Raw genomic sequence first — 56,655 nt, forward strand, 5'->3', positions numbered from 1 at the left:
CCCGGCTCAGCCCCCGGGTGGCCGGCCGGATCCTGGTGGAGAGCGCCGGCACCTGGGGCCACGAGGGCGCGCCGATGGAGGAGCACGCCGCCACCGTGCTGGACGAGTACGGCGCCGACAGCGGCGGCTTCACCGGCCGCGAGCTGCTGGACGAGCACGTGGTCGAGGCCGACCTGGTGCTCACCGCGACCCTGGACCACCGCGCCCAGGTGATCTCGATGGGGCACGAGGCGGGGCTGCGCACCTTCACGCTGAAGGAGTTCACCCGCCTGGTGCGGACGATAGACCCGGGCACGCTGCCCGACCCGCGCCGCGGGGCCGACGTCACCGAGCGTGCCCGCGCCCTGGTGCGGGCGGCGGCCGCGCTGCGCGGCTGGCTGCTCGCCGCCAGCCCGGAGTCGGACGAGGTGGACGACCCGTACGGCGCGCCGATCGGCATGTTCCGCAACTGCGGCGAGGAGATATTCCACGCGGTCGACCCGGTGGTGACCGCGCTCACCGGCGTGTCGGCCCCGCACTGACCACGAGCGCCCAAGAAGCAGCCGCCCGCACGGGTGCACTCACTCTGCGTCGACGCGCCACTCGGCGGGGGCGGTTCTACGCTGGTGGGACCGTCCCTCCTGCGCCCGGGAGCACCGCCATGACCGTCACCGATGCCGCGACCGGCTCGACCGCGACGAAGGGGCGCCCCTGGGCGTCCGAGGCGCTGCACCGGGCGGATCCGCAGCTGGCCGACCTGCTGGCGGCCGAGGCCGAGCGGCGGGCCGAGACGATCCAGCTGCTGGCGGGGGAGAACCTGACCACCCCGGCGGTGCTGGCGGCGCTGACCGGGCCGCTGATCGACAAGTACGCCGAGGGCTACCCGGGCCGCCGTCACCACGCCGGCTGCGCGCTCGCGGATGCCGCCGAGCTGCTGGCGATCGACCGGGCCCGCGAGCTGTTCGCCGCCCCGCACGCCAACGTCCAGCCCCGGTCCGGGACTTCGGCGATGCTGGCGGCCTACGCGGCGCTGCTGCGGCCCGGCGACGGGGTGCTGGCGATGTCGCTGGAGCACGGCGGGCACCTGAGCTGCGGCTCGCGGGCCAACTTCTCCGGCCGCTGGTTCGACTTCACCGGCTACGGCGTGCGCGAGAGCGACGGTCTGATCGACCTCGACCAGGTGCGCGACCTCGCCCACCGGCACCGGCCGAAGGCCATCGTGGCCGGTTCGATCTCCTACCCCCGGCACCCGGACTGGGCGGCCTTCCGGGAGATCGCCGACGAGGTGGACGCCTACCTGATCGCCTCCGCCGCGCAGACCACCGGCCTGGTCGCGGCCGGGGTGGCGCCCTCGCCGGTGCCGTACGCGGACGTCACCGTGGCGGCCACCCACAAGCTGCTGCGCGGCCCGCGCGGGGGCCTGCTGCTGTGCACCGCGGAGCTGGCCGAGCGGATCGACCGGGCGGTGTTCCCGTTCAGCCAGGGCGGGGCGGCGATGAACGAGGTGGCGGGCAAGGCGGTGGCGCTGGCGGAGGCCTCGACGCCCGAATACCGGGCGTACGCGCACCGGACGGTGGCGGGGGCGCGGGTGCTCGCTGCGGGGCTCGCAGCGGCCGGAATGCGCCCGCTGACCGGCGGTACCGACACCCACCTGGTGACGGCGGACGTGAGCCCGCTGGGCGTCACCGGTGCGGAGGCCGAGCGGCGCTGCGCGGCGGCCGGGCTGCTGCTCGGCAAGTGCGCGCTGCCGTACGACCCGGCGCCGCCCGCGGAGGCGTCCGGGATCCGGCTGGGGACGGGTACGGTGACCAGCCAGGGGATGGGCGAGGCCGAGCTGGGCGAGATCGCCGGGCTGATCGCACGGCTGCTCGCCGGGGAGACACCCGCGCGAGTGGGGGAGCGGGTCCGCGAGCTGGCCGGGGCCTTCGCCGAGCGGGCGTGAGCGGGCCGGTCCACGGGCATCCGGATCTCCTACCCGGGAGGGCGAACCGCGATGCACGTCCCGGGCGTCGGACTCAATAAGGTGTGTGCCGTGGCGACGCACCTCGAACCCCGGACAGGCAGGGGAGTACCTTCGGTACTTTCCCGTTCGACAGTGATGCAGGAGGCCAGTGGTGCGTGAGTATCTGCTGGTGCTGTTCTGCACCGCGGCCGTCACCTACCTGCTGACCGGCCCGGTCCGGAAGTTCGCCATCGCGGCCGGCGCCATGCCCCCGGTCCGGGCCCGGGACGTGCACCGCGAGCCCACGCCGCGCCTCGGCGGCATCGCCATGTTCGGCGGGCTCTGCGCGGGCATCCTGGTGGCCTCGCAGCTGGACAACCTGAGCAAGGTGTTCTCCCAGGGCACCGACATCCGCGCGCTGCTGTCCGGCGCCGGGATCATGTGGCTGCTCGGGGTGCTCGACGACAAGTGGGGCGTGGACGCGCTGGTGAAGCTCGGCGGCCAGATGATCGCCGCCGGTGTGATGGTCTGGCAGGGCGTCACGGTGATCACCCTCCCGGTGCCCGGCGTCGGCGCGGTCGCCGTCAGCCCCACCCAGGGCATGGTCATCTCGGTCACCCTGGTCGTCGTCATGGTCAACGCGGTGAACTTCATCGACGGCCTGGACGGCCTGGCCGGCGGCATGGTCTGCATCGCCGCGATGGCCTTCTTCCTGTACAGCTACCGGCTCTGGTACGGCTACACGATCACCGACGCCGCCCCCGCCGTGCTGTTCAGCGTGCTGCTGATCGGCATGTGCCTGGGCTTCCTGGCGCACAACATGCACCCCGCCCGGATCTTCATGGGCGACTCCGGCTCGATGATGCTGGGCCTGATGCTGGCCGTCGCCGCGATCTCCATCACCGGCCGCGTCGACCCGGACCTGATCAACAGCGAGACCGGTTCGCAGACCGCCACCGTGCACGCCCTTGTGCCGATCTACATCCCGCTGCTGCTGCCGCTGACGGTCATCGCGCTGCCGCTGGCCGACCTGCTGCTCGCGGTGGTGCGCCGCACCTGGGCCGGCCAGTCGCCGTTCGCCGCGGACAAGCGGCACCTGCACCACCGGCTGCTCCAGGTGGGGCACTCGCACAGCCGGGCCGTGCTGATCATGTACTTCTGGGCCGCGCTGATCGCCTTCGGCACCGTCGCCTTCTCGGTCACCAAGACCGGCCGCACCGTGGTGCTGACGCTCGCCGGGCTCTGCCTGGTCGGTCTGGTGGTGCTGCTGACGCCGCGGTTCCGGCCGCGCGCGCCGAAGGCGGTGCAGTCCTTCGTCCCGCCGCGCTACCGCCGTCGGCCGGCGTCGTCGGCCGCCGCGCCGTCCGCTCCGATGGCTGAACTGTCGGCGAAGGACAAGCAACTTCTCGGTGAAGCGGGCCGGAGCTCCTCCGCGACCGACGACCGGGGTCACGCCACCGGGCGGCGCTGACCAGGCAGTTGACGCCGCATCAGGGTGTTCACCCGTTCGGCTGCACCCTTGGGCCGTCGGTGTGACAGGTACCACACATTCATGGTAAAGCTCTCATCAAATAGTTTGTGATACCGTTCACGAGTACCGAGAACACGCCGAAAGAACCTGACAGGTGGATGACTTCCGTCCCTGTCGGTATCCCTCGACGGGCCCGCCGTTCCCCAGCGGGCGGCCCGGCGGCGGCACTCGGTCCGGTGTCACCCACCACCATCTGTGCCCCGTCCCCCGCCACATCGACATGCCGCCGGAGCTGCCGACATGCCGTCCACCGACGCCCGGATCCTCCGAGGCGCCGCGATTCCCACTGCGGTCGCCGGGGTCATCGCCATGGCGATCTCGTTCGCCGTCGCCGGTGGGAAGGGGCTGCTCGGCGCCCTGTTCGGCGCGCTGCTGGTGATGGCCTTCTTCAGCTTCGGCCAGGTCGCGCTCGACCGGCTGACCAGGTCGAACCCGCACATCATGATGGCCGCCGGCCTGCTCGTGTACACCACGCAGATCCTGCTGGTCGGCATCGTGCTCGCGATCTTCAAGAACACCGAACTGTTCAACCGACAGGCCTTCGCCTTCACGCTGCTCGGCTGCGCACTGATCTGGACGGGGTTCCAGGTGCGTGGCGCACTGAAGGCCAAGACCTTCTACGTCGACACCGACGCCTCCGAAAACAAGGGTGACAAGCCCTCCGACTCGGGGCGTCAACAGTGACGAGGGCTCACTGTCCCCCCAACGAGGGGGGCGGTGTTTATGCCGCACTGACGGGCTGCTATCGTCCGTCGCAACAACGGAGTACGGGAAGAGGCCAGGTCTGTCCGGACAGCGGACGGATCGCCCCCCGGATCCGCGCAGTCTTCGATGATCCCGCAGTCGTGCAGCGCACTGCTGGGCGGGGTCGGCGAGAAACCCATCAAGTTCCAGTGCCGCACCGTGGCCGCAGGCCGCGCCGACACACCGAGGTTGCCGTAACCATGCGTCACGACGAAGGAGTCCGTGGTGAGTGCTGAAAAGCTCACGTACCTCGCCTCAGGCAGTTGCCACTTCGGGGACGCCGGCTGCGGCTTCCCGGCTCCGGGCCTGAACGAGTTCGACTTCAAGCCGATCTTCACGATCGGCAGCTTCTACTTCAACAAGCCGATGCTGCTGTCGATGATCGTCGCAGTGCTTGTTGTCGTCTTCTTCTGGGCCTCCTTCGCCAAGCCGCGCCTGGTGCCGGGCAAGCTGCAGCTGGTCGGTGAGATCGGCTACGACTTCGTCAAGCGCTCCATCGTGCTGGAGACGATCGGCAAAAAGGGCGAGAAGTACGTCCCGATGCTGGTCTCGATGTTCTTCTTCATCTGGTTGATGAACATCATGTCGATCATCCCGTTCGCGCAGTTCCCCGTGACGGCGGCGATCGCGTTCCCGGCCGGCCTCGCCGCGGTCGTGTGGGTCACCTACATGACGCTGACCTTCAAGAAGCACGGCTTCGTCGGCGGCTTCAAGAACCTCTGCTGGCCGTCGGGCATCCCCGGCTGGGTCATGTTCATCCTGGTGCCGATCGAGTTCTTCTCGAACATCTTCGTGCGCCCCTTCACGCTCGCGGTCCGAGCCTTCGCGAACATGTTCGCCGGCCACCTGCTGATCGTGATGTTCTCCGTCGCCTCCTGGTACCTGCTCAGCCCGACCCTGGGCGCGCTGTACGGCTCGGCCTCGTTCGTCGTCGCCGTCGCGCTGACCGCCTTCGAGCTGCTGGTCCAGTTCCTGCAGGCCTACATCTTCGTGATGCTGGCCAGCAGCTACATCGCCGGTGCCCTCGAAGAGTCGCACTGAGCCGCGGGGCCCCGGCCCCGCCCCGAACCACCCTCCCGGATCGCCCGGTGGCCAATCACCACCGGTTCACCACCCCTGCAAAGGACAACTGCAATGAGCATGCTCGCTGAGGGCACTGTCTACGGTTCCGTCGCCTCCATCGGCTACGGCCTCGCCGCCATCGGCCCCGGCATCGGCGTCGGTCTGATCTTCGGTAACGGTGTCCAGGCGATGGCCCGTCAGCCCGAGGCTGCCGGCCTGATCCGTTCCAACATGTTCATCGGCTTCGCGCTGACCGAGGCGCTCGCCCTCATCGGCATCGTCATGCCGTTCGTCTTCGGCAACAAGTAATCCTGCCGCAGACCCTTTCGAGGAAGGTCCAGATATGAGCATCGCGGCTCAGCTCGTGGCCGAGGAGAAGATGAACCCTCTTCTCCCCAACTGGCCCGAGATCATCATCGGCCTGCTCTGCTTCTTCATCGTCTTCGGTCTCCTCGGCAAGAAGCTCCTCCCCAGCATCGAGAAGGTGCTGTCGGAGCGTCGGGACGCCATCGAGGGCGGCATGGAGCGCGCCGAGACCGCTCAGGCGGAGGCCCAGGCCCTGCTCGAGCAGTACCGCGCCGAGCTCGCCGAGGCGCGTCACGAGGCTGCTCGCATCGTCGAGCAGGCTCGCGAGCAGGGTGCCGCCCAGCTCGCCGAGATGCGCGAGGAGGGCCAGCGTCAGCGCGAGGCCATCGTCGCCGCCGGTCACGCCCAGATCGAGGCCGACAAGAAGCAGGCGACCTCCGCCCTGCGCCAGGACGTGGGTTCGCTGGCCTCCCAGCTGGCCTCCCGCATCGTGGGTGAGTCCCTCGAGGACCACGCGCGGCAGAGCGGCGTGATCGACCGCTTCCTGGACGAGCTGGAGGCCAAGGCCGCCGTTGCTCAGGGTGCGGCCAAGTGATCGGCGCCAGCCGTGAGGCCCTCGCCGCCGGCCGGCAGAACCTGGAGAGCCTGACCGACTCCACCTCGGTGGACGCGGCCAAGCTCGCCGAGGAGCTCAGCGCCGTCACGGTCGTGCTCGACCGCGAGGTGTCGCTGCGCCGCGTCCTGACCGACCCGTCCCGGTCGGGCCAGGACAAGGCCCAGCTGGTCTCCTCGCTGCTGACCGGCCAGGTCTCCGGCGAGACCGTCGACCTGGTGTCCGGCCTGGTCCGCTCCCGCTGGTCGGGTTCGCGCGACCTGGTCGACGCGACCGAGCAGCTCGCCGCGTACGCCGAGGTCATCGCCGCCGACAAGGCCGGTGTCCTGGACGACGTCGAGGACGAGCTGTTCCGGTTCGGCCGGGTGGTGAGCGGCTCGCACGAGCTGCGCGCCGCGCTGACCGAGCCGAAGGCCGGCGCCGCCGCCAAGGCGGAGCTGATCAAGAAGCTGCTCGGCGGCCGCGCCAACGCGGGCACCGTCCGCCTGGTCACGGCCCTCGTCAACGCGCCGCGTGGCCGTAGCCTGGAGCAGGGCCTGGAGTCCTACTCGAAGCTCGCCGCCGCACGCCGCGGTCGCGTGGTGGCCCTGGTCACCAGCGCGGTGCCGCTGTCGGACGCCCAGAAGGAGCGCCTCACGGGCGCTCTCGGTCGGATGTACGGCCGCCAGGTCCACCTGAACATCGACGTCGACCCCGAGGTCGTCGGCGGCGTCCGGGTGCAGATCGGCGACGAGATCATCGACGGCACCGTGTCGAGCCGCCTCGAAGGCGCTCGCCAGACGCTCGAAGGCTGAGCGCCGAGCAGCACATCCGACCCTCGGTCGGGAACCGGCTCCCCCCGGAGCCGGCAAATCGTACGGCCGGTTCGGAAGACCCGGCCGAGAGTCGAATACTTGCGGCCCTCAATGGCGGGCCGAGGATCGCAAACTAGGAGAGCAGGGAAGCCTGATGGCGGAGCTTACGATCCGTCCGGAGGAGATCCGGGACGCGCTGGCCGACTTTGTCCAGTCGTACCAGCCGGACGCGGCCTCTGTGGAAGAGGTCGGCACGGTCACTGACGCGGCCGACGGTATCGCGCATGTCGAGGGCCTGCCCTCGGTCATGGCGAACGAGCTGCTGAAGTTCGAGGACGGCACGCTCGGCCTCGCGCTGAACCTCGACACCCGCGAGATCGGTGTCGTCATCCTCGGTGAGTTCGGCGGCATCGAGGAGGGCCAGACGGTGCGCCGCACCGGCGAGGTCCTCTCGGTTCCGGTCGGCGACGGCTACCTCGGCCGCGTCGTGGACCCGCTGGGCAACGCGATCGACGGCCTGGGCGAGATCGCCTCCACCGGCCGCCGCGCCCTGGAGCTGCAGGCCCCCGGCGTCATGGTCCGCAAGTCGGTCCACGAGCCGATGCAGACCGGCATCAAGGCCATCGACGCGATGACCCCGATCGGCCGTGGCCAGCGTCAGCTGATCATCGGTGACCGCCAGACCGGCAAGACCGCCGTGGCGATCGACACGATCATCAACCAGCGCGACAACTGGCGCTCGGGCGACCCGAAGAAGCAGGTCCGCTGCATCTACGTCGCCGTGGGCCAGAAGGGCTCCACCATCGCGTCCGTCCGCGGCGCCCTGGAGGAGGCCGGCGCGCTGGAGTACACCACCATCGTGGCTGCTCCCGCCTCCGACCCGGCCGGCTTCAAGTACCTCGCCCCGTACACCGGTTCGGCCATCGGCCAGGAGTGGATGTACGACGGCAAGCACGTCCTGATCATCTTCGACGACCTGTCGAAGCAGGCCGAGGCCTACCGCTCCGTCTCCCTGCTGCTGCGCCGCCCGCCGGGCCGCGAGGCCTACCCGGGTGACGTCTTCTACCTGCACTCCCGCCTGCTGGAGCGCTGCGCCAAGCTCTCCGACGAGCTGGGTGCCGGCTCGATGACCGGTCTGCCGATCATCGAGACCAAGGCCAACGACGTCTCGGCGTACATCCCGACCAACGTCATCTCCATCACCGACGGCCAGTGCTTCCTGGAGTCCGACCTGTTCAACGCCGGCATCCGCCCGGCCGTGAACGTCGGTATCTCGGTCTCCCGCGTCGGTGGCTCCGCCCAGATCAAGGCCATGAAGTCGGTCGCCGGCCGTCTGCGCCTGGACCTGGCCCAGTACCGCGAGCTGGAGGCGTTCGCCGCCTTCGGTTCCGACCTGGACCCGGCCTCCAAGGCCCAGCTGGAGCGCGGTGCGCGCATGGTCGAGCTGCTGAAGCAGGGCCAGTACCAGCCGTTCCCGGTCGAGGAGCAGGTCGTCTCCATCTGGGCCGGCACCACCGGCAAGCTGGACGACGTCCCGGTCGCGGACATCCGCCGCTTCGAGCGCGAGTTCCTGGACCACCTGCGCCTTCAGCACAAGGACCTGCTGGCCGGCATCGTCGAGACCTCCAAGCTGGAGGACGGCACCATCGACGCTCTGACCAGCGCGATCGCCGCCTTCAAGCAGGGCTTCACCACCGCCGACGGCAAGCTCCTCGGCGAGCAGGCCTGAGTCCGGTAGCGAGGGAAAGGACGTAACGACCCATGGGAGCACAGCTTCGGGTCTACAAGCGCCGGATCCGCTCTGTCACCGCGACGAAGAAGATCACCAAGGCGATGGAGATGATCTCCGCGTCGCGCATCGTCAAGGCGCAGCGCGCGGTGGCCGCCTCCACTCCGTACGCCGATGAGCTCACCCGGGCGGTGACGGCGGTGGCCACCCGGTCCAACGCCAAGCACCCGCTCACCACCGAGAACCCGAACGCCTCGCGTGCCGCCGTCCTGCTGATCACGGCGGACCGCGGCCTGGCGGGCGGTTACTCGACCAACGCCATCCGGCAGGGTCTCGCGCTCAGCGCGAAGCTCCGCGAAGAGGGCAAGGACGTGGTGACGTACATCGTCGGTCGCAAGGGCGTCTCGTACTACACCTTCCGTGACCTGTCGGTCGAGAAGTCGTGGACGGGATTCTCCGACAAGCCGACCTACGGTGACGCGAAGGTCGTGGCGGCCGACCTGATCGAGGCCTTCACGGCCGAGACGGGCGGCGTGGACGAGCTGCACCTGATCTCGACGAAGTTCGAGTCGATGCTGACGCAGACCGCGGTGGACGCCCGGCTGCTGCCGCTGAAGCTCGACGAGGTCGAGCTCAGCGACGAGTCGAAGGCGAAGCACGAGATCTTCCCGCTGTACGACTTCGAGCCGTCGGCGGAGGGCGTCCTCGACGCGCTGCTGCCGCGGTACGTCGAGAGCCGGATCTACAACGCGCTGCTGCAGTCGGCCGCCTCCGAGCACGCCGCTCGTCGGCGCGCGATGAAGAGCGCGACGGACAACGCCGGCGAGCTCATCAAGTCGCTCACGCGGCTTGCCAACTCGGCCCGTCAGGCCGAGATCACCCAGGAAATCAGCGAGATCGTCGGCGGCGCCAACGCGCTCGCTGACGCTAGCCGCGGGAGCGAATGAGTATGACCACCACTGTTGAGCCGACCACGGCGACGGGCCGCGTCGCGCGGGTCATCGGCCCGGTCGTCGACGTGGAGTTCCCCGTCGACGCTATTCCCGACATGTTCAACGCCCTGCACGTCGAGGTGGACAACCCCGACGGCTCGGGCAAGAAGACCCTCACCCTCGAGGTCGCCCAGCACCTCGGCGACGGCCTGGTCCGCGGCATCTCGATGCAGCCGACCGACGGCCTGGTCCGTGGCGCGCAGGTCTCCGACACCGGTTCGGCGATCTCCGTCCCGGTCGGCCAGATCACCAAGGGCAAGGTGTTCAACGCCCTCGGTGAGGTGCTGAACGTCGACAAGGCCGAGTTCGAGTCGCAGGTCGAGGTCCGGTGGCCGATCCACCGCAAGGCCCCGAACTTCGCGGACCTCGAGTCGAAGACCGAGATGTTCGAGACCGGCATCAAGGTCATCGACCTCCTCACCCCGTACGTCACCGGTGGCAAGATCGGTCTGTTCGGTGGTGCCGGTGTCGGCAAGACCGTTCTCATCCAGGAGATGATCTACCGCGTCGCCGAGAACTTCGGTGGTGTGTCGGTGTTCGCCGGCGTCGGCGAGCGCACCCGTGAGGGCAACGACCTCATCCACGAGATGGTCGACTCGGGCGTTCTGGACAAGACCGCGCTGGTCTTCGGCCAGATGGACGAGCCGCCGGGCACCCGTCTGCGCGTCGCGCTCTCCGCGCTGACCATGGCGGAGTACTTCCGTGACGTCGAGAAGCAGGACGTGCTCCTCTTCATCGACAACATCTTCCGGTTCACCCAGGCCGGTTCCGAGGTGTCGACCCTGCTCGGCCGCATGCCCTCCGCGGTGGGTTACCAGCCGAACCTGGCCGACGAGATGGGCCTCCTCCAGGAGCGCATCACCTCGACCCGTGGTCACTCGATCACCTCGATGCAGGCGATCTACGTCCCCGCGGACGACCTGACCGACCCGGCCCCGGCCACCACCTTCGCCCACCTGGACGCGACCACCGTTCTGTCGCGCCCGATCTCGGAGAAGGGCATCTACCCGGCCGTCGACCCGCTGGACTCCACGTCCCGCATCCTCGACCCGCGGTACATCGCGCAGAACCACTACGACACGGCCGTCCGTATCAAGGGGATCCTGCAGAAGTACAAGGACCTCCAGGACATCATCGCGATCCTCGGTATCGACGAGCTGTCCGAGGAAGACAAGATCACGGTGCACCGCGCCCGTCGCATCGAGCGCTTCCTCTCGCAGAACACCTACGTGGCGAAGCAGTTCACCGGCGTCGACGGCTCGACCGTTCCGCTGTCGGAGACCATCGAGGCGTTCAACGCGATCGCGGACGGCAAGTACGACTCCGTCCCGGAGCAGGCCTTCTTCATGTGCGGTGGCATCGAGGACCTCGAGAAGAACGCCGCCGAGCTGGCGAAGAAGTAATCGCGGCCGGTAGCAGCTGAGTGACCGTGAGGGGTGGCCCCCGAGCCTGGGGACCACCCCTCGCGTCGCATCGCTGTGATTCCGGTCAAATCCGTGCCGCCGGTTTCATGCCGGAGGCGCGGGGCCGTTATTCTTACCGAAACTCCCGAGAAATCGGGGGTTGCATGAGCCTAGGAGCCCACGTTGGCTGAGCTGCACGTCGAGCTGGTCGCAGCCGACCGCAAGGTGTGGTCCGGTGCGGCCACCATCGTCGTCGCCCGTACGGCCTCCGGTGACACCGGCATCATGCCGGGCCACACCCCGGTGCTGAGCGTGCTGGAGACCGGTCCGGTCACCATCCGCACGGTGGACGGCGGCACCGTGATCGCCGCGGTGCACGGCGGCTTCATCTCCTTCGCCGACAACAAGCTGTCTCTGCTCGCGGAGATCGCCGAGCTGGCGGACGAGATCGACGTCGCGCGTGCCGAGCGCGCGCTGGAGAAGGCCAAGTCGGAACTGGACGCGCACGCCGAGCGGCGCGCCGAGGTCCGGCTGTTCGCGGCGCGCGGCCTCAAGGCCCACGCCTGATAGCGCCTGACCCCGCCTGAGCGGGGTCGACCGACGGTCCCGGGGACGCGTGAGCGTGACCCCGGGACTGTCGTCTCAGTTGAGAAGTCAACACGGTCGCTTGATACGACCGATACGGGGAACGCGGGTAGCGAGGAGGTAGGTGAGCATGGTCCTCGCGCTTGTGGTGTGTGCGGCGGTCGTGGCGCTGGGTGTGATCGGCCTGGTGGCCTTCGCGGTGCGCCGGCGGCTGATCCAGCGGGTCGGCGGCACGTTCGACTGCAGCTACCGCCTCAAAATGCCCGCGGACGCCTCGACGCAGCCCGACCTCGACGAGAACGGCCAACCCACCTCGGCCCCGGTCCCGCAGACCGACGGCAAGGGGTGGGTTTTTGGTATCGGCCGGTACAGCGGTGACTCGATCGAGTGGTTCCGGGTCTTCTCGTACGCTCCTCGCCCGCGCAAGGTGCTGCCGCGGCGGGAGATCGAGGTGCTCGGCCGGCGCTACCCGGAGGGGCAGGAGGAGCTGGCGCTGCTCTCCGGTTCGGTGGTGCTGCGCTGCCTGCACAACGGGGCGCCGCTGGAGCTGGCGATGAGCGAGGACGCGCTCACCGGCTTCCTGGCCTGGCTGGAGGCGGCACCGCCCGGTCAGCGCGTTAACGTCGCCTAGGGTTAACGTCGCTTAACCTGCGGGCTAGGCTGGCCGCATGGTCAATCTGACGCGCATCTACACCCGTACCGGCGACGACGGCACCACCGCGCTCGGCGACATGAGCCGGACCACCAAGACCGACCCGCGGCTGGTGGCGTACGCCGACGCCAACGAGGCGAACGCGGCGATCGGGGTCGCGGTGGCCGCCGGCGCGCTGCCGGAGGACGTCGTCGCGGTGCTGGTCCGGATCCAGAACGACCTGTTCGACGTCGGCGCCGACCTGGCCACGCCGGTGGTCGAGGACCCGGAGTACCCGCCGCTGCGCGTCCTGCAGTCGTACATCGACCGGCTGGAGGGCGACTGCGACCACTACCTGGCGCAGCTGGAGAAGCTGCGCAGCTTCATCCTGCCCGGCGGCACGCCCGGCGCGGCCTACCTGCACCTGGCCTGCACGGTGGTGCGGCGGGCCGAGCGGTCCACCTGGGCGGCGATCGCGCAGCACGGGGACACCGTCAACCCGCTGACCGCGAAGTACCTCAACCGGCTCTCGGACCTGCTGTTCATCCTGGCCAGGGCGGCCAACAAGGAGCGCGGCGACGTGCTCTGGGTGCCGGGCGAGAACCGCTAGGGCCTGTCCTGCTGCTCGTCGGCCGGGGGCTGCTTGGGCCAGAGCGTGTAGCTGACCGCGACGATCGTGTTGATCACCGCCGCGATGCCCAGCTTCCAGTACCACTGGTCGAAGACCTCCGTGCCGGGCGCGTCGGTGCCCACCTTCAGCACGGTGATCAGGGTGATCGTGATCGCCGCGGAGACCAGGGTGCGGCGGCAGACCTGCCACTCGTGGCGGCTGCGCGCCGCGCCGTACTTCGGGGTCGGCGGCGGCTTGGGCCCGCCGGCGAAGCGGTGCAGGAAGCGGACGTCGGCCCAGCGGACCACGGACGGGCCGTAGCCGACCGAGAAGCCGAGGTAACTGGCGGCGAGCGCGTGCGTCCAGGAGGCGGTGGCGCCGCCGCGCAGGTCGAACAGGGTCAGCAGGAAGAGCACCAGGTCGGTCACCGGCAGGCCGACCAGCACGACGGTGCTGGTCCGGCGCCACCGCAGCAGGTAGCGGGTGGCCAGGCCGAGTCCGAGCAGCACCCAGAAGGCGGCCTCGGCGGCGACGATGAGGGTGACGATCACGGCGGGCTCCGGGTTGTTCGGCGGTGGGTCGAGCCTTCCGGGGCGGACCCGTCGGCGCGTCGTCGCCGGAGCCGAACCCGGGCTGCACCTTTCGATGTACGGCGCCTCCTCCCGGCTCCGGTGCCGGGCCGGACAGCCCAGGTGGTGAGATGGGGGCGTGCTCAGACCCACCCTCACGCCGCGCCAGGAGGCCCGGGCGATCGCCCTGGCCGGGCTGCTCGGCGGCGCCCTGCTGATCGCGCTCAAGGTCTACGACAACTCCTCGTCGATCCCGCGCTGGGTGCCCGTGCTCCCGCTGCTGGTGATGTCGACGCTGGAACAGTTCCGGCGGACCAGGCCGGTGCTCACCGTGACCCTGGGCGGGATCGCCTTCGTGGGCAGCATCTTCACCGGCGCCCTGCTGGCGACCAGCCTGATGTACACCGATCTGCTGTACGCCGCGGTGGTCTACGGCACCCCGCAGATGTCGCGGATCCTGCACCTGACCGGCGGCGGCTCGGTGCTGGTGCTCTCCACCCTGGTACTGGTCTACAGCGACACCCCGACCGCGGTGGCCGTGGTGGTGCTGACCACGCTGATCTACCTGACGCCGGTGTGGACCGGGGACCTGGTCCGCAAGCACCGGGAGGCGGCGGAGACCGAGCGGCTGCGGGCCGAACAGACCGCACTGCTCTCGGAGATGGACCGGCGCGAGGCGATCGTCGGTGAACGGGCCCGGATGGCACGGGAGTTGCACGACGTGGTGGCCAACCACCTGTCGGCGATCGCGATCCACGCCACCGGCGCGCAGTCCCTCGCCCGGCGTCAGCGGCGGGCCGAGGACGAACCGCTGGTGGAGGTGCTGGCGGTGATCCGGGAGAACAGCGTCCAGGGATTGGCCGAAATGCGTCGCATGATCGGACTGCTGCGGGACAGTGGCGGGGGCGAGGCCGAGGAGTCGTACGCGGCGCCCGACCTGGCCGCGCTGGACGCCCTGCTGGCCAAGGCCCGGGCGGCCGGCAAGGACGTCGGGCTGGACTTCGCGCTGACCGAGCACGGCGAGCGCGGGGAACTGCCGGTGCCGGTCGGGCTGGCCGCGTACCGGATCGTCCAGGAGTCGCTGACCAACGCGCTCAAGCACGCCGGGCCCGGGCAGGTGACCCTGCGGCTGGACTACGGGCCCGAGGACCTGAGCATCGTCGTCGACAGCCCGTACCGGGGCGACGCGGGCCGCGGGCTGCCCGGCGCCCGGGCCGGGCTGGTCGGCATGGCCGAGCGGGCCGGACTGCTCGGCGGCAGCTTCGACGCCGGGCCGCGGGACGGCCACTGGAGCGTGCGCGCGGTGCTGCCGCGCGGGCGGGAGAGCGAGGGACGGACATGACGATCCGGGTGCTGGTGGCCGAGGACCAGGCGGCGGTGCGCGCGGCGCTGGTGATGATCCTGCGCGCCGAGCCGGACGTCGAGGTGGTCGGCGAGGCCACCGACGGCGAGCAGGCCGTCCGGCTGGCCCTGGAGCTGCGCCCCGACGTGGTGCTGATGGACGTGCAGATGCCCCGCCTGGACGGCGTCTCGGCGACCCGGCAGGTGGTCTCGGCCGGCGCCGCGCAGGTGCTCGTGCTGACCACCTTCGACCTGGACGAGTACGTCTACGGCGCGCTGCGGGCCGGCGCGGCCGGGTTCCTGCTGAAGGACCTGGAGGCGGAGACCCTGGTCGAGGGCATCCGGACGGTCGCGCGCGGGGACGGCATGCTGGCGCCCTCGGTGACCAGGCGGCTGATCGGCACCTTCGCCCGGCCGGAACGCCCGGTCGGCCCGGACGTCCGGGAGGCGGTGGCCGGGCTGACCCCGCGCGAACGCGAGGTGCTGGCCTGCATCGGCTCCGGACTCTCCAACGGGGAGATCGCGGCCCGGCTGGAGATGGCGGAGGCGACCACGAAGACGCACGTCAGCCGGATCCTGGCGAAGCTGCGGCTGCGCAGCCGGGTGCAGGCGGCGATCCTGGCGCAGGACCTCGGGCTGTCGGTCTGACGATCGACCGGCCGGGTCTGGTTCACCTGATCAGGTCGGTCACAGATCACACTCTCGAATGACACCACGCCGGGGCAAACGGCACTAGAGTCCCCGCCATGAGCGACGCGGCTCCGGCGGTGACCCCTGCCCTGAGCCGCCTTCAGGCCCCGCCCACCGGGCGGCGACGGCATCGGGAGACCCAGCCATGAGCAATGCGTCCAGCAAGCAGATCGCCGTGATCGGTGCCGGCCTGATGGGCGCCGGCATCGCCCAGGTGTCCGCGCAGGCCGGCCACCCGGTGGTGCTGCGGGACGTCACCGAGGAGGCGCTTCAGCGCGGCCTCGCGGGCATCCGCGCCTCGTACGAGAAGTTCGTCGGCAAGGGCCGGATGAGCGCCGAGGACGCCGAGGCCGCGCTCGGCCGCATCACCACCACCACCGACCTGGGCGCGGTGGCCGAGGCCGACATCGTGGTCGAGGCCGTGTTCGAGAAGCTGGAGGTCAAGGAGGGCGTCTTCCGCGAGCTCGACAAGCTCGCCAAGGACGGCGCCGTGCTCGCCTCCAACACCTCCGCCATCCCGATCACCCGGATCGCCGCCGCCACCCAGCGCCCCGAGTCGGTCGTCGGCGTGCACTTCTTCTCGCCGGTGCCGCTGATGAAGCTGGTCGAGCTGGTCCGTGGCTACAAGACCAGCGACGAGACGCTGGCCACCGCCCGCGCCTTCGCCGAGGGCGTCGGCAAGGAGGTCGTGGTGGTCAACCGCGACGTGGCCGGCTTCGTCACCACCCGCCTGATCACCGCGCTGGTCGTCGAGGCCGCCAAGCTGTACGAGTCGGGCGTCGCCACCGCCGAGGACATCGACACCGCCTGCCGCCTCGGCTTCGGCCACCCGATGGGCCCGCTGGAGACCGCCGACCTGACCGGCGTCGACATCCTGCTGCACGCCGCCCGCAACATCTACGCCGAGACCCAGGACGAGAAGTTCGCCGCCCCGGAGATCATGGCGCGCATGGTCACCGCCGGCGACCTGGGCCGCAAGAGCGGCCGCGGCTTCTACCCGTACGCGGGCAAGTAGGCGCCGGCCGGGGGCTCCGGGCCCCCGGACGCACAACGCGGGACGACCGGGCGGGCCGTGCGATCGGAGCATCGTACGGCCCGCCGCGCCGGAGCCGGGTGAGTTTCCTCACGCCGGGTGCCGCAGACGGGTGATTTGGGCGGTAATCGAGCGTAGGTCTGGAGACTTCCTGCGTATATTCCCTCGGACGAGTGAAGTTGCTTCAGATCTGGCCGGAACCAGCAACCTGCGATGCTGATCCGCCGTCAGATGAGGGGGGCCCGGCCCGCACCGATCGGTGTCGCGGCCCGCTCCGGACGGGCACCCCACCGGACACCCCACCCCCGCCCCCGGGCCCGGCACGGCCGGGGCCAGCCGACCCCGAACCCAGGCCGACCAGGCGAAGGACGAGAGCATGCGCATCACCGGCGACCACCGGGCGCTGGCCATCGAAGGCCGCCTCGACGTGCGCACCGCCGCCGACGCGCGGGCCCGGCTGCACCAGGCCGTGGACGGCGGCCTCGGCGACCTCGTGCTCGACCTCGCCCGGCTGGAGTTCTGGGACGCCACCGGCCTCGGCGTGATCATGGGCACCCACCGCCGGGCCGGCCGGATCGGCCGCCGACTGGTGCTGCGCTCCGTCCCGGCGCAGCTCCAGCGGCTGCTGGTGGCCACCAAGCTGCACCGCATCCTGGCCGTCGACGGCGGCGTCGCCGAGCCGCACGGGATCGCGCTCTAGGGTCCGTCCGCACAGCTCCGGGAAGCCCGGGGCGGGACCGCCCTGCACAGCCGGGGCCGGATGTGCGAGAGTCTGCGCGTCAGAAGACGGCCGCCGGACCCAGCTGCCCCCAGCCCGCCCGCGGCCGCAACCCCAAGATCAGCCGGTCGGCGCGGGGGCGTCGGCGGCCGAGCACGAGGCGGAGCAGAACGTGGCACAGCCATCCGGGGAGTTCCGGCAGGAGGCCGTCCGGACCCGAGGCGGCGAACTGGTCTCCGGCGGCCTGCTGGTCGGCGTCGGCGCCCCGGACGGCTCCGAGGCCCGGCCCCGTCCCGAGGAGTGGCGGCCCCGCCCGCGCCGGATCGAGCGCAGCGAGCCGGCCCGCGGCCCGGTCGGCGGCGTCGGCCGCGCGGTCGGCCCGCTCGCCCTCGGCGCCGGGCCCGCCGACCTGCCGCTGCTCGACCGCGAGGCCGACATCGCCGAACTGCTCGGCCTGCTCGCCGAGGGCCGCTCGATACGCCTGGTCGGCCAGGCCGGCTCGGGCCGCAGCGCACTGCTGTCGGCCGTCGCCGAGGCCGCCGCCGACCTCGCCCCCGGCGGCGTCGTCCAGCTCTGCGGCCACCGCCGCACCGCCGACGACCTGCTCCAGGACCTCTTCGCGGCCACCCACCACGCCCCCGGCTACCGGCCCGACCCCGGGCAGCTGGCCGCGCACCTCGCCGAGGTCGGCGCGATCGTGGTCGTCGACGGCGCCGAGCAGTCCGGCGCCGAGCTGGAGGAACTGCTCGCCGCTGCCCCCGGCTGCGCCTTCCTGATCTCCGTCTCCCCGAGCAGTCCGGTGCTGCCGGCCGGCTCCCGGCTCCAGGACCACCCGGTCGCCGGGCTGTCCCGGGCCGCCTGCCTCGCGCTCGCCGCCCGGCTGGCCGGACGGCCCCTGGACGTCGCCGAGAAGGCCTGGGCGGTCGACCTCTGGTTCGAGTCCGAGGGCCTGCCGCTGCGCTTCGTCCAGGCCGCCGCGCTGCTGCGCCAGCGGGACGTCGCGGTGGACGCGCTGGTCGCCGCGGAGGAGGACCGGATGGGGGTCTTCGGCGCGGTCGAGGAGCCCGTCCACGACCCGGACCCGGCGGTGCGGGAGGGCGCGCTGCGCCGCAGCGTCCCGCTGCCGTCCGTCGCCGAGACCGCCTCGCCCGCCGTCCGGCTCGCCGAGGGGCTCAGCGAGCCCGCGCAGGCCGTCCTGCGGCTGGCCGTCGCGCTCGGCGGCGAGTGCCCCACCGCCCCGCACCTGCCCGCGCTGATCGACGTCGGCCAGGGCGAGAGCGCCCTCGCCGAACTCGCCGACGCCGGACTGGCCGTGTCCATCGGCGGGCACCACCGGCTGACCGCCGGGGTGCTCGACCTCCTCGCCCCGCACTGGCCGGCCCGCGGCTGCCTCGACGGCGCCGCCCAGCACTTCGCCTGGTGGGTCGGGCACAGCTCGGTGTCGCTGGACCAGGTCGCGGCCGAGGCGGAGGTGCTGATCGGCGTCCTGCTCGCCGACCGGGCCGCCGGGCGGCACGACGCGGTGGTGCGGCTGGCCCGGGCCGCCGCGCCCGCGCTGGCGCTGTCGCTGCGCTGGGGGGCCTGGGAGCGGGTCCTGGAGCTGGGCCTGGAGGCGGCCCGCCGCACCGGCTCCCGGATCGACGAGGCCTGGTTCCACCACGAGGCGGGCGTCCACGCGCTCTGCGTCCAGGAGCCGTCCCGGGCCACCGCCGAGCTGGAGACCGCGCTCACCCTGCGGGCCGCCGCGGGGGAGCAGCGCGGGGTCGCCTCGGCGCGCCGGATGATCGACCTGCTGCGCGCCGACGGCCGTCAGCTGGCGGCGTCCGCGCCGGCCGCTCCGGCGGCGGCCCGGCGGCCGGTCATCCGGGCGATCGCCAAGGTGCCGTCCAGCCTGCGGAGCCGGACCGGGAGCGGGACCAGGGGCCGGGTGATGGCCGCCTCGGCGGCGGTGCTGGCGCTCGGGGTGCTCGGGACGGCGGTGGCGATGAGCGCCACCGGCCCGGACGAGCACCGGCCGAAGGATCCGCACGGGCGGCTGGACGACGCCGGCACCCCGCAGGGCGGGTCGGTGCCGCTGCCGCACCCCTCCGGCGGCTCGGCCTCGCCGAGCGCCGGGGGCACCGAGTCGGGCGGCAGCCCGGAGGCGGACGGCGGCGCGAGCCCGGAGCCGTCTGCTAGCGGGAGCGCCTCGCACTCGCCGAGCGCGTCGGCGTCGGGCTCGAAGAAGCCGAGCAAGTCGTCGAGCGAGAGCCCGACCGAGACCGCGCAGCCGTCGCAGCCCCAGTCGTCGCAGCCGGCGCCGGGGCAGCCGCAGCCGCCGGTTCCGCCGCCCGGGCCGGGCCCGCAGCAGCCTCAGCCGACGGCACCGCAGCCGACGCAGCCGACGGTGCCCAGCAAGTCCCCGACGACTTCGCCGCCGAGCCCGACCGGGACGCCCAGCCCGACGTCCACGGCCACCGCGACCGCGACGCCGAGTTCGACGTCCCCGCCGCCGGGGCCGTGACCGGTCAGAACAGCTTGAGCTTGTCGTCGTCGATGCCGCGCAGCTCGTCGTAGTCCAGCACCACGCAGCCGATGCCCCGGTCGGTGGCCAGCACACGGGCCTGGGGCTTGATCTCCTGCGCGGCGAAGACGCCCTTGACCGGGGCCAACAGCGGGTCCCGGTTGAGGAGTTCGAGGTAGCGGGTGAGCTGCTCGACGCCGTCGATCTCGCCGCGGCGCTTGATCTCGACGGCCACCGTGGTGCCGTCCGCGTCGCGGCAGAGGATGTCGACCGGGCCGATCGCGGTCGGGTACTCGCGGCGGATCAGCGACCAGCCGGAGCCGAGCACCTCCATCCGGTCGGCGAGCAGCTCCTGGAGGTGCGCCTCGACGCCGTCCTTGATCAGGCCGGGGTCCACCCCGAGTTCGTGGGAGGAGTCGTGCAGCACCTCCTCCAGCGTGATGATGAGCTTCTCGCCGGCCTTGTTCTCCACCGTCCAGACCCCGTCGGCCTCCTTGAGGGCGCACGGCGGGGACATCCAGTTGAGCGGCTTGTAGGCGCGGTCGTCGGCGTGGATGCTGACGCTGCCGTCGGCCTTGACCAGGATGAGCCTGGTGGCGGAGGGCAGATGGGCGGAGAGCCGACCGGCATAGTCGACTGAGCAGCGGGCAATTACGAGACGCACGGTCGACCACGCTAGCCCACCGGGGCCAGTTGATGCGATTCCGCGACGACCGGGTGAAGAAACCGCGAACCCCGCGAACATGGAGGTTCGGCGGTGCCGTGGCCGCTCGTCGCGCTCTGGCGCCCATGCCCTCGGGTCGCTACCGTGTGTGACGGCACGCGTGCGGGACCGCTGTCAACGGGGATGGAGACTTCAGATGAACGATCCGACAGGATCAGGCCAATCTGGTGCACCACCGCGTATTTCCGAAGCAATCCACAGGAATCTCCAGCCTGCTCCGCCGTTGACTGCCACGCTGTTCTGAGCGCGGTCGGTATCCAGGGCGTCACGTCCCGTGGTGCCGCCGCCCTTGCGCGGTGCCGGAAACCGCCGTTCCACGGTGGCCCGGACATCTCGCGCGATTTCGCCCACCCTCACTGTGAGCTTCGGACTACGCACGACCACCCGGGCGCCGCGCGGGTGGACCGCGAGAGGAGAATCCATGTCGCTCGACGTCTCACCGGCCCTGCTGGAAAAGGCCGAGCGGGGCGAGGTCGACGAGCGGGAATTCGTCGACTGCGTCCGCGTCTCGCTGCCGTACGCCTGGGACCTGATCAGCTCGCTGGTCGCCCAGGCGAAGGTCGACGGCACCGACTTCGCCGACAACCAGGTACCGCCGCCCAGCGAGCAGGCCCGCGGCCAGCTCCTGCGGGCGCTCGCCAGTGACGCCATCCGGGGTGCCCTTCAGCGGCACTTCGGGGTGCGGCTGGCCTTCCAGAACTGTCACCGGGTGGCGGTCTTCCTGCCGTCGGAGGCCAACGAGGCGCGCATCACGCGCTTCACCTCGGTGCGCGAGCAGCTGCTCAACCAGTCCGAGGAACTGCGGGACTGCTGACCGGGGCCCGACGCCGCCGCCGTCCCCCGGTGCGGGGGGACCGGCGGCCCGGGCCGGTCGGGCTCAACTCAGCTGCGGCAGCACCTCGGAGCCGAGCCGGGCGATGTTGTGCAGGGTCGCCTCGCGGTCGCCGCTGCCCTCCGCGAGCAGCGCGAAGCGGCGGATGCCGGTCCGCTCGGCGGTGGCCAGCAGCCGGTCGGCGCACTCCCGCGGGGTGCCCACCGCATGCAGGTCGCAGAGGAGTTCGGTGTACTGGTGCGGGTCGCGCATCTTGCGCTCGCGGCCGTCCACGGTGCGGTGGGCGCCGAGCCCGTACTCGAACCAGCCGGGCATCGCGTTCAGCAGGGTGGCCCGGGCCGCCGAGGTGCGGTCGTCGACCTGGGCCACCCCGGCCGCGACGTGCTGACGGCCGACCCGGCGCAACTGCTCCTCGCTGCGCCCGGCGGCCAGCCAGGCGGCCCGGTAGAGCTCCAGCATCCGCAGCTTGTCCTCGTCGCCGGAGTGCATGCCGAGCAGCATCGGCAGTCCGCGCTCGGCGGCGAGTTTCACCCCGGCCGGCGAGGTGCACGCGACCACCACCGGCGGCCCGGCCGCCGGCCGTCCGGCCGCGGTGAGCTCCTCGCCGAGGCCGTCGCCGAGCCCCTCGACGTCCTGGCGCTGGCGCGGGAGGCGCAGTGGGGCGGGGCCCTCGCCGAGGCCGAGCCAGCTGCCCAGGTCGGGCCGGCGGACCGGCTCGGTGGCCTGGGGCACCACGGCCACCTCGGGGAAGCTGAACTGCGGGCCGTCCGCGTCCACCCGGGAGCCGCGCAGCCAGCGCAGCAGCAGGTCCAGCCGCTCCCCGAAGCCGTTCTCGAAGGCGTCCACGCCGCTGCCGAACACGTCCAGGTCGATCCAGGGGCCGCCGCGGCCCACTCCGAGCGTGAAGCGCCCGCCGGAGGTGAGGTGCAGCAGCGCGGCCTGTTCGCCGAGCGCCACCGGGTGGGCGGTGGAGAGCACGCTGACCGCCGTGCCGACGCCGATCCGGCGGGTGCGGCCGAGCAGCAGCGCGGCCAGCGTGGCGGCGTTCGGGCACACCCCGTACGGGACGAAGTGGTGCTCGGCCAGCCAGACGCTGTCCAGGCCCGCGCGTTCGGCCTCGACGGCGGCGCGGACGGTGCGTTCCAGCGCCTCGCCGTGGCTCTGCCCGGGGAACTGCGCGGACAGCATGAAGGCGCCGACCCGGACCGGCGCGGTGTCCGCCGGGAGCGTGCCCGCGCGCTGGGGCGCCGTCAGCGGTTCGCCCGCCGTGGCGGTCACCGCCGGGACGGTGGTCAGCGCCGGGCCGGGGCCGGGCGGTCGGACCCCGACGGGCCGACGGGTCTCGGCACGGGCGCTGGTCTTGGTCATCCTGGGGCCTCCTCGGGTGCGCGCAGGGTTTGCGGGCCCCGCCTGTTCCCTTCGTGGGTATCGGATGTCATGTGCCAATGGCACGCTGAACCATCAATTTCCCCGGAGATCGGGTGGATCTCGGCAAAAACCCGGAAGCGCCGGAGGATGCCGTGATAGTGGCCTTGACGAGGGGCGGGCGGCCGTAGGCTGGAACGACCCGAGCCCGCTGGAAGAGAGGTGGTCCGACGTGTCGCCGCGCCGCAACCGGATCAAGAGCGCCGCCCCCCGCGAGAGCGCCGAACCGGCCGCCCCACTGGGCGGATCGCTGCGCCGCACCGAGAACTACCAGGGCGACGACTGGGTGGTGCAGACGGTCGCCGGGACGTCCGGCCGGTCCTACCGCTGCCCGGGCTGCGACCAGGAGATCCCGTCCGGGGTGGGCCACGTGGTGGCCTGGCCGATGCACGGCGCCGGCGTGGACGACCGGCGGCACTGGCACCGGGCCTGCTGGGGAGCGCGGGAGCGCCGGGCCTCCAACGTCCTGCGAGGCCGCGGCGCTCCGCGGTACTGAATGCCGGGGTGAACTCCCTCAGGCGTCACGCTTCTTGAGCACCAGCGCGCCGCCCACCAGGGCCGCCAGGGTCCAGGTGAGGCCGATGGCGAAACCGGCCCACGGCCCGTACGGCTGGCCGTGCTGCTCGTACACCAGCAGCATCCGCGAGCCCGCGTAGTCCGGGAAGTAGTGGGCCAGGGTCTTGACCTTCGGCACCGCCGAGAGGATCGGCGAGAGCAGGAAGAAGAACGGCACCAGCACGCCGAGTGCCAGCGTCTGGTTGTGCAGCATGGTGGTGACGCCGGCCGAGAACAGGCAGATCATCGTCAGGTACAGCGCGGCGCCGAACACCGCGCGCAGCACGTGCGGTTCGCCCAGGCTGGTGGAGTGCGTGCCGAGCAGCGCCTGGCCGATGAAGAAGGTCACGAAGGCCGTCACGGTGGAGACCGCCAGGGCCAGCGCGCCGAGCACCACCGCCTTGCCGGTGAGCAGCGTGCCGCGCTGCGGGACGGCGGCCAGGGTGACCCGGATCATGCCGCTGCTGTACTCGTTGCCGATCGCCAGCACGCCGAAGACGATGATGGCGAGTTCGCCGAGCATGATGCCGGCGAAGGCCGTCCCGGTGGCGTCGAACGGGGTCTCCTCGTTGCGGCGGAACTCGGTGAAGTTGTTGTTGGTGAGCAGGGACAGCAGCGCGCCGAGGCCGACGGTGACGACGAAGGTCAGCGCGAGCGTCCAGATCGTCGAGCGGACGCTGCGGATCTTCGTCCACTCGGAGCGCAGGATCGCCGGGAAGGACGTCATCTCAGTTCTCCTCCTGCCGGGCCGGGGCCTTGGCGTGGGCGCCGTCGGCCTTCCAGCCGGCGCCCCAGGTGCCGGGGGCGCCGGCGGCGTCGCGGCCCGGTCCGTCCCCGGCGTGGTACTCCACCGCGTCGGCCGTCATCTGCATGAACGCCTCCTCCAACGAGGCCTGCTGCGGGCTGAGTTCGTGCAACGCGAGGCCGTTCGCGGCGGCCAGGTCGCCGAGTTGGGCGAGGTCGCCGTCGACCACCTCGTACGAGCCGTCCGGGCCGGGTTCGTGGCGGATCCCGGCGGCCGCCAGGACGTCCAGCAGGCGCTCGGGCTGCGGGGTGCGCAGCCGGACGGCGGAGCGCGAGTTGTGCCGGATGAACTCCGGCATCGGCATGTCGGCGAGCAGCCGGCCCTTGCCGATGACCACCAGGTGGTCGGCGGTGACGGCCATCTCGCTCATCAGGTGGGAGGAGACGAAGACCGTCCGGCCCTCGCCGGCCAGCCGCTTCATCAGGTTGCGGATCCAGAGGATGCCCTCCGGGTCGAGGCCGTTGACCGGCTCGTCGAACATGACGATCTCCGGGTCGCCGAGCAGCGCGGAGGCGATGCCCAGGCGCTGGCCCATGCCGAGCGAGAAGCCGCGGGCCCGCTTGCGGGCGACCGGGGTGAGTCCGACCAGGGCCAGCACCTCGTCCACCCGGCTGTCGGGGATGCGGTTGCTCTGGGCGAGCCAGAGCAGGTGGTCACGGGCGGTGCGGCCGGGGTGGACGGCCTTGGCCTCCAGCAGCGCGCCGATGTACTTGAGCGGCTCGCTGAGCTGCCCGTAGCGCTTGCCGTCGATGGTGACCCGGCCGCCGGTGGGGCGGTCGAGGTCGAGGATCATGCGCATGGTGGTGGACTTGCCGGCGCCGTTGGGGCCGAGGAATCCGGTGACCACGCCCTGCGGGACCCGGAAGCTGAGCCGGTCCACCGCGAGCGTCTTGCCGTAACGCTTTGTCAGGTCGTGCAACTCGATCATTCGCGCTCCCTTACTCTCTGTCAGATTAGGACAAAGGGGATATCGCGGCTCGCTGAGTGGGTTCATTGGACGCACCGGAATACGGTGGGCGCATGACCCAGCTCCCCACCGCATTGTCGGTCCGCGAGAGCGGTACCGGAACGCCCCTCGTGCTGTTGCACGCCTTCCCGTTGAACGCCTCGATGTGGTCCGCCCAACTGGACGCGCTGCCCGGTCTGACCGGGACGGACGCCCGGGTGCTCGCCCCCGACCAACGCGGCTTCGGCGGCACCGAGCTGGGTGACGACGAGCCCTCGCTGGACCTGGTCGCCGACGACGTCGCGCTGCTGCTGGACGCGGCCGGGATCGAGCGCGCGGTGGTCGCCGGGATCTCCATGGGCGGCTACGTGGCGCTGGCGCTCGCCCGCCGGCACCCCGACCGGCTGGCCGGCCTGCTGCTGGCCAACACCCGGGCCACCGCCGACACCGACGCCGCCCGGGCCAACCGGGAGCGGATCGCGGCCGCCGTCACCGCGCGGGACAGCGTCCAGCTGCTGCTCGACGAGCGGGTGGCCGCGAACCAGCTCGGGCCGGACTCGCAGCACCTGGTGGAGCGGGTGCAGGCGCTGGTCGCCGCCGCCCCGCCGGCCGCCGTCGCCTGGGCGCAGCGGGCCATGGCGGCCCGCCCGGACGCCCTGGACGTGCTGGCCGGGCTGCGGGTGCCGGTGGCCGTCGTCGCGGGCGCCCTGGACGCCCTGGTGGCGCCGGAGGAGGCCGAACTGATGGTGGCGGCCCGGCCGGACGCCGAACTGACCGTCATCCCCGGGGTGGGCCACCTGAGCGCCCTGGAGGCACCGGAGGCGTTCGACGACGCCGTCCGCTCGCTGCTGGCACAGGTCGCCGGGACCGCCGGAGCCGCCGGATGAAGGAGGAGGCGGCGGGCTGGGACTTCTCGGCGCTGGAGGTGACCGGCCGGATGCCCGTGACCAACCGGGGCGAGGGCCTGCTCGAACTGACCCTGGAACCGCTCGGCGAGGACTACTGGATGCGCCCCGGGGAGACCTTCATCGTCACCTCGTACGGCGACTACGGGCCCGGTCACCCCTTCGAGGTGCAGTACTGGCCGGACTCGGTGTCGGTCTGGTGCACCTCGTGGTTCGGCACCGTCTCGGACGACGAGGGCAACCAGCTCAGCAGCGGGCACCAGCGGCCGGACGGCGCCTACCCGAGGTGACGGGGGCGTGAAACGGCGGCAGGCCCTCACCCGGGCGGGTGAGGGCCTGCCGGCGACGGGTGCGTCAGCGCGACTGCTGGGCGGGCACGCCCATGGTGTCGTCGCCCGGCATGCCGGCGGCGGCCACGGCCGCACCGGTCAGCGTCGCCAGCATCTCGCGGACGTTGGTCAGCTGGGCGTTGATGCTGTCGCGGCGGTTGGTGAGGGCCGCCAGCTCGCGCTCGGACTCGCTGCGGATCCGGTCCGCCTTGGCGTTGGCGTCCGCCACGATGTCCTCGGACTGGCGCTGGGCCGTCTCGACGGTCTGACGGGCGCGGCGCTCGGCGTCGGTGCGCAGCTTCTCGGCCTCCAGGCGCAGCTGCTCGGCCCGGTGCTCGATCTCGGCCAGGCGCTTCTCGGCCTTGGCCTGACGGGCGGCCAGGTCGCGCTCGGACTGCTCGCGGCGCTTGGCCAGGTTGGTCTCGAACTCCAGCGCGGCCTGGGCGGCCTTGGTGCGGGTCTCCTCGAAGAGGGCGTCCGCCTCCTCGCGCTTGTTCTGGGCGTCCTTGTTGGCCTCGGCGCGCAGCTGGGCGGAGTCGCTCTTGGCCTTGTCGACGATCCGCAGACCCTCGTCCTCCGCCTTGGCCTTGCGGTCCTTGGCGTAGTTCTCGGCCTCGGTCCGGACCTGCTGCGCGGCGGCCTCGGCCAGCTCGCGGTGCTGCTCGGCGGCGCGGTGCGCCTCGTCGCGCAGGTCCTTGGCCTCCTCCTCGGCGAGCCGCAGGATCTTCTCGACCCGGGCGCCGAGCCCGGCGTACGAGGGCTCCGCCTCGGTGACCGCGGCCTGGGCGGTCTGGGTCTCCAGGTGGAGCTCCTCGATGCGCTTCTCCAGCGCACTGATCCGGGTCAAGGCACTGTCACGGTCGGCCACCAGCTTGGTGATCCGCTCGTCGACCTGGGCGCGCTCGTACCCACGGCGCACCAGGTCGAAGCCGTGAGGGGAGTGACTGTCGCTCATGGGGTTCTGGGCTTCCTGTCGTCAAACCGCTGAGGTGGTTGAGGGAATCCTGACACGGTACCGGAGTGTCGACGGCGAAATGCCGATGTCCCGCGGACAATGTCCGCTCAATCGGGTGGTGCGTTCTTGGAGCGATTGCCACCCGACCGGGGGGCGCCAACTCCGGCACCGGCCTTGGCACCCCCGTCCTTCTTGCTGTTTCCCCCGTTTGACTGAGTGGCCGGTGACGGCGCCTCGAAGGCCTCCAGCGCGGACAGCACGTCCTGCACCCTGGAGATCTCGGTGTTGATGTCCTTGCGGCGGCGCACCAGTTCGTCCAGCTCCCGCCGGCCCTCGGCGGTGACCCGCTCCGCCTCGGACCGCGCCTCGGCGAGCAGCCGCTCGGCCTCCGCCTTCGCGAGCTCGACCTGCTCATCCGCGGTGCGGTCGGCGTCCCGCAGCCGCTTCTCCGCCTCGGCGGCGGCGTTCTCCAGGCGCTCCTCGGCCTCGGTCTCGGCCGACTGGAGCTTGGCCTCGGCCTTGACGATCAGCGCCTCGGCGCGGTCGGTGGAGTCGGCGAGCTTGGTCTCCGCCTCCTTCAGCAGGCCCTCGGCCTTGCGCACGGCCGAGATCCGGACCTTGCTGGCCTCCGCGGAGGCCTCCGAGGTGAGCTCGGCAGCCCGGTCCTCGGCGGCCGCGACCAGGGCCGCCGCGCGGTCCTCGGCCTCGGCGACGGTGGCCACCGCCTGCTCCTCGGCCTCGGTGAGCTGCTCCTGGGCGGCCGTCACCAGCGCGTCCACCCGCTCGCCGGCCGACTTCATGGCCGCCGCGTTCTCCTTGCGGGCGCGCTCGTGCAGCGCCTCCACCTCGGCGTCGGTGCGCTCGCGCAGCTCCTCGGCGCGCTCGCGGATCGCGGTGGCGTCCCGGCGGGCCTCGGCCAGCAGGGCGTCGGCGTCGGCGCGGCCCTTCTCGACCTCGCCCTGTCCGGCCGCCTCGCCGGCGGCGACCAGCCGGTCCGCCTCCTTGCGGGCGGCGGCGACCATCGCGTCCGCCTGCTCCTCGGCGGCGGCGGTGGTGGCCAGTGCGGTGGTCTGGGCGTCCTCGCCGAGCGCCTCGGCGTCCGCGAAGGCCTTCTCCAGCACGGACTTGGCGTGCTCGCGGGTCGCCTTGTCGAACTGCTCGGCGGCCTCGCGGGTCTCCGCGTCGTACGCGTCGGCGCGGCCGCGGGTGGCGGCGTCGTACTCGTCGGCGAGGGTCCGGGTGGCGAGTGCGTACTCCTCGGCCTCGGTGCGGGCCACGGCGGCCAGCTCCTCGGCGTCGGCGACCAGCGCGGCGGCGTGCTCGTCGGCGGCGGCCACGGTCTGGACGGCCTGCGCCTCGGCGTCCGCGCGCAGCTGCTCGGCGGTCTCCTGGGCGGCGCGCAGCTCGGCCTCGGCGTCCGCGCGCAGCTGCTCGTCGTAGGCCTGGGCCTCGGCGCGCTGGCGGGCCAGCTCGGCCTCGTGGGCCTCGCGCTCGGCGGTCAGCTCCAGCTCGGTCCGCTCGCGCAGCGCGGTGGTCTCGGCGTCGGTACGGGCCCGCAGCTCGGCGGTCTCGCGGTCGGCGAGTTCGCGCAGCTCGGTGGTCTCGCGCTCGGCGAGTTCGCGCAGCTCGGTGGTCTCGCGCTCGGCGAGTTCGCGCTGCTCGGCGGCGTCCTGCTCGGCCCGGGCGCGGACCTCGGCGGCCTCCTGCTCGGCGGTGGCCTTCAGCTCGGCGATCTGCTGGGAGGCGGCCTCGTGCATCCCGGCCACCGACTGGCGGACCTCGGCGGCCTCCTCCTCGGCGGTCTCGACCAGCCCGGCGCCCTCGGCCCTGGCCGCGGCGACCAGCTCCTCGCCCTCGGCCTGCGCCTGCTCAAGGGCGGCGGCGGCCTCGGCGCGGATGCCGTCGGCGGTGGCGCGGGCCTCGGACAGCTCGCGGCCGGCCTCGGCCCGGACGGTCGCGGCCTGCTCGGTGGCCAGCGCCAGCTCGGCGGCGGCCTCCTCGCGGACGGCCCGGGCAGCTTCGGCGGCCTCGGCCTGCCGCTGCTCGGCGGTGGACCGGGCGCCGTCCAGCAGTTCCTCGGCCTCGGCGCGCAGGGCGGCGGCGTGCTGCTCGGCCGCCTCGCGCTGCTCGGCGGTCTCGGCGTTGGTGCGCTCGGTGAGCTCGGCGGCGGCCTGCTCGGCCTCGGCGCGGACGCGGTCGGCGTGCGCCTCGGCGGCCTCGCGCTGCTCGGTGGTCTCGCGTTCGGCGAGGGCGCGCAGCTCGGTGGCGTGCTGCTCGGCCGCCTCGCGCTGTTCGGCGGTCTCGGCGTTGGTGCGCTCGGTGAGCTCGGCGGCGGCCTGCTCGGCCTGCTCGCGGGCGGCCCGGGCGGCGGTCAGCTGCTCCGCGGTCTCCTCGCGCTCACGGCGCAGCCCCTCGGCGGCCGCCTCGCGCTCGCGCCGGCTCTCCTCGCGCAGCGCGGTCGCGGCGGCCTCGGCCTCGCCCCGGGTCCGGACGGCCTCGGTGTCGGCCTCGGTGCGCACCCGCTCGGCGTCGGCCACCGCGGCGTCCCGGACGGCGTTCGCCTCGGCCTGCGCATCGGTCCGCAGGGCCTCTGCCGCGGTGCTCGCCTCGGCCCGCACCCGCTGGTCGAACTCGGCTGCGTCCCGGCGCAGTTCGGCGGTCTCACGCTCGGCGGCGGCGCGGTTCTCGGCGGCCGCGGCCTTGGCGGCGGCGAGCGCGTCCTGGCCCTGCTGCTCGGCGGCGGCGGTGATCTTCTCCGCCTCGGTGCGGGCCCGGGCCAGGGTCTGCTCGGCCCGGCCCTGAGTCTCGGCGGCCTGCTCCTGGGCCTGCTCGCGCAGCCGCTCGATCTCCCCGGCGGCACCCGCGCGCAGCTCGTCCGCGTCGGCCTTGGCCTTGGTGAGCAGCTCCTCGGCGTTCTTCGCCGACTCCTCGATCTGCACGACGGCCTGGCGGCGGGCCTCGCCGCGCACCCGGTCGGCCTCGGCGGCGGCCTGGGCGCGCAGCTCCTCGGCCTCGGCCCGCAGCCGGGCCGCCTCGTCCTGCATCTGCTCGATCCGCTCGCGGATCGCGGCGGCGTCGTCCAGCGCGGCGTTCTGGGCCTGCTCGACGGCGGCCTGGGCCTGCTCGCGCAGGCGCTGGGCCTCGGCGGCGGCCTCGGCGCGGATCCGCTCGGCCTCGGCGGCGGCCTCGGTGCGGGCGGTCTCGGCGTCCTGGTTGGCCCGGCCGAGCACCTCCTCGGCGGTCTTGGCGGCCTTGGCGAGGTGGACGGTGGCGTCCTTGGCGCCGGCCGCCCGGCCCTCCTCCTCGGCCGCGTTGCGCAGCCGGACGGCCTCGGCCTCGGCCTGCGCCCGCAGCTCGGCGACCTCGCGCTCGGCCTGGGCGCGCAGCTCGGCGATGGCCGCCTCGGCCTCGGCCCGCAGCTCGGCGGCGACCGACTCGGCGGTGGCCCGCAGCCGCTCGCTCTCCTCGGCCGCGGCGGCCTTGGCGGCGTCCGCCTCGGCCTGCTTGGTGGCGGCCTGGGAGCGGACGGCCTCGGCCTCGCCGCGGATCGCCTCGGCCTCCTTGGTGGCCTGGGCGACCATCCGGGCGACCTCGGCCTTGGCGGTCTGCGAGCGCTGCTCGTTGGCGGCCTCGCCGTCGGCGACCTTGCGTTCGGCGGCGGCCTCGGCGTCGGCCTGAAGCTGCTCGGCGGCCAGCTCGGCCTGGGTGCGCAGCTCGGTGGCCTCCCGGCGGGTGCGCTCGGCCTCGGCGATCGCCTCGGCGCGCAGCCGCTCTATCTCGGCCTGGGCGTGGGCCAGCTCCTGCTGGGCCCGGGCCTGCTCGGCGGCGGCGTGCTCCTTGAGCCGGCCGATCTCGGCCTGCGCGTCGGCGAGCTGCCGTTCGGCGGCCGCGTGGGCGGCGGCCAGCTGCTGCTGGGCCTCGCCGCGGGCGGCGTCCACGTCGGCGGCGGCCTGGGCGCCGGCCTGCTGGGCCTGCTCGGAGGCGGCGCGCAGCAGGCGCTCGGCGTCGTTCTGGGCGCGCTGGAGGGCGGCCTCGGCGGCGGCGTGGGCCTCGCCGCGGGCGGCGTTCACGTCGGCGGCGGTCTGCGCGCGGGCCTGGTCGGCGAGGGCGGCGGCCTCGGCCCGGGCGGCGGCGACCATCCGCTCGGACTCGGCGCGGGCCTCCTGGAGCAGGCGTTGGGCCTCCTGCTCGCTGCCGGCCCGGGTCTGCTCGGCCCAGCCGTTGAGGTGCTGCTCGGCGTTGCGGCGCAGCTCGGTGAGCTCGTCCTCCAGCTGGCGGCGGCGAGCGGTGAGCTCGGCCTCCAGCCGGGCGGTGCGCTCGGCGGCCTCGGCCATGATCCGCTGGGTGGCGGCCTGGGAGTCGCGGAGCTGGCGCTCGGCGTCGGCGCGCAGCTGCTGGGCCTGCATCTCGGCGGTGCGGAGCATCTGCTCGGCCTGGCCGGAGACGGCGTCGAAGGCGCGCGGCTGGGCGAGCATGCGACGGGACTCGTGCAGCTTGGCCCGGAGCACCTCCACCTGGTAGGCGAGGTCCTCGGCATGCTCGACTGCCTTGTCCCGCTCCTTTCGAGTCCGACCCATCTCGGCCTCGAACTGGGAGAGGTGATCGTCAACCTCGTAGCGGTCGTTGCCCCGCACTCCGCGGTCCCATCCATCTCCTGGTCGCGTCCTCGACCCGGCCGGTCCCGGGCCCCCGCTGTCCGGGTGCCGGTCCGACTGGCTCCTTGCATCCGCGGCCGTGAACGGACCCCCGGCTCAGCCGGGACCGTCCGCCGCGGTCGTCGGAGTCCTGGTCGCGGGAGCGCGGTGGTGCCGCGTTCCCCCGTCCGGGTGGACTCCTGGGCGAACTCTTGCCTCGTGGAGAATGGTGACAGATCCGTGTTGCGGCTGTTCAGCCGTGCCCGCGTACTGGACTCCCCTGCGACGGGCCGGCCACCGGAGGGCGGACGGACCTGTCATCGGCCGTGCTCGTCTCCTCCGTCCCCCGGAGTCTTCGCGCACCTGGGCATTGTAGTGGGAGCGCACCGTGGGGGAATGGCCGCGTGGGGGTTTTCCGGCTGCCCGGCACAGGTTACTGACGGGTCATGACCGGACGCCGCCCGGCAGGCGGCGTCCGGAGGGCGGTCGGCGGGCGGTCAGTGGGCCTCGTGGGCGCCCGGCTCGGCCGAGGTGACCAGCTCGGTCAGCACGCCGCCGCAGTCCTTGGGGTGCAGGAACGTGATCCGCGAGCCCATCGAGCCGATCCGCGGCTCGTCGTACAGGACGCGGACGCCCTTGGCCCGGATGGCCTCCGCGTCGCCGTCCACGTCGGCGGTGCCGAAGGCGATGTGGTGCACGCCCTCGCCGTTCTTCTCGAGCCACTTGGCGACGGTGGAGTCGGGCCGGGTGGGCTCCAGCAGCTGGAGGTAGGAGGCGCCGCCGTCCCCGGTGTCGTTGATCTTGAGCATGGCCTCGCGGACACCCTGCTCCTCGTTGACCTCGCTGTGGAAGACCTCGAAGCCGTAGGTGGCGCGGTAGAACTCGACCGTCTTGTCGAGGTCGCGGCAGGCGATGCCGATGTGGTCGATACGGGTCAGCACAGCGACCTCCGGAAGGCGGGACGGGACCGGGTGGGGCCTCGGGAACGAGGTGTCACCAGTGCAGCGCATCGCGCCGAAGCCGCGCCACCACCGGACGTGCGAGTCTGCTCACACGCGCGGGTTCACCCGGACCGTACTGACACGGTGTTGACTGGATGGTGTCAGTGCGCTCGATCACACCGTCGCTCCGGTGACGGGTGGGTACCGGGTCAGTACATTGAGCGCATCCTCACCTGGCCACGACGTGCGAAGGGGCCCGTCCCATGACCAACACCACCTCTGTGATCGTCGCCGGTGCACGGACCCCGATGGGCCGCCTGCTCGGTTCGCTCAAGGGCTTCTCCGGCGCCGACCTCGGCGGCTTCGCGATCAAGGGCGCGCTGGAGCGGGCCGGGATCACGGGCGAGCAGGTCCAGTACGTGATCATGGGCCAGGTGCTCCAGGCCGGCGCCGGCCAGATCCCGGCCCGCCAGGCCGCCGTCAAGGCCGGCATCCCGATGAACGTCCCGGCGCTCACCATCAACAAGGTGTGCCTCTCCGGCCTCGACGCCATCGCGCTGGCCGACCAGCTGATCCGCGCCGGCGAGTTCGACATCGTGGTCGCCGGCGGCCAGGAGTCCATGACCAACGCCCCGCACCTGCTGCCGAAGTCCCGCGAGGGCTACAAGTACGGCGCGGTCGAGCTGCTCGACGCGATGGCCCACGACGGCCTCACCGACGCGTACGAGAACATCCCGATGGGCGAGTCCACCGAGAAGCACAACACCCGCCTGGGCATCCCGCGCGAGGCGCAGGACGAGATCGCCGCCGCCTCGCACCAGCGGGCCGCCAAGGCGCAGGCCGACGGCGTCTTCGACGCCGAGATCGTCCCGGTCGCGATCCCGCAGCGCAAGGGCGAGCCGGTGCTGTTCAGCCAGGACGAGGGCATCCGCGCGGACACCACCGCCGAGGGCCTGGCCAAGCTGCGCCCGGCCTTCACCAAGGACGGCACGATCACCGCCGGCACCTCCTCGCAGATCTCCGACGGCGCCGCCGCGGTCGTCGTGATGAGCAAGGCCAAGGCCGAGGAGCTGGGCCTGACCTGGATCGCCGAGATCGGCGCGCACGGCAACGTGGCCGGCCCGGACAACTCGCTGCAGTCGCAGCCGTCCAACGCGATCAAGCACGCGCTGGCCAAGGAGGGCCTGGAGGTCGCCGACCTCGACCTGATCGAGATCAACGAGGCGTTCGCGGCCGTCGCCTACCAGTCGAGCAAGGACCTGGGCGTCTCCCCGGAGATCGTCAACGTCAACGGCGGCGCGATCGCGCTCGGCCACCCGATCGGCATGTCCGGCGCCCGCGTGGTGCTGCACCTGGCGCTGGAGCTCCAGCGCCGCGGCGGCGGGGTCGGCGCGGCCGCCCTGTGCGGCGGCGGCGGCCAGGGTGACGCGCTGATCGTGCGCGTTCCGAAGGCCTGATCAGCTGATCTGATCTTCGGGGCTGCGGACCGTCACGAGCGGTCCGCAGCCCCTTCGGCGTCCGCACCCTAGGAGGGCCTTGATGATCGATGTCGCCACGCTGGTCGAACAGGCCCGGGAGGGCCGCCCCCGGGCGGTCGCCCGGCTGATCACGCTGGTCGAGAACGCCGCCCCGCAGCTGCGCGAGGCGATGGCCGCGCTCGCGCCGTACACCGGGCAGGCCTACACGGTCGGGCTGACCGGCTCGCCCGGGGTCGGCAAGTCCACCTCGACCTCCGCGCTGGTCTCCGCCTACCGCCGGCTCGGCAAGCGGGTCGGGGTGCTGGCCGTCGACCCGTCCTCGCCGTTCTCCGGCGGCGCCCTGCTCGGCGACCGGGTCCGGATGCAGGACCACGCCACCGACCCCGAGGTGTTCATCCGCTCGATGGCCACCCGCGGCCACCTCGGCGGGCTCTCCTGGGCCGCCCCGCAGGCCCTGCGGGTGCTGGACGCGGCCGGCTGCGAGGTGATCCTGGTCGAGACCGTCGGGGTCGGCCAGTCCGAGGTGGAGATCGCCGCCCAGGCCGACACCACCGTGGTGCTGCTGGCCCCCGGCATGGGCGACGGCATCCAGGCCGCCAAGGCCGGGATCCTGGAGATCGGCGACCTCTTCGTGGTCAACAAGGCCGACCGGGACGGCGCCGACGCCACCGCCCGCGAGCTCAACCACATGCTGGGCCTCGGCGAGGCCCGCGAGGCGGGGGACTGGCGGCCGCCGATCGTCAAGACCGTCGCGGCCCGCGGCGAGGGCGTCGACGAGGTGGTCGAGGCGCTGGAGAAGCACCGCGCCTGGCTGGAGGAGCACGGCGAGCTCGCCGCGCGCCGCCGCCGCCGGGCCGCCGACGAGATCGAGGCGATCGCCCTGGCCGAGCTGCGCGCCCGGATCGGCGACCTGCACGGGGACCGCCACCTGGCCGCCCTGGCCGAACGCGTGGTGGCGGGCGAGCTCGACCCGTACGGCGCCGCCGACGCCCTGGTCGCCGGCCTCACCGAACGCTGACCGGCACCACCTCCACCCGTCGCCGCTCCGGCCCAGCCGAAGCGGCGACGGCATTCCTACCCGGCTCTCCTGCGCGGGAAGTCGACCCGGCCGACTTCCTGCGCAGCGAGCGCCCCGGGGGTCAGGAGCGGCCGCGGAGGCTTCGGAGGTGGTCGGCGATGGGGGCGAGGGCGGTGTACATCGCGTCGAGCTGTTCCGGGGTGAAGCGGTCGATGAAGTGGGCCCGGACGCTGCGGACGTGGTCGGGGGCGACGCGTTGCATGGTCTCCCAGCCCTGTTCGGTGAGGTGGGCGTAGAGGCCGCGGCGGTCGCCGGGACACTCCTGACGGAGCACCAGGCCGGCGTTCTCCATCCGGGTGATCTGGTGCGAGAGCCGGCTCTTGGACTGCAGGGTGGCGGTCGCGAGGTCGGTCATCCGCATCCGGTGGTCGGGTGCCTCGGAGAGGACGACCAGGATCTCGTAGTCGTTGATGGCCAGGTTGTGCGGCTGGAGTTCGCGGCCGAGCTGGTAGTCCAGCAGCTTGGCGACCTCGAGGTGGGCGCGCCACATCCGCTGCTCCCTGGCGGTCAGCCAGGGAGTCTCCTGCTCGGACGGTGCCGGAGGGGTGTCCGCGGTGTCGGTCGTGTGCGCATCCATGGGGACAGCATACCCGATTTAGTTCAATGTTGTACGAATTTACAGGCCGAAACGTCGCCCGAGGTCGCCCAGGTTACCGAGGCCCGGGATGTTGGTGTTGCCGCCGCCGTGGCCCGAGGCCCCCGGCTGGGACGGCACCCCGCCCATCGGGATGCCCGCCTCGGCGCCCACCGCGCCCACCGACCGTTCGGCCATCAGCTTCTCGGAGGACTGCAGCAGCACCTGGCCGGCGCCGATGAACTCGAACTGGTGCTCCTCGCCGGACGCGCCGCCGAGCCCGGTCAGCCGGCGGATGCCGCCGATCAGCCCGTGCATGTACTCGTGGTCGTAGTGGTGGCACGGCGCCGGGCAGTCCGCCCAGCCGACCAGGGCCTGCGGGTCCACCCGGATCGGCGGCTCGACGAAGTGCACCGGCCCGTTGGAGGCGGCGACGAACTTCCCGGTGCCGATCAGGGTCAGGAAGCCCGGGATGATCGACTGCTTGAGCCGCAGCGACGGGTCGAAGGCCAGCAGGTTGCCCGAGCGGACGGTCAGGTTGCCGTTGTCCAGGTCGTAGGAGTTCAGGTCGAAGGCGCGGTCGGCCAGCAGCAGCTTGCCGCGGCCCTGGGCCACCACCCAGTCCGCCGCGTGCATCGGGGAGTTGAAGTGCATCCCGAGCATCCGGTCGACCACCCCGGCGCCGACGCCCTTGAAGGTGATGTCGCCGTAGTAGGCGATCATCTTGCCCTTCTGCAGGAAGTAAGCGCCGTTCAGGTCGACCGAGAAGGCGTACGGGTTGACGTTGTCGTCGACCGGCAGGCTGTGCACGTCGTGCACCACCGGGCCGGAGCCGCTCTGCGCGGTCGGCAGCGGGGCCTGCGGGCCGCCGAACTGCTCCTGGGCGTAAGCCTGTTGGGGCTGCTGCGGGTAGCCCTGCTGCGGGTAGCCCTGCGGGGGCGGCGGCGGGGGCGGGTAGCCCTGGCCGGGCGGCGGACCGTAGCCCTGCGGCGGCGGCGGAGGCATCACGAAGCCCGGCTGGGTCGGCTGGTCGTACGGCGACTGCCCGCCGTACGGCGGCTGCGGCGGGTGGGACATCAGAGCTTCTCCTCGCTCGCCTGGACGTACACCGCGCCCTGCCCGGAGAGTTCCAGCTGGAACGCCTCGCCCGAGCCGCGGCCGATCATGTCGCGCCAACCCAGCGCCGTGGACAGCTTGTTCTGCACCTGGCCGCGGTGCGCGACGTACGCCTGCGGGTCCACGTGCACCGGCTGGCCGGGGACGATCGGCAGCTCGAAGACGCCGCCGTGGGCCATCACCGCGACCGCGCCGTGGCCTTCCAGCTTGGTGGTGAACAGGCCCTGGCCGGTGACCTGGCCGCGGACCATGCCCATCACCCCGCCCTGCGCGCCCATGAACATGGTGGACTGGCGCAGCGTGCCCTCGAAGGCCAGCAGCCGGTCCGCCTCGACGTACAGGGTGTCGCCGGTCAGGTCGATCACCTGCACGTGGTGGCCGCCGTGGCCGAACATCACGCTGCCCTGGCCCTCGACGGTCATCAGCGGGGTGTCCTCGTTGGCCACCCGGCGCCCGATCATCGACATCACGCCGCCCTGGCCGCCGGTGATGTTCGGGGTGAAGCGCACCTCGCCGGTGTACGCGAGCATCGCGCCGCGCTGGCTGAACAGCCGCTGGCCGGGCACCAGGACGGCTTCGACGATCTTGTTGTTGACCCTGGTGAAGCCCATCAGACGTCGCCCCCGATGGTGACCTTCTCCGACGGCTGCACGTACACCAGGCCCTCGCCGGTGAACTCCACCTGGACGGCCTCGCCGCCGCCCTCGCCGATCACCGTCGTCCAGCCCGCGCCGGACTTCAGGCTGCGGTGCAGGCTGCCGGTGTGCGCCACGTACGCGCCCGGGTCGACCCGCAGCGGCATGTCCTTGCCGACCCGCAGGATGACGGCGGGTCCGTTCGAGGTGAGCGCCGCCCAGCCGTGGCCCTCCACCTTGGTGGTGAACAGGCCGTTGCCCGAGGAGACGCCGTTCAGCCCGGTGAAGGAGGTGCCGGTGTGCAGCGAGGCCTCGGTGCAGAGCAGGTTGTCCGCCTCGACGTACAACGTCTCGCCGTTCAGCCGCACCAGGTTGATCTCGGTGGCCTTGTCGGCGAAGTAGCAGGTGCCCTGCCCCTTCACCTCCATGACCGTCATCTGCTCACCGGTCAGCCGGCGGGCGACCATGCCGCGCAGGCCGTCCCCACCGCCGGTCAGCTTCTTGAAGCTCATCTGGCCGGTGTACGCGACCATCGAGCCGTGCCTGGCCTTCACGGCGTCGCCCGCCAGCTCGACGGCGAGCACCCGGGATCCCTGGAGTCTGAACTGTGCCACGGCCGCAATCTATCCGGAGCGGCCGTGGCCGGGGGAGGGGCCCGGGGGCAACTGGTACCGGGCTGGGACACAACCTGCCGGTCACGCCCCCGCGTGCGCCCCCCGGTGGGTGGCGCGCGGCACGGTGCCGGCCGCCTGCTCGACCTCCAGCAGCGAGGCCGAGTGGCGCTCCGCCTCGAAGGCCACCACGCCGCCGCGCAGCCCGAACAGCCGCTTGGAGAGCATGATCCACAGAACGGCCGCGATGTTCAGCAGCAGCGTGCAGATCTTCACCGCGCTGACGTGCTCGGTCAGCTCGAAGACCTCCAGCGGCAGGAAGGCCGCGGTGGCGACCACCGTCAGGTACTCGGCCCAGCGCTTGTTCAGCCAGAGGCCGACCGCCTCGACGATCTCGATCAGCGCGTAGGCGACCAGGCCGCCCGCGACGATCAGCAGGGTGCTCTTCTTGTAGTCGAAGGTCTTGCGGATGGTGTCGACGATCGGGGAGTGCTCGAGGTCCCAGTGGAAGTGGTCGGTGACCGGCTTGAAGACCGAGAGGTTCTCGTCGAAGACCCGGTGCACCGCGTCCTGGCTGTTGGAGAACTTCCAGACGGCCCAGGCGATCACCAGGATCAGCACCCCGCGCAGCACCCGTTCGACGGCCAGGAAGCGCAGGATGAAGAGGTCGCGCAGGGCCTTGCCGCGCGGCACCAGCGGGGCGTTCTCGGCCGGGCCGGAGCCGTGCGGGGCGCCGAGCGCGAAGTCGCCGCAGCGCAGGCAGCGCCAGGCGTCGCCGAGGGCGGTGGCGGCGTGCAGCCGGGTGGCCAGCTCGGGCTCGGTCGGCCGGTAGGTGATGTGGCCGCGCTTGGCGCAGGTCCTGCGGTCCCAGTCGCGCTTGAACATGTGGTGCCCCCCGTGGTGCGTTGCCTCTGGCGCCCGGTTCGTAGGGCGCGCGCAGCAGGATAGGGCTTGCGGGTGACGGCTGGTGACGCTCGGCGGCGTTCTGCCGCACAGCTGTGACATCGGGCACGGTGCCCACCCCCCGGCCCGGGTTCGGACAGGTGCTCGGTGATAATGGCCGGAACAGGCTTGTGAGTCGCTTCACAAGCGCGCCCACGCCTCCGACCCCCGTATTGAGGTACTCATCGTGAACAGCAGCGCCGTCCACCGTCTGCGCCTGGTCTCCGCCCCCGAAGGGATCTCCTTCGTCCTGCTGCTGATCTGCACGGCGCTGAAGTACACCACCAGCTTCAACGCCGTCCCGGTGCTCGGCCCCGTCCACGGGACGCTCTTCATCCTGTACGTGGTGTTCTGGATCCAGGCCTGGCAGGCGCAGAAGTGGGACGCCAAGCGCGGCGTCCTGCTGTTCGTGCTCTCGGTGGTGCCGTTCGGCGGCATCTACGCCGAGAAGACCCTCGGCCAGGAGGAGCGCGGCGAGCTGCGGCCCGCCACCGCCTGACCTCCCCCGACGCGAACGGCCGACAGGCTGCCGCGGCCTCCTCTCCCAAAGGGCCGCGGCAGCCTGTCGCCGTTTCCGGGGGTGGCTGGGCGGGGTGCTAGTTGACGTTGACCGCGCTCCAGGCCGCGGCCACCGTCTTGTACTCGGTGCTGGTGGCGCCGTACAGGTCGGTCGCCGCCTTCAGGGTCGCCGTGCGGGCGGCCTTGTAGTTGGTGGTGGAGGTCATGTAGACGGTCAGCGCGCGGTACCAGATCGCGGCCGCCTTGGTCCGGCCGATGCCGGTGACGGACGAGCCGTTGGAGGTCGGGCTGTTGTAGCTGACGCCGTTGATCACCTTGGCGCCGCTGCCCTCGGCCAGCAGGAAGAAGAAGTGGTTGGCGACGCCCGAGGAGTAGTGGACGTCCAGGTTGCCGACGCCCGAGTACCAGGAGTCCGCGGAGTTGCCGTCCTGGGAGGGCTTGTCCATGTAGCGCAGCGGCTTGCCGTTGCCGAAGATGTTGAGCTTCTCGCCGATCAGGTAGTCCGGCGGGTCGGCGGGCAGGTTGGCCGACCACTCGACCATCGTCCCGAAGATGTCCGAGGTGGCCTCGTTGAGGCCGCCGGACTCGCCGGAGTAGTTGAGGCCGGCGGTGGCGGAGGTGACGCCGTGGGTCATCTCGTGGCCGGAGACGTCGATGGCGGTGAGCGGGTGGGTGTTGCTGGCGCCGTCGCCGTAGGTCATGCAGAAGCAGGAGTCGTTCCAGAACGCGTTGACGTAGTTGCTGCCGTAGTGGACCCGGCTGGCGGCGCCGACGCCGTTGTTCTTGATGCCGTTGCGGCCGAAGGTGTTCTTGTAGTAGTCCCAGGTGGCCGCGGCGCCGAACTGGGCGTCCACGGCGGCGGACTGGCGGTTGGACGTGGTGCCGTTGCCCCAGCTGTTGGTGGTGCTGGTGAACAGCGTGCCGCTGCCCGAGGTGCCGCCCTTGAGGTCGGTGGTGGACTGGTTGCCCCGGGAGGCGTCCTTCAGCGAGTACGTCGAGCCGCTCTGGGTGGTGGTCAGCGTGACGGTGCCGACGTTGACGCCCTTGCCGGTGCCGGTCGCGGTCTGGAACTCCTCGTGGGTGGAGAGCACCTCGCCGGTGGCCGCGTCGGTGACGACCTGCTGGCTGCTCGGGGTGCCGTCGGACCGCTCGCCGCGGACCACCGTGCGGTGGGCCAGCCGCGGGGCGCCGTCGGCGGCCCAGACCACGAGCTCGGCCGCGCCGGCACCGTCGACCCGGCTGAGCGCGGCCTCGTCCTCGTCGGCCGCGAGGCCGACGGTGGCCCGGACGGCGGCGGTCGCGCGCTCGGCGGCCTGTCCGGCGTTCAGCCCCGGGGTCAGGCCGGGCAGCGTGAGCCGGTCGGGGAAGGCGCGGTCGACCGAGCTCACCGTGCCGTTGGCGCGCTGGTGGACGACCAGGTCGCCGCCGAGCACCGGGAGGCCGGCGTACGTCCGGTCGTAGCGCAGGTGGCGGTCGCCGTTGGCGTCGGTGACGGCGTCCTTGACGACCAGCCGCTCCTGGGCGCCCAGGCCCAGGGCCTGGGCCAGCGGGGCGCTCTGCCCGGCGGCCAGCGTGAGCAGGGCGGCCTGCTGCTGCTCGGGCGCCGGGGCGGCGGCCTGGGCGGGGACGGTGGCGATCTGGACGACACCGGCCAGCAGGGCGGTGGCGGAGAGTACGGCTGCGGCGGAGAGCTTTCGTTTCACGGACGGGGGTTCCTTCCACGAAACCGCGTGTGCGCGCGGGTGCGCCGCGTACCGGGGCGCCGGGATTGGCGCCGTTGGGGCGGTAGGGCGCGGACGTGCCGCTCCCGTGCGGTTCCTGACGGCCGGTCGATGGGTGGGGGCGACGGGCGTCGGACGGGGCTTGGTCAGAAGCATGACAATCGATGGCAGGAAACGACAGGCCGCCGCCGGGGATTGGCCAGGTCTCGCCAGTCCTGGTGCGGATGGTTCGGCTGCCGCCGGTTGACCGGTTCGGGGCGGTTCGTCCCGCTGGCGGGACTCCGCCAGCGGGCGGCCTTGCCGGGTCCGGACGGCACTGCTACCGGGCCGGCGTGCCAGCCCGGAAAACGTGCGGACGCCCGGAAGCGCGCGGACGCCCGGGGCCGGCCCTCCACGGCGGCCCCGGGCGTCCTGTCGCTGGGCGTCGTACGTCAGTTGACGTTGACGGCGGCCCAGGTCGCGGCGACCGCGTTGTACTCGGTGCCACCCGTGCCGTAGAGGTCGGCGGCGGCCTTGAGGGTCGCCGCGCGGGCGCCCGCGTAGTCGGTGGTCGAGGTCATGTAGACGGTCAGCGCCTTGTACCAGATCTGCGCGGCCTTGTCCCGGCCGATGCCCGCGAGGGTGGAGCCGTTGTAGGTCGGGCTGTTGTAGCTGACGCCGTTGATGGTCTTGGCGCCGCTGCCCTCGGCCAGCAGGTAGAAGAAGTGGTTGGCGACGCCCGAGGAGTAGTGGACGTTCAGGTTGCCCACGGTGGGCGACCAGTAGTCGGCCGAGGAGCCGTCCTTGGAGGGCTGGTCCATGTAGCGCAGCGGCTTGCCGTCACCGTTGATGTTGATCTGCTCGCCGATGAGGTAGTCCGGCGTGTCCGAGGCCAGGTTGGCGTACCACTCGACCATGGTGCCGAAGATGTCCGAGGTGGCCTCGTTGAGGCCGCCGGACTCGCCGGAGTAGTTGAGGCCGGCGGTGGCGGAGGTGACGCCGTGGGTCATCTCGTGACCGGCCACGTCGATCGCGGTCAGCGGGTGGGTGTTGCTCGCGCCGTCACCGTAGGACATGCAGAAGCAGCTGTCGGACCAGAACGCGTTGACGTAGTTGCTGCCGTAGTGGACCCGGCTGGTGGCGCCGACGCCGTTGTTCTTGATGCCGAGGCGGCCGAAGGTGTTCTTGTAGAAGTCCCAGGTGGCGGCCGCGCCGAACTGGGCGTCCACCGCTGCGGACGCGCCGTTGGAGACGGTGCCGTTGCCGAACACGTCGGTCGAGCTCGTGTAGAGGGTGCCGGAGCCGGAGGTGCGGTGCTTGAGGTCGCTGGTGGACTGGCCGCCGCGGGAGGCGTCCTTCAGCTGGTAGGTGCTGCCGCTCAGGGTGGTGGTCAGCGGGACGGTGCCGACGAAGACGCCGGTGCCGCTGCCGGTGGCGGTCTGCACCTGCTCGTGGCTGGAGAGCACCTGGCCGTTGGCCGCGTCGGTCACCAGCAGCTGGCTGCTCGGGGTGCCGTCGGCGCGCAGGCCCTCGACCACGGTCTGGTAGGCCAGGCGCGGCTTGCCGTCGGTGGCCCAGACCACCAGCTTGGCGGCGCCGGTCTGGTGGACCTCGGTCAGCGGGGACTCGTCCGCGTCGGGTGCGATGCCGACGGTGGCCTGCACGGCGCCGGCGGCCTGGGAGGCGGCCTTGTCGGCGGGGATCTGCGGGGTCAGGCTGGCCACCGCGATCTGTGCGCCGATCGCCTTGTCCACCGAGGTCACCGAGCCGTCGGCCTTCTGGTGGACCACCAGGTCGCCGCCGAGGACGGGCAGTCCGGCGAAGGTGCGCTCGTAGCGGACGTGGCGGGTGCCGTCGGCGTCCACCACGACGTCCTTGGCCACCAGCTGCTCCTGGCCGCCCAGGGCCAGGGCGTGGGCCACCTTGGCGGCCTGGTTGTTCGCCTGGGTGAAGAGGTCGGCGCGCTGCTGCGCGGCCCGCCCGTTGGGGGCGGGGTCGGCCTGGGCGGTGCCGCCTATCTGGACCACGCCGGTGAGCAGGGCGGTGGCGGAGAGTACGGCGACGGCGGCGAGCTTTCGCTTCACGGACGTGTCCTTCCGGGAAACCGCGTGGTTGCGGTCGCACCTCGTTCCGGGGAGCCGGGGTCGGCACCATCGGGGCGGAACGGGCGCTGACGTGCTGCACCCCGTGCGGTTGAGCGGCGGGCCACCGGGGGTGGGGGTGGTGGCCGCCGGACGGGGTTGGCGGAAAGCATGGCAACCGGGCAAATGAAATGACAGGTCTCGTTCATGAATTGGCCAAGTCCCGCCAGGGCGAAGGTTTGTGAACGGACCGGCAAACCGGGTCAAACCACCCGGCCTTTCAGCGGGTTACCGTCCGAACCGAGGCCTGGTAGTGCGGTGGACGATCGATTCGCCGTCAACGGTGTTCACCTGGTGGCCGGTTGTCGTCCGTTCACACCGGTGCAATGTCCTGGTATGGACCTGGCCGCCCGGTTGGCGGGATCCCGCCACGCCGCACACTTGTCCACCATCAGGACAGCTGGTAGCACACGTCCCTTCCGCCGGTACGGTAAGGAGGTGGCCAAGCCCCTCGCACTCGACTTCGACCCGATCGCCCGCGCCGACCAGCTCTGGACCCGCCGTTGGGGTGGAGCGCCCTCGATGGCGGCGATCACCTCGATCATGCGCGCCCACCAGATCCTGCTCTCCCGGGTGGACGCGGTGCTCAAGCCGTACGGGCTGACCTTCGCCCGGTACGAGGCGCTGGTGCTGCTGACCTTCAGTCGGACCGGCGAGCTCTCGCTCTCCAAGATCGGCGAGCGGCTGATGGTCCACCCGACCAGCGTCACCAACACCGTCGACCGGCTGGAGCGGGCCGGCCTGGTCGCCCGCCGCCCCAACCCGCTGGACGGCCGCGGGGTGCTCGCCGCGATCACCGACCGCGGCCGCGAGGTGGTCGAGGCGGCCACCCGGGAGCTCATGGCGATGGAGTTCGGTCTGGAGGAGTACGACACCGAGCAGTGCCGCCAGGTGTTCGAGCTGCTCAAGCCGCTGCGGATCGCCGCCGGCGACTTCACCGAGCCGGGCGAGGGGGCTGCGCGGGAGCACCCGTGAGGACGGTTACCCTCGATGCCATGAAGCAGAGTGTGCTGACCCGCTACCGGGCCATGGCGTATGTCACGGGCGTCCTTCTGGTGCTGCTGACCGCCGGTGTGATCGCCAAGTACGTGCTCGACGTCTCGGGCGCGGCCGGCTTCACGACCGCGGTCGGCATCGCGCACGGCTGGCTGTACGTGGTGTACCTGGTGTTCGCCTTCGACCTGGGCACCAAGGCGAAGTGGCCGATCGGCAAGCTGGCCTGGGTGCTGCTGGCCGGCGTGGTCCCGACCGCCGCCTTCTTCGTCGAGCGCACGGTGACGCGCGAGGTCGCGCCGCTGATCGTCGCCCCGGAGCCGGCCGGCGCCTGACGCCGGGCCCCGCGCAGCCATCGAGAGCGCCCCTCCCGACCGGGAGGGGCGCTCCCGGCGTTTCGGGGCGGTCATCCGTCGACAACTACTAGGACGTCCGAGTAAATTAGTAGGACGTCCTAATAGCTGTGCCGCCCGGTGCCGTGGCGGCCGTACGGAGCGGAGTTCGGCCCATGGACGCCGAGGAGATCGAGCGCGGACGGCAGCGCTGGCAGCAGCGGTACGACAAGGCCCGCACGCGGGACGCGGATTTCACCACCCTCTCCGGCGACGAGGTCGAGCCGGTGTACGGGCCCGCCCCCGGGCAGGCCGTCGAGGGCTTCGAGCGGATCGGCTGGCCGGGCGAGTACCCGTTCACCCGCGGGCTGCACGCCACCGGGTACCGGGGCCGCACCTGGACCATCCGCCAGTTCGCCGGCTTCGGCAACGCGCAGCAGACCAACGAGCGCTACCGGATGATCCTGGAGGCTGGCGGCGGCGGCCTGTCGGTCGCCTTCGACATGCCGACCCTGATGGGCTACGACTCGGACGACCCGAAGTCGCTCGGCGAGGTCGGCCACTGCGGTGTCGCCATCGACTCCGCCGCCGACATGGAGGTGCTGTTCAACGACATCCCGCTCGGCGGGGTCACCACCTCGATGACGATCAGCGGCCCGGCCGTGCCGATCTTCTGCATGTACCTGGTCGCCGCCGAGCGCCAGGGCGTGGACCCGGCGGTGCTCAACGGCACCCTGCAGACGGACATCTTCAAGGAGTACATCGCCCAGAAGGAGTGGCTGTTCGCCCCCGAGCCGCACCTGCGGCTGATCGGCGACCTGATGGCCTACTGCGCCAAGGGCATCCCCGCGTACAAGCCGCTGTCCGTCTCCGGCTACCACATCCGCGAGGCCGGTGCGACGGCCGCGCAGGAGCTGGCGTACACCCTCGCGGACGGCTTCGCCTACGTCGAGCTGGGCCTGTCCCGGGGCCTGGACGTGGACGTCTTCGCGCCCGGCCTGTCGTTCTTCTTCGACGCGCACCTGGACTTCTTCGAGGAGATCGCCAAGTTCCGTGCCGCGCGCCGGATCTGGGCCCGCTGGATGCGCGACCGCTTCGGCGCCAAGACGGACAAGGCGCAGTGGCTGCGCTTCCACACCCAGACCGCCGGTGTGTCGCTCACCGCGCAGCAGCCGTACAACAACGTGGTCCGCACCGCCGTCGAGGCGCTGTCCGCGGTCCTCGGCGGCACCAACTCGCTGCACACCAACGCCCTGGACGAGACCCTGGCGCTGCCGTCCGAGCAGGCCGCCGAGATCGCCCTGCGCACCCAGCAGGTGCTGATGGAGGAGACCGGTGTCGCCAACGTGGCCGACCCGCTGGGCGGTTCGTGGTACGTCGAGGCGCTGACCGACCGGATCGAGCAGCAGGCCGAGGCGATCTTCCAGCGGATCCTGGACAAGGGCCGCGAGGACCACGAGATCGGCCCGATCACCTCCGGCATCCTGCGCGGGATCGAGGAGGGCTGGTTCACCGGGGAGATCGCCGAGGCGGCCTTCCAGTACCAGCAGGCGGTGGAGAAGGGCGAGAAGCGCGTGGTCGGCGTCAACTGCCACCCGCGCAGCGTCACCCCCGAGCTGGAGATCCTGCGAGTCAGCCACGAGGTGGAGCGCGAGCAGGTCCGGGTCCTGCGGGCCCGCAAGGACGCCCGGGACGACGCGGCGGTCAAGGCGGGGCTGGACGCCATGCTGGCGGCCGCGCGCTCGGGCGCGTCGATGATCGAGCCGATGCTGGACGCGGTGCGCGCCGAGGCGACCCTGGGCGAGATCTGCAACGCGCTGCGGCAGGAGTGGGGGACGTACCAGGAGAACGCGGCCTTCTAGCCGCGGCCCCGGAGCGTTCCGGAGGAGCCCGGAGCCGCCCTGCACGTTCGGTCCGTGCGGGGCGGCTTCGTCGTGCCCTCAGTGCGCCGTCAGCAGTCCGTCAGCAGGCTCGGGAAGGGCCCCAGCAGCAGGTTGGTGAAGCGGCGGGTCCAGTCGGTGGTGATCGGCTCGCCGCTGACCAGCACGCGGTGCTCGACCGTCCCGGCGATGGTGTCGAAGATGATGTCGATCTCCTCGCCCGCCGCCCCCGGGTCGGTGTCCGGGGCGAGTTCGCCGCGCGCCTGGGCGGCCGCCCGGCCCTGCCGGACCAGCCGCTTCTGCGGGTCGACGATGGCCTCCCGGATCCGGCGGCGCAGCTGCGGATCGCGGGTGCCCTCGGCGAACAGCGCGAGCAGCGCGGCCTGGGTCTCGGGGCGGGCCAGCAGGTCGGCGAACTGGGCCACCACGGCCTCGATGTCGGACCGCAGGCTGCCGAGGTCCGGCATCACCAGTTCGTCGAACAGGCTGGCGACGGCGTCCACCACGAGCTCGTTCTTGGACGGCCAGCGGCGGTAGAGGGTGGTCTTGGCGACGCCCGCGCGGGTCGCGACGTGGCCCATGGTCAGCCCGCCCCAGCCGAGTTCGGCGAGCGCCTCGCGGGTGGCGTCGAGGATCGCGAGGTCGGCGGCGGCGCTGCGCGGGCGGCCCTTGGCCCTGGACGCGTTCGCGGCCTCCGGGAGCGTGCCGTGCGGGAACGCACCGTCCGGGAGCGTGCTGTCCGGGATCGCGGGGGGCTGGGCGGCCGGCACCGGGCCTCCTTGCGCTTTACTGGTAAGTAACTTGGGTGGGGCTGGTAACGGTAGCGACTGTTCGTCGATTCGGGCAGCCGGGCCACCCGGGAAAGTGGGGCAGGTCACGTCCCGGAACGGCCGGAGGGGGTTGCGGGCCGGACCCCGGCTCCAGTTACGCTACGACTCGTAGCGAAAGCAGTGACAACCAGGCGCCGCACCCCGTGGGACGGGAGCGGCGCGGGCGCGGGTGGGGATCCGCGCCGAACGGTTCAGGCTACCGGGGGAGGGGCACGACGCCCGGGAACCCGCGCGGCGCGGTCCGCGCGGGGCGACTTTCCGGATGTTGGTGCCCGCGAGCAGCGCGGACGGGGGAGGATGGTGCCATGCAGCCACGGAATTCGCGTCTCAACAGCTCCGCCCTGCGCGGTGCGGTCGACCTCGCCGCAGTGAAGGCAGCCGGCGAGGCTGCCCAGAAGGCCGAGCAGGCCCGGGTCGAGCGGGCCCGTCAGGCGGCCGCCGCCGAGGCGGCCGGAGTCGCCCCCGACCAGCCCGCCTACCAGCTCGTCATCGACGTCACCGAGGACACCTTCGAGACGGAGATCGTCCAGCGGTCCACCGAGGTGCCGGTCGTCATCGACTTCTGGGCCGAGTGGTGCGGGCCGTGCAAGCAGCTCAGCCCGATCCTGGAGGGCCTGGCCGAGGAGTACGCCGGCCGCTTCGTGCTCGCCAAGATCGACGTGGACGCCAACCCGATGCTGTCGCAGCAGTTCGGCATCCAGGGCATCCCGGCCGTGATGGCCGTGGTCGCCGGCCAGCTGGTGCCGCTGTTCCAGGGCGCGGAGAGCGCGGCCAACGTCCGCAAGGTGCTGGACCAGCTGATCCTGGTCGCCGAGCAGCGCTTCGGCGTGGCCGGCGGCGCGACGGCCCCGGGCGAGGCCCCGGCCGCCGCCCCGCAGCGGCCCGAGGACCCGGCGCTGTCGGCCGCGCACGACGCGCTGGACCGGGGCGACCTGGGCGGCGCCATCCAGGCCTACCGGAACGTGCTGGCCGACCAGCCGGGCAACGTCGAGGCCAAGCTCGGCCTGTCGCAGGCCGAACTGCTGCACCGGGTCGAGGGCCTGGACCTCCAGGCGGTCCGCGCGGCGGCCGCGGCCGACCCGAAGAACGTCGAGGTCCAGCTCCAGGCGGCCGACCTGGACCTGGTGGGCGGTCACGTCGAGGACGCCTTCGGTCGCCTGGTGGACACCGTCGGTCGGACCGCGGGCGAGGACCGGGACGCCGCCCGGCTGCGCCTGCTGGAGCTGTTCGAGGTGATCGGCCCGGAGGACCCGCGGGTCGTCGTGGCCCGGGCGGCGCTGGCCCGCGTGCTGTTCTGAGCCGCGCCGGGCGCTGCCGGGCAGGGCTGACCAGGGCGTTCCGGGCCGTGCGCTGGCACGGCGGATGACCTGCGGTGTCGCCGGGTGATTTGGCGACAATCCGGTCAACCGGACAGAGGTTTACCAAATCTTGACAACACCCGTGGGTGGTTACGTCCAGTAACCACCCACGGGTGTTTCCTTCGTGTTTCCGGGGGATTTCACCGTCACGTTTCCTTCAAGGCGTCACGCACGGTGTGGGGCGGGCCGATTCCATGATCGATGCCACCGGGTGTTGCATTACCCGTCAGTAAGGAACCTCTTGTGCTTCGCCCGGGATTCAAGCACGATCGGCGACGCCCGGTCCCGAGACTCCACACCCCCCGACAGCCCGTCGGTCAGGCGGAGCGCGGGATCCCCACCGGGTGATCCGCCGGCCCCGGTCGGCGGTAGGGAGGGCAGGGGGGTATCCGCGGTCCCACGGCGGTTCCTGTCCTTCGTCCGGCCGCGCGGCCCTGCGCGGTCGCTGGTTGTCGCTCGGGGGTGATCGCCGATGTCGTCGGTCCTGCCCGCCGCCCCGCAAGGACGGCAGGTATCGGGTCGGGAGTGCCGCAGTACGCAGGCCGCTCCCGCGTCCGACGACGCCCACGGCGTTCTCCGCTACCGAGGACGTAGCTCTCTCCCATCCCAGGCCCCCACCGGCGCGGGACGCGCCGCAGGGGAGCCGGAGATGTACGTCCTAGAAGGAGGACTCGCATGTCCCAGACCTACGGCAAGACCCGCTGGAAGCGCTTCGCCCTGGTGATGGTGCCCAGCGTCGCGGCCACCGCGATGGTCGGCGTCTCGATCGCCAACAGCGCGCTCGCTGCGTCGTTCAGCATCTCCGGCCAGCAGTTCAAGGTGAGCACCTCTCACCTGGAGGGCAAGAACTTCGCCCAGTTCGGCACCGTCGACGTCGAGGCGGGCGGTGCGCTGCACCCGGTCGCCGTCTCGGCATTCGACTCGGCCGACATCACCAACCTGTGCCAGTCCGTGGTGACCGACCTGTCCGCGTTCGGCCTGGGCAAGATCACCCTCCAGCTGAACGCCGGTGGCCCGGGCAGCAAGCCGGTGCACGCCGACAACCTGCTCATCGACCTGGAGCAGCTGAAGGCCGACGCGAAGTTCAAGAACATCAACATCGGCCAGGACGCCTCCACCCTCTCGGGCTCGGCGACCCAGGGCTGGGCGCCGCACGAGAAGGTCACCAAGGCCGGCGGGGGCAAGGGCCTGCCGACCGGTGCCACCGGTTTCGCCCAGGCCGCCGAGTCGGCCACGCTGGACAACGTCCAGCAGACCGCGCGGGCCACCTCGGCCGGCAACTTCGAGCTCAACGGCCTGAGCCTCCAGCTCAAGCGCGGCGACGGCCCGGGCACCGAGTGCTTCTGAGCCCGGCCTGACGGCACGCCGGCCGGCGTGCCCGGATGACGGGTCCTCCTAGGCCGGGGGCGGCGGGCGACCGCCGTTCCCGGCCTTACCCCCATTGTTCTTCCCCTCGTAGAGACGTCGAGGAGCTGCACCATGTCCAGCGCAACGGTCGAACCCCGGACCGGTCACCAGAATCCGATCGGGTGGCTCTGGCGGCATTTCCGTGATTTCCGCCGCACCCGGCCCTTCTGGGGCGGCTTGCTGGCCATGATCGCCGGCGTCCCGATCCTGTACTTCCCGTACGCCCACCTGTCGCTCGGTGGCCTGACGATCGCGATGTCCACGACGGCGGGTGCCGGGTCGCTGTTCATCGGGATCCTGATGATCCTGCTCGGCCTCACCGGCTGGTTCCAGCCGGCCGTGCGGGTCTTCGCGGGCATCGCCACCATCCTGCTGACGCTGGTCTCGATCCCGGTCTCCAACCTGGCGGGCTTCGGCCTGGCCCTGCTGCCGGGCCTGATCGGCGGCGGGCTGATGGTCTCCTGGGCGCCGCTGCCCGAGCCGAAGGCCGAGGGGGCCACGAGCCACCGCCGGGGCAGGGCCAAGGCCGCCGAGAACGCCGTCGCCGAGAGCGTCGCGACCGAGGCTGCCCAGTCCCCGGAGGCCACGGAGGCCCCGGAGACCGCGGAGGCCGCCGAGGCGCCGACCGCCAAGCTGCCCGTCCAGGGCGAGCCGCAGCAGCCCGCCGCCGGGCCCGCGGCCGCCGGGGGCACCGTGCCGCGGCAGGCCGCCGCCGGCGACCCGGAGGAGGCGAAGTGACCGGGTCGGCCGAGCAGCCGGACGGCGCGGACGCTCCCGCGCGGCGCTCCGGCCGGCACGCGGCTCCGCGCACGCCCGTGCGGGTCCGGCTGAGAGGCCGGGCGCTGGCGATGGCCGCGGTGCCGACCGCGCTGCTGATGGCCGCCGCCTACACCCCGAACCCGGCGGTCGCCGAGTCGACGGCCGGCAAGTGCGGCACCGCCCCGGCCGCCGTCCCGGACGTCGCGCCGGTGGAGGTGCCCGTCCCCAAGAGCGAGCTGCCCGAGCCGCCGCCCGGCCCGTCCACCGCGCCCGGTACGGCGCCGTCCACGGCCCCGACGGGTACGCCCACCTCGGTGCCCACCCAGGTGCCGACCGCGGGCCCGACCGCCGTCCCGACCCAGGTGCCGACCGTCGCACCGACCAAGCAGCCCACCGCCCCGGCCATCACGCCCGCCGCCACGCCCTCCGGCGCCGCCACCGCCCCGGCGACCCAGCCGCCCGCCGTCCGCTCCGCCGCCACCGGCACCTCCGGCGCGGTGAGCGCGGTCTACCAGGGCACCGCCGGCGGGACCGGCACCGCCACCCAGACCGGGCTGATCGACGACATCGTCGGCGGCATCGGCAAGCTGCTGAACCCGGGCGGTTCGCCGAGCGCGTCACCGACCGCCACGGCCGCCGGCACGCCCGCGCCGGCCACCACCCCGGCCCCCGCGCCCGCCACCCCGGCCCCGCGCGCCGGGACCCAGGCCCAGCCCACCCAGCCGCCGGCCCCGGCGCCGACCGCACCGACCCAGGGCGAGGCCCAGCCGGCCACCGGCCAGGCCGCCCCGGCCCCGTCCGGCGACCAGCCCTCGCCCGCCGCGACGCCGTCCGCGACCGGTGGTGCGTCCGGCAAGGCCACCACCAAGGCGAGCCCGAAGGCGACGCCCTCGGCCGGCGCCACCACCGGCACCGCCACGCCGTCCGGCACCCCGTCCGCCTCGCCGACCGCCAACCCCAACTGCGCGGTGGACACCCGCGGCCTGACCGCCGGCTCGGCCGCGGGCGGGCAGGTCGTCCCGGAGCAGAACTGGACGCTGCTCACCAGCCGGCTCGCGCTGCACGGCGCGGCCTTCCACGGGGTCTACGACGTGAAGACCCCGACCGGCACCAAGCGGGTGCTGAAGTTCGTGGTCGCCGCCGTCGACATCGACAATCTCGACATGTCGACCCTGGAGGGCAACGGCGTCACCTTCCACGTGCAGGGCGCCCCCGGTTCGACCTCGACCATGCGCGACGGCGCGGTCACGATGTACGTCGAGCGGCTGTCCGGCCACCTCTCCAAGCTGCTCGGCCTGCCGATCCCGATCGACCTGGGCGAGATCACCCTCACCCCGGACACCCTGCCGCGCTGGCTGTACGACCTGATCGGCTCGATCCCGATCCCGCTGGACCTGGAGCTGACCGGGGTCACCGCCAAGCAGGCCGGCCAGTTCGGCGGCACGCTGACCATCCCCGGGATGCACCTGTTCAACGACAACGCGCCCTACAGCAACACGTAGCGGTACCCGTACGAACGCCCGTGGGGCGGCCCTCCCAACGGAGAGCCGCCCCACGGGCGTTGGAACACCAGGAGAGGCTATTCGCCCCGGGTGCCCAGGTGGTGGACCTGGACCATGTTGGTGTTGCCGGGGATGCCGGGCGGCGAGCCGGCGGTGACGATGACGGTGGCGCCCTGGGCGAGCTCGCCCATGCGCAGCAGCTCGCGGTCGACCTGGGCGACCATCTCGTCGGTGGTCTGGACCTGCTCCGTGACGTGCGCCTCGACGCCCCAGCTCAGCGAGAGCTGGTTGCGGGTGGCGACGTCCGGGGTGAACGCGATCACCGGGATCGGCGAGCGGTAGCGGGACAGCCGGCGCGCCGTGTCACCGGACTTGGTGAACGCGATCAGCGCCTGGCCGTTCAGGAAGTCGCCCAGCTCGCACGCGGCGCGGGCGATCGAGCCGCCCTGGGTGCGCGGCTTGCGGCCCGGGTTGAGCGGCTGGAGGCCCTGGCCGACCAGCTCCTCCTCGGCCTTCTCGCAGATCCGGCTCATGGTGCGGACGGTCTCGACCGGGTACTTGCCGACGCTGGACTCGGCGGAGAGCATGACCGCGTCGGTGCCGTCCAGGATGGCGTTGGCGACGTCGGAGACCTCGGCGCGGGTCGGGCGCGAGGCGTGGATCATCGACTCCATCATCTGGGTGGCGACGATGACCGGCTTGGCGTTGCGGCGGGCCAGCGTGATCAGCTGCTTCTGGACCAGCGGCACCCGCTCCAGCGGGTACTCGACGGCCAGGTCACCGCGGGCGACCATGATGGCGTCGAAGGCGAGGACGATCTCCTCCATGGCCTCGACGGCCTGCGGCTTCTCGATCTTGGCGATGACCGGCACCCGGATGCCGACCTCGTCCATGACCGCGTGGACGTCCTTGATGTCGGCCGCGTTGCGGACGAAGGACAGCGCGACCATGTCGACGCCCAGGCGGAGCGCGAAGCGCAGGTCCTCCTTGTCCTTCTCGGACAGGGCGGGCACGTTCACGGCCGCGCCGGGCAGGTTGATGCCCTTGTTGTTCGAGAGCACGCCGCCCTCGACCACCACGGTCTTCACCCGCGGGCCGTCGACGCTGACGACCTCCAGGGCGATGACGCCGTCGTTGATCAGGATCGGGTCGCCGGGCTTCACGTCGCCGGGCAGGCCCTTGTAGGTGGTGCCGCAGATGTGCTGGTCACCGGGGACGTCCTCGGTGGTGATGGTGAACTCGTCGCCGTTGTCGACGGTCACCGGACCGTTGGCGAAGGTCGCCAGACGGATCTTGGGACCCTGAAGGTCGGCCAGGACGCCGATGGCCTTGCCGGTGTCCTCCGAGACCTGGCGGACCTTGCGGTACCGCTCCTCGTGGTCCGCGTGGTTGCCGTGGCTCATGTTCAGTCGGGCGACGTTCATGCCCGCTTCGACGATGGCCTTCAGCTGTTCGTAGGAGTCCGTGGCCGGACCCAGGGTGCAGACAATTTTCGCTCGGCGCATATGGGTCAGTCTATCCGGTCGTGTTATAGGTGCATTCGGCACGAATCGCGAGGAATCGCCGACGAACGATCCCGAGGAACGAGACGACGAGGTGTCAGTCCCCGGACTCCGTCTCACTCCTCGGACCCGTGGTGCACCAGGGCGAAGGCCTGGCGGGCGATCTCCAGCTCCTCGTCGGTGGGCACCACCGCGACCGCCACCCGGGCGTACGCGGGCGAGATGATCCGGGGCTCGCCGGAGCGCACCGAGTTCAGCTCCGGGTCCACCGCGATGCCCAGCTCCTCCAGCCCGGCGGTGGCCGCCGCGCGCACCGCCGCCGCGTTCTCCCCGACGCCCGCGGTGAACGCGATCGCGTCCACCCGGCCGAGCACCGCGTAGTAGCCGCCGATGTACTTGCGCAGCCGGTGGACGTACGCGTCGAAGGCCAGCTGCGCGTCCGCGTCCCCGGCCTCGGCCCGCCGCATGATCTCGCGCATGTCGTTGTCGCCGCACAGGCCGCGCAGTCCGCTGCGGCGGTTGAGCAGGTCGTCGATCTCGTCGACGGACAGCCCGCCGACCCGGTGCAGGTGGAACACCACGCCCGCGTCGATGTCACCCGAACGAGTGCCCATGACCAGGCCCTCCAGCGGGGTCAGGCCCATCGAGGTGTCCACGCACCGGCCGCCGGCGACCGCCGAGGCGGAGGCGCCGTTGCCCAGGTGCAGCACGATCACGTTCAGCTCGGCCGGGTCCCGGCCCAGCAGGCGGGCGGTGGCCCGCGAGACGTACTGGTGCGAGGTGCCGTGGAAGCCGTAGCGGCGCACCCGGTGCTCGTCCGCGACGGCCCGGTCGATCGCGTACCGGGCCGCGTACTCGGGCATCGAGGCGTGGAAGGCGGTGTCGAAGACGGCCACCTGCGGCAGGTCGGGCCGCAGCGCGCGGGCCACCTCGATGCCGGTGATGTTGGCCGGGTTGTGCAGCGGCGCGACCGGGATCAGCCGGCGGACCTCCCGGAGCACCTCCTCGGTGATCACGGTCGGCTCGGTGAACCGCCGGCCGCCGTGCACCACCCGGTGGCCGATCGCGGCCAGCTCGGGGGAGTCCAGCCCGAGGCCGTCGGCGGCCAGCTCCTCGGCGACCGCCTTGAGCGCGGCGGAGTGGTCCGGGAAGACCTGCCGGGTCTCGCGCGGCTCGCCGGCGCGCGGGGAGTGCACCAGCCGGCCGCTCGGCTCGCCGATCCGCTCGACCAGCCCGGCGGCCAGTCGGGCACCGTCCAGCATGTCGATCAGCTGGTACTTCACCGAGGAGGAGCCGGCGTTGAGAACGAGAACGCGGGTACCTTCACTCATGCCGACGGCTCCTTGCGCTCCTGCGACTGGATGGCGGTGATCGCCACGGTGTTGACGATGTCCTCGACCAGCGCGCCGCGCGACAGGTCGTTGACCGGCTTGCGCAGGCCCTGGAGGACCGGCCCGACCGCGACCGCCCCGGCCGAACGCTGCACCGCCTTGTAGGTGTTGTTGCCGGTGTTGAGGTCCGGGAAGATCAGCACGGTGGCCCGCCCGGCCACCGGCGAGCCCGGCAGCTTGGTCGCCGCGACGTGCTCGTCCACCGCCGCGTCGTACTGGATCGGCCCCTCGACCAGGATGTCCGGCCGCAGTTCGCGGACCAGCTCGGTGGCCTTGCGGACCTTGTCGACGTCCGCGCCGGAGCCCGAGGTGCCGGTCGAGTAGGAGAGCATCGCCACCCGCGGCTCCACCCCGAACTGGGCTGCGGTGGCGGCGGACTGGATCGCGATGTCGGCCAGCTGCTGGGCGTCCGGGTCGGGGTTGACCGCGCAGTCGCCGTACACCAGCACCTTGTCGGCCAGGCACATGAAGAAGACGCTGGACACGATGGCCGCGCCCGGCGAGGTCTTGATCACCTCGAAGGCGGGCCGGATGGTGGCCGCCGTGGAGTGCACCGCGCCGGAGACCATGCCGTCCGCGATGCCCTCCTGGACCATCAGCGTCCCGAAGTACGAGACGTCGGTGACCACGTCCAGCGCCAGCTCGACGGTCATGCCCTTGTGCGCCCGCAACCGCGCGTACAGCTCGGCGAACTGGCGGCGCAGCGGGCTGGTGGTCGGGTCGACCACCCGGACCTGGGCACGGTCGGCCCCGGAATCGCCCCCAGCCTGGCGGCCGGGAGGTGCCCCCACCTGCGGGATGGTGATGCCGAGGCTCGCCGCCTTGCGGCGCACCTCGTCGACGTCGCCGAGCAGGGTGAGGTCGCAGATGTTGCGGCGCAGCAGGATCTCGGCGGCGCGCAGCACCCGCTCCTCGGCGCCCTCCGGCAGGACGACGTGCCGACGACCGGCCCGGGCCCGCTCCAGCAGCTCGTGCTCGAACATCATCGGGGTCACCCGCTCGGACCGGCCGACCTCGATCCGGTTGGTCAACTCGACCGTGTCGACGTGCAGTTCGAACAGGCCGAGGGCGATCTCGGCCT

At 72.3% G+C, this 56,655-nt stretch carries 52 protein-coding genes (2 of these 52 cut by a window edge); 33 read left to right on the forward strand and 19 right to left on the reverse strand.

Translation table 11 applies throughout. The features are described from left to right. From ABTY15_RS04650 to ABTY15_RS04715, 14 genes are all read left to right on the forward strand, one after another. Positions 1–521: the 3' portion of an arsenate reductase/protein-tyrosine-phosphatase family protein gene (locus ABTY15_RS04650; protein WP_350576160.1), read on the forward strand. 121 nt of this gene lie to the left of the window's left edge; the window shows 521 of its 642 coding nt (coding positions 122–642); its start codon lies off the left edge, out of view; it ends in the stop codon at positions 519–521. A 119-nt stretch (positions 522–640) separates the two neighbouring features. Beyond that, on the forward strand, positions 641–1,921 hold the full coding sequence (glyA, locus tag ABTY15_RS04655; protein WP_350575934.1) for a serine hydroxymethyltransferase: 1,281 nt from the start codon (positions 641–643) through the stop codon (positions 1,919–1,921). A 172-nt stretch (positions 1,922–2,093) separates the two neighbouring features. Then, on the forward strand, positions 2,094–3,392 hold the full coding sequence (locus ABTY15_RS04660) for an MraY family glycosyltransferase (RefSeq protein WP_350575936.1): 1,299 nt from the start codon (positions 2,094–2,096) through the stop codon (positions 3,390–3,392). A gap of 300 nt (positions 3,393–3,692) precedes the next feature. Then, on the forward strand, positions 3,693–4,136 hold the full coding sequence (locus ABTY15_RS04665) for a Cg1360 family ATP-synthase-associated protein (RefSeq protein WP_350575938.1): 444 nt from the start codon (positions 3,693–3,695) through the stop codon (positions 4,134–4,136). Between the two features lie 285 nt (positions 4,137–4,421). Further along, on the forward strand, positions 4,422–5,237 hold the full coding sequence (gene atpB / locus ABTY15_RS04670; protein ID WP_350575941.1) for a F0F1 ATP synthase subunit A: 816 nt from the start codon (positions 4,422–4,424) through the stop codon (positions 5,235–5,237). A 93-nt stretch (positions 5,238–5,330) separates the two neighbouring features. Next, complete coding sequence (atpE, locus tag ABTY15_RS04675; RefSeq protein WP_350575944.1) at positions 5,331–5,567, forward strand: ATP synthase F0 subunit C; 237 nt, start codon at positions 5,331–5,333, stop codon at positions 5,565–5,567. A gap of 34 nt (positions 5,568–5,601) precedes the next feature. Beyond that, positions 5,602–6,159: a F0F1 ATP synthase subunit B gene (locus ABTY15_RS04680; protein ID WP_350575945.1), complete on the forward strand. Its 558-nt coding sequence runs from the start codon at positions 5,602–5,604 to the stop codon at positions 6,157–6,159. Next, a complete protein-coding gene (locus tag ABTY15_RS04685; protein ID WP_350575948.1) occupies positions 6,156–6,971 on the forward strand; it encodes a F0F1 ATP synthase subunit delta in 816 nt (271 codons plus the stop codon). The genes ABTY15_RS04680 and ABTY15_RS04685 overlap by 4 nt, the downstream gene beginning before the upstream one ends. A 154-nt stretch (positions 6,972–7,125) precedes the next feature. Next, positions 7,126–8,700, forward strand: a complete 1,575-nt coding sequence (gene atpA, locus ABTY15_RS04690) for a F0F1 ATP synthase subunit alpha (RefSeq protein WP_350575951.1) — start codon at positions 7,126–7,128, stop codon at positions 8,698–8,700. A gap of 32 nt (positions 8,701–8,732) precedes the next feature. Beyond that, the gene (locus ABTY15_RS04695) at positions 8,733–9,647 is read left to right on the forward strand and encodes a F0F1 ATP synthase subunit gamma (RefSeq protein ID WP_350575953.1); all 915 of its coding nucleotides are present in this window, start codon (positions 8,733–8,735) and stop codon (positions 9,645–9,647) included. Between the two features lie 2 nt (positions 9,648–9,649). Then, positions 9,650–11,095, forward strand: a complete 1,446-nt coding sequence (atpD, locus tag ABTY15_RS04700) for a F0F1 ATP synthase subunit beta (RefSeq protein WP_350575956.1) — start codon at positions 9,650–9,652, stop codon at positions 11,093–11,095. Positions 11,096–11,278: 183 nt separating this feature from the next. Then, on the forward strand, positions 11,279–11,662 hold the full coding sequence (locus ABTY15_RS04705; protein WP_350575959.1) for a F0F1 ATP synthase subunit epsilon: 384 nt from the start codon (positions 11,279–11,281) through the stop codon (positions 11,660–11,662). 148 nt (positions 11,663–11,810) lie between these two features. Next, the gene (locus ABTY15_RS04710) at positions 11,811–12,311 is read left to right on the forward strand and encodes a DUF2550 domain-containing protein (protein ID WP_350575962.1); all 501 of its coding nucleotides are present in this window, start codon (positions 11,811–11,813) and stop codon (positions 12,309–12,311) included. Positions 12,312–12,348: 37 nt separating this feature from the next. Next, the gene (locus ABTY15_RS04715) at positions 12,349–12,921 is read left to right on the forward strand and encodes a cob(I)yrinic acid a,c-diamide adenosyltransferase (protein WP_350575965.1); all 573 of its coding nucleotides are present in this window, start codon (positions 12,349–12,351) and stop codon (positions 12,919–12,921) included. Here ABTY15_RS04715 and ABTY15_RS04720 read toward each other — a convergent pair. Beyond that, positions 12,918–13,472 carry a hypothetical protein gene (locus tag ABTY15_RS04720; protein ID WP_350575966.1) on the reverse strand — a complete coding sequence of 185 codons (555 nt, stop codon included), beginning with the start codon at positions 13,470–13,472 and terminating at the stop codon, positions 12,918–12,920. The two genes, ABTY15_RS04715 and ABTY15_RS04720, sit on opposite strands and share 4 nt — an antisense overlap. Positions 13,473–13,629: 157 nt before the next feature. Between ABTY15_RS04720 and ABTY15_RS04725 the strand changes: the two genes are divergently transcribed. The 5 genes from ABTY15_RS04725 (at position 13,630) to ABTY15_RS04745 (ending at position 19,775) form a co-directional block, all read left to right on the forward strand. Continuing rightward, positions 13,630–14,832, forward strand: a complete 1,203-nt coding sequence (locus ABTY15_RS04725; protein WP_350575968.1) for a sensor histidine kinase — start codon at positions 13,630–13,632, stop codon at positions 14,830–14,832. Further along, positions 14,829–15,479, forward strand: a complete 651-nt coding sequence (locus ABTY15_RS04730; protein WP_350575970.1) for a response regulator — start codon at positions 14,829–14,831, stop codon at positions 15,477–15,479. Before ABTY15_RS04725 ends, ABTY15_RS04730 begins: the two co-directional genes overlap by 4 nt. A 187-nt stretch (positions 15,480–15,666) precedes the next feature. Then, complete coding sequence (locus ABTY15_RS04735) at positions 15,667–16,536, forward strand: 3-hydroxyacyl-CoA dehydrogenase family protein (protein WP_350575973.1); 870 nt, start codon at positions 15,667–15,669, stop codon at positions 16,534–16,536. Positions 16,537–16,930: 394 nt separating this feature from the next. After that, a complete protein-coding gene (locus ABTY15_RS04740; RefSeq protein WP_350575975.1) occupies positions 16,931–17,254 on the forward strand; it encodes an STAS domain-containing protein in 324 nt (107 codons plus the stop codon). A 190-nt stretch (positions 17,255–17,444) separates the two neighbouring features. Beyond that, positions 17,445–19,775 (forward strand): ATP-binding protein, encoded by a 2,331-nt coding sequence (locus ABTY15_RS04745; protein WP_350575978.1) that lies wholly within the window; start codon positions 17,445–17,447, stop codon positions 19,773–19,775. A gap of 4 nt (positions 19,776–19,779) precedes the next feature. Here the strand turns inward: ABTY15_RS04745 and nucS are convergent, their stop codons facing one another. Continuing rightward, positions 19,780–20,439: an endonuclease NucS gene (gene nucS, locus ABTY15_RS04750; protein WP_350575981.1), complete on the reverse strand. Its 660-nt coding sequence runs from the start codon at positions 20,437–20,439 to the stop codon at positions 19,780–19,782. A 481-nt stretch (positions 20,440–20,920) separates the two neighbouring features. Here nucS and ABTY15_RS04755 point away from each other — a divergent pair, with 481 nt between their 5' ends. Then, positions 20,921–21,313: an SCO5389 family protein gene (locus ABTY15_RS04755; protein ID WP_350575982.1), complete on the forward strand. Its 393-nt coding sequence runs from the start codon at positions 20,921–20,923 to the stop codon at positions 21,311–21,313. Between the two features lie 63 nt (positions 21,314–21,376). On the opposite strand, the gene ABTY15_RS04760 is transcribed toward ABTY15_RS04755, so the two are convergent. Next, a complete protein-coding gene (locus ABTY15_RS04760) occupies positions 21,377–22,519 on the reverse strand; it encodes an LLM class flavin-dependent oxidoreductase (RefSeq protein WP_502893423.1) in 1,143 nt (380 codons plus the stop codon). A 409-nt stretch (positions 22,520–22,928) separates the two neighbouring features. Here ABTY15_RS04760 and ABTY15_RS04765 point away from each other — a divergent pair, with 409 nt between their 5' ends. Further along, positions 22,929–23,252: an Rv1322 family protein gene (locus tag ABTY15_RS04765; RefSeq protein ID WP_350575990.1), complete on the forward strand. Its 324-nt coding sequence runs from the start codon at positions 22,929–22,931 to the stop codon at positions 23,250–23,252. A gap of 18 nt (positions 23,253–23,270) precedes the next feature. Here the strand turns inward: ABTY15_RS04765 and ABTY15_RS04770 are convergent, their stop codons facing one another. Together ABTY15_RS04770 and ABTY15_RS04775 are read right to left on the reverse strand one after the other, a co-directional pair. Beyond that, positions 23,271–24,038, reverse strand: coding sequence for an ABC-2 transporter permease family protein (locus ABTY15_RS04770; RefSeq protein ID WP_350575992.1), 768 nt, complete (start codon positions 24,036–24,038; stop codon positions 23,271–23,273). 1 nt (position 24,039) lies between these two features. Then, entirely contained in the window at positions 24,040–25,044 is a 1,005-nt protein-coding gene (locus tag ABTY15_RS04775; RefSeq protein WP_350575995.1) for an ABC transporter ATP-binding protein, read from the reverse strand. 92 nt (positions 25,045–25,136) lie between these two features. Between ABTY15_RS04775 and ABTY15_RS04780 the strand changes: the two genes are divergently transcribed. Both ABTY15_RS04780 and ABTY15_RS04785 read left to right on the forward strand, forming a co-directional pair. Beyond that, positions 25,137–25,949 (forward strand): alpha/beta fold hydrolase, encoded by an 813-nt coding sequence (locus ABTY15_RS04780; protein ID WP_350575998.1) that lies wholly within the window; start codon positions 25,137–25,139, stop codon positions 25,947–25,949. Next, entirely contained in the window at positions 25,946–26,257 is a 312-nt protein-coding gene (locus ABTY15_RS04785; protein ID WP_350576001.1) for a hypothetical protein, read from the forward strand. The genes ABTY15_RS04780 and ABTY15_RS04785 overlap by 4 nt, the downstream gene beginning before the upstream one ends. Positions 26,258–26,321: 64 nt before the next feature. On the opposite strand, the gene ABTY15_RS04790 is transcribed toward ABTY15_RS04785, so the two are convergent. From ABTY15_RS04790 to mce, 3 genes are all read right to left on the reverse strand, one after another. Beyond that, the gene (locus tag ABTY15_RS04790) at positions 26,322–27,251 is read right to left on the reverse strand and encodes a coiled-coil domain-containing protein (protein ID WP_350576004.1); all 930 of its coding nucleotides are present in this window, start codon (positions 27,249–27,251) and stop codon (positions 26,322–26,324) included. Between the two features lie 107 nt (positions 27,252–27,358). Then, a complete protein-coding gene (locus tag ABTY15_RS04795) occupies positions 27,359–31,885 on the reverse strand; it encodes a polarized growth protein Scy-related protein (protein ID WP_350576007.1) in 4,527 nt (1,508 codons plus the stop codon). A gap of 497 nt (positions 31,886–32,382) precedes the next feature. Beyond that, positions 32,383–32,826, reverse strand: a complete 444-nt coding sequence (gene mce, locus ABTY15_RS04800) for a methylmalonyl-CoA epimerase (protein ID WP_350576010.1) — start codon at positions 32,824–32,826, stop codon at positions 32,383–32,385. 263 nt (positions 32,827–33,089) lie between these two features. On the opposite strand from mce, the gene ABTY15_RS04805 reads away from it, so the two are divergent. After that, positions 33,090–34,283: an acetyl-CoA C-acetyltransferase gene (locus ABTY15_RS04805; RefSeq protein ID WP_350576013.1), complete on the forward strand. Its 1,194-nt coding sequence runs from the start codon at positions 33,090–33,092 to the stop codon at positions 34,281–34,283. A gap of 82 nt (positions 34,284–34,365) precedes the next feature. Next, positions 34,366–35,322, forward strand: coding sequence for a methylmalonyl Co-A mutase-associated GTPase MeaB (gene meaB, locus ABTY15_RS04810; protein WP_350576016.1), 957 nt, complete (start codon positions 34,366–34,368; stop codon positions 35,320–35,322). Between the two features lie 121 nt (positions 35,323–35,443). On the opposite strand, the gene ABTY15_RS04815 is transcribed toward meaB, so the two are convergent. The 5 genes from ABTY15_RS04815 to ABTY15_RS04835 all read right to left on the reverse strand — a co-directional run bounded on the left by ABTY15_RS04815 (position 35,444) and on the right by ABTY15_RS04835 (position 39,203). Continuing rightward, entirely contained in the window at positions 35,444–35,959 is a 516-nt protein-coding gene (locus tag ABTY15_RS04815; RefSeq protein ID WP_350576023.1) for a MarR family winged helix-turn-helix transcriptional regulator, read from the reverse strand. Positions 35,960–35,998: 39 nt separating this feature from the next. Then, entirely contained in the window at positions 35,999–36,808 is an 810-nt protein-coding gene (locus ABTY15_RS04820) for an AIM24 family protein (protein WP_350576163.1), read from the reverse strand. A 224-nt stretch (positions 36,809–37,032) separates the two neighbouring features. Further along, a complete protein-coding gene (locus ABTY15_RS04825) occupies positions 37,033–37,683 on the reverse strand; it encodes an AIM24 family protein (protein WP_350576026.1) in 651 nt (216 codons plus the stop codon). Next, positions 37,683–38,321, reverse strand: coding sequence for an AIM24 family protein (locus ABTY15_RS04830; protein WP_350576032.1), 639 nt, complete (start codon positions 38,319–38,321; stop codon positions 37,683–37,685). The genes ABTY15_RS04825 and ABTY15_RS04830 overlap by 1 nt, the downstream gene beginning before the upstream one ends. Positions 38,322–38,402: 81 nt before the next feature. Further along, complete coding sequence (locus tag ABTY15_RS04835; protein WP_350576035.1) at positions 38,403–39,203, reverse strand: DUF2127 domain-containing protein; 801 nt, start codon at positions 39,201–39,203, stop codon at positions 38,403–38,405. A 241-nt stretch (positions 39,204–39,444) separates the two neighbouring features. On the opposite strand from ABTY15_RS04835, the gene ABTY15_RS04840 reads away from it, so the two are divergent. Beyond that, on the forward strand, positions 39,445–39,759 hold the full coding sequence (locus ABTY15_RS04840) for a DUF3817 domain-containing protein (protein WP_350576165.1): 315 nt from the start codon (positions 39,445–39,447) through the stop codon (positions 39,757–39,759). A 97-nt stretch (positions 39,760–39,856) separates the two neighbouring features. On the opposite strand, the gene ABTY15_RS04845 is transcribed toward ABTY15_RS04840, so the two are convergent. Together ABTY15_RS04845 and ABTY15_RS04850 are read right to left on the reverse strand one after the other, a co-directional pair. Further along, positions 39,857–41,482, reverse strand: coding sequence for a M4 family metallopeptidase (locus ABTY15_RS04845; protein ID WP_350576037.1), 1,626 nt, complete (start codon positions 41,480–41,482; stop codon positions 39,857–39,859). Between the two features lie 449 nt (positions 41,483–41,931). Next, on the reverse strand, positions 41,932–43,563 hold the full coding sequence (locus ABTY15_RS04850) for a M4 family metallopeptidase (RefSeq protein ID WP_350576040.1): 1,632 nt from the start codon (positions 43,561–43,563) through the stop codon (positions 41,932–41,934). 495 nt (positions 43,564–44,058) lie between these two features. Between ABTY15_RS04850 and ABTY15_RS04855 the strand changes: the two genes are divergently transcribed. The 3 genes from ABTY15_RS04855 to icmA all read left to right on the forward strand — a co-directional run bounded on the left by ABTY15_RS04855 (position 44,059) and on the right by icmA (position 46,807). After that, the gene (locus tag ABTY15_RS04855; protein ID WP_350576046.1) at positions 44,059–44,595 is read left to right on the forward strand and encodes a MarR family winged helix-turn-helix transcriptional regulator; all 537 of its coding nucleotides are present in this window, start codon (positions 44,059–44,061) and stop codon (positions 44,593–44,595) included. A 20-nt stretch (positions 44,596–44,615) separates the two neighbouring features. Continuing rightward, on the forward strand, positions 44,616–44,948 hold the full coding sequence (locus tag ABTY15_RS04860; RefSeq protein WP_350576049.1) for a DUF3817 domain-containing protein: 333 nt from the start codon (positions 44,616–44,618) through the stop codon (positions 44,946–44,948). Positions 44,949–45,121: 173 nt separating this feature from the next. Beyond that, positions 45,122–46,807 (forward strand): coenzyme B12-dependent isobutyryl-CoA mutase large subunit, encoded by a 1,686-nt coding sequence (gene icmA, locus ABTY15_RS04865; RefSeq protein WP_350576052.1) that lies wholly within the window; start codon positions 45,122–45,124, stop codon positions 46,805–46,807. An 89-nt stretch (positions 46,808–46,896) separates the two neighbouring features. Here icmA and ABTY15_RS04870 read toward each other — a convergent pair whose 3' ends face one another. Further along, positions 46,897–47,571: a TetR/AcrR family transcriptional regulator gene (locus ABTY15_RS04870; protein ID WP_502893424.1), complete on the reverse strand. Its 675-nt coding sequence runs from the start codon at positions 47,569–47,571 to the stop codon at positions 46,897–46,899. A gap of 389 nt (positions 47,572–47,960) precedes the next feature. Here ABTY15_RS04870 and ABTY15_RS04875 point away from each other — a divergent pair, with 389 nt between their 5' ends. From ABTY15_RS04875 to ABTY15_RS04890, 4 genes are all read left to right on the forward strand, one after another. Beyond that, a complete protein-coding gene (locus ABTY15_RS04875; protein ID WP_350576055.1) occupies positions 47,961–48,953 on the forward strand; it encodes a tetratricopeptide repeat protein in 993 nt (330 codons plus the stop codon). A gap of 735 nt (positions 48,954–49,688) precedes the next feature. Continuing rightward, positions 49,689–50,360: a DUF6230 family protein gene (locus ABTY15_RS04880; RefSeq protein WP_350576058.1), complete on the forward strand. Its 672-nt coding sequence runs from the start codon at positions 49,689–49,691 to the stop codon at positions 50,358–50,360. Between the two features lie 132 nt (positions 50,361–50,492). Beyond that, on the forward strand, positions 50,493–51,158 hold the full coding sequence (locus tag ABTY15_RS04885; RefSeq protein WP_350576061.1) for a DUF6114 domain-containing protein: 666 nt from the start codon (positions 50,493–50,495) through the stop codon (positions 51,156–51,158). Next, positions 51,155–52,681 carry a hypothetical protein gene (locus tag ABTY15_RS04890; protein ID WP_350576064.1) on the forward strand — a complete coding sequence of 509 codons (1,527 nt, stop codon included), beginning with the start codon at positions 51,155–51,157 and terminating at the stop codon, positions 52,679–52,681. The genes ABTY15_RS04885 and ABTY15_RS04890 overlap by 4 nt, the downstream gene beginning before the upstream one ends. Positions 52,682–52,758: 77 nt before the next feature. Here ABTY15_RS04890 and pyk read toward each other — a convergent pair whose 3' ends face one another. The 3 genes from pyk to pta all read right to left on the reverse strand — a co-directional run. Beyond that, positions 52,759–54,186 (reverse strand): pyruvate kinase, encoded by a 1,428-nt coding sequence (gene pyk / locus ABTY15_RS04895; RefSeq protein WP_350576066.1) that lies wholly within the window; start codon positions 54,184–54,186, stop codon positions 52,759–52,761. Positions 54,187–54,299: 113 nt separating this feature from the next. Beyond that, the gene (locus tag ABTY15_RS04900; RefSeq protein ID WP_350576069.1) at positions 54,300–55,514 is read right to left on the reverse strand and encodes an acetate kinase; all 1,215 of its coding nucleotides are present in this window, start codon (positions 55,512–55,514) and stop codon (positions 54,300–54,302) included. Then, positions 55,511–56,655, reverse strand: the 3' portion of a protein-coding gene (pta, locus tag ABTY15_RS04905) for a phosphate acetyltransferase (RefSeq protein WP_350576071.1). 1,015 nt of this gene lie beyond the right edge of the window; the window shows 1,145 of its 2,160 coding nt (coding positions 1,016–2,160); its start codon lies beyond the right edge, outside the window; its stop codon occupies positions 55,511–55,513. The genes ABTY15_RS04900 and pta overlap by 4 nt, the downstream gene beginning before the upstream one ends.

Source organism: Kitasatospora sp. NPDC097643 (genome assembly GCF_040302625.1).
Lineage (GTDB): Bacteria > Actinomycetota > Actinomycetes > Streptomycetales > Streptomycetaceae > Kitasatospora.

What these genes read in the sequence shown, in the direction of transcription:
- glyA (WP_350575934.1), top strand. Translation starts at nt 641, where the DNA reads ATGACCGTCACCGATGCCGCGACCGGCTCGACCGCGACGAAGGGGCGC.
- ABTY15_RS04665 (WP_350575938.1), top strand. Translation starts at nt 3,693, where the DNA reads ATGCCGTCCACCGACGCCCGGATCCTCCGAGGCGCCGCGATTCCCACT.
- atpE (WP_350575944.1), top strand. Translation starts at nt 5,331, where the DNA reads ATGAGCATGCTCGCTGAGGGCACTGTCTACGGTTCCGTCGCCTCCATC.
- ABTY15_RS04680 (WP_350575945.1), top strand. Translation starts at nt 5,602, where the DNA reads ATGAGCATCGCGGCTCAGCTCGTGGCCGAGGAGAAGATGAACCCTCTT.
- atpA (WP_350575951.1), top strand. Translation starts at nt 7,126, where the DNA reads ATGGCGGAGCTTACGATCCGTCCGGAGGAGATCCGGGACGCGCTGGCC.
- ABTY15_RS04695 (WP_350575953.1), top strand. Translation starts at nt 8,733, where the DNA reads ATGGGAGCACAGCTTCGGGTCTACAAGCGCCGGATCCGCTCTGTCACC.
- atpD (WP_350575956.1), top strand. Translation starts at nt 9,650, where the DNA reads ATGACCACCACTGTTGAGCCGACCACGGCGACGGGCCGCGTCGCGCGG.
- ABTY15_RS04710 (WP_350575962.1), top strand. Translation starts at nt 11,811, where the DNA reads ATGGTCCTCGCGCTTGTGGTGTGTGCGGCGGTCGTGGCGCTGGGTGTG.
- ABTY15_RS04715 (WP_350575965.1), top strand. Translation starts at nt 12,349, where the DNA reads ATGGTCAATCTGACGCGCATCTACACCCGTACCGGCGACGACGGCACC.
- ABTY15_RS04730 (WP_350575970.1), top strand. Translation starts at nt 14,829, where the DNA reads ATGACGATCCGGGTGCTGGTGGCCGAGGACCAGGCGGCGGTGCGCGCG.
- ABTY15_RS04735 (WP_350575973.1), top strand. Translation starts at nt 15,667, where the DNA reads ATGAGCAATGCGTCCAGCAAGCAGATCGCCGTGATCGGTGCCGGCCTG.
- ABTY15_RS04740 (WP_350575975.1), top strand. Translation starts at nt 16,931, where the DNA reads ATGCGCATCACCGGCGACCACCGGGCGCTGGCCATCGAAGGCCGCCTC.
- ABTY15_RS04755 (WP_350575982.1), top strand. Translation starts at nt 20,921, where the DNA reads ATGTCGCTCGACGTCTCACCGGCCCTGCTGGAAAAGGCCGAGCGGGGC.
- ABTY15_RS04760 (WP_502893423.1), bottom strand. Translation starts at nt 22,519, where the DNA reads ATGCTGTCCGCGCAGTTCCCCGGGCAGAGCCACGGCGAGGCGCTGGAA.
- ABTY15_RS04770 (WP_350575992.1), bottom strand. Translation starts at nt 24,038, where the DNA reads ATGACGTCCTTCCCGGCGATCCTGCGCTCCGAGTGGACGAAGATCCGC.
- ABTY15_RS04775 (WP_350575995.1), bottom strand. Translation starts at nt 25,044, where the DNA reads ATGATCGAGTTGCACGACCTGACAAAGCGTTACGGCAAGACGCTCGCG.
- ABTY15_RS04780 (WP_350575998.1), top strand. Translation starts at nt 25,137, where the DNA reads ATGACCCAGCTCCCCACCGCATTGTCGGTCCGCGAGAGCGGTACCGGA.
- ABTY15_RS04785 (WP_350576001.1), top strand. Translation starts at nt 25,946, where the DNA reads ATGAAGGAGGAGGCGGCGGGCTGGGACTTCTCGGCGCTGGAGGTGACC.
- ABTY15_RS04790 (WP_350576004.1), bottom strand. Translation starts at nt 27,251, where the DNA reads ATGAGCGACAGTCACTCCCCTCACGGCTTCGACCTGGTGCGCCGTGGG.
- ABTY15_RS04805 (WP_350576013.1), top strand. Translation starts at nt 33,090, where the DNA reads ATGACCAACACCACCTCTGTGATCGTCGCCGGTGCACGGACCCCGATG.
- meaB (WP_350576016.1), top strand. Translation starts at nt 34,366, where the DNA reads ATGATCGATGTCGCCACGCTGGTCGAACAGGCCCGGGAGGGCCGCCCC.
- ABTY15_RS04815 (WP_350576023.1), bottom strand. Translation starts at nt 35,959, where the DNA reads ATGGATGCGCACACGACCGACACCGCGGACACCCCTCCGGCACCGTCC.
- ABTY15_RS04825 (WP_350576026.1), bottom strand. Translation starts at nt 37,683, where the DNA reads ATGGGCTTCACCAGGGTCAACAACAAGATCGTCGAAGCCGTCCTGGTG.
- ABTY15_RS04835 (WP_350576035.1), bottom strand. Translation starts at nt 39,203, where the DNA reads ATGTTCAAGCGCGACTGGGACCGCAGGACCTGCGCCAAGCGCGGCCAC.
- ABTY15_RS04860 (WP_350576049.1), top strand. Translation starts at nt 44,616, where the DNA reads ATGAAGCAGAGTGTGCTGACCCGCTACCGGGCCATGGCGTATGTCACG.
- icmA (WP_350576052.1), top strand. Translation starts at nt 45,122, where the DNA reads ATGGACGCCGAGGAGATCGAGCGCGGACGGCAGCGCTGGCAGCAGCGG.
- ABTY15_RS04875 (WP_350576055.1), top strand. Translation starts at nt 47,961, where the DNA reads ATGCAGCCACGGAATTCGCGTCTCAACAGCTCCGCCCTGCGCGGTGCG.
- ABTY15_RS04880 (WP_350576058.1), top strand. Translation starts at nt 49,689, where the DNA reads ATGTCCCAGACCTACGGCAAGACCCGCTGGAAGCGCTTCGCCCTGGTG.
- ABTY15_RS04885 (WP_350576061.1), top strand. Translation starts at nt 50,493, where the DNA reads ATGTCCAGCGCAACGGTCGAACCCCGGACCGGTCACCAGAATCCGATC.
- pyk (WP_350576066.1), bottom strand. Translation starts at nt 54,186, where the DNA reads ATGCGCCGAGCGAAAATTGTCTGCACCCTGGGTCCGGCCACGGACTCC.
- ABTY15_RS04900 (WP_350576069.1), bottom strand. Translation starts at nt 55,514, where the DNA reads ATGAGTGAAGGTACCCGCGTTCTCGTTCTCAACGCCGGCTCCTCCTCG.